Origin of the sequence: Streptococcus taoyuanensis (assembly GCF_029589235.1) — a bacterium.
In the GTDB taxonomy this organism is placed as follows: domain Bacteria; phylum Bacillota; class Bacilli; order Lactobacillales; family Streptococcaceae; genus Streptococcus; species Streptococcus taoyuanensis.
Genome location: NZ_JARQVW010000001.1, coordinates 287,049 through 344,719 on the forward strand (window position 1 = coordinate 287,049; position 57,671 = coordinate 344,719).

The following is a 57,671-nucleotide window of genomic DNA, read 5'->3' on the forward strand; positions in this document are numbered from 1 at the left end:
TAGTATTTAATCAGCGTTTCATTATCCAGCTTTTTCTTTGATAGATGGTACTCATACTCTTCATAGGCAGTGCCTGTCTGTCCGTAAAGGTGTTCAATCAGATAGCCGAAGTCGTCCTTATCTAACCTGCGGATTTTGAAACGACGAGAGATTTTATTTTCTAAGAGCTTTTCCATCTTCTGAAAACGCAGGATTTCATCATTACTCATACTAACAAAATCGCCCATCAGCTTATGGTTCACATCATAGACAAAATCAGACAAAGCATTTTTTGCTTCAACGGTAAGACTTTTCATAGAAAACTCCTGATCGTTGAGAAGCAACTTAAAGCCGATAAAGAAACGGTAGTTCACTTGATTTTCGCCAATCATGGATATTAAAGCGTCTGTCTGTTGGTCGATTTTGTCATAGGCAACCGCTTTGAGCTTGCCAGTGACTTCATTTTTGGAACGCTCTTGTGCAGAACGTATGCTGGATTCTGTACTGATTTGTAAAGCATGAATTTTGCCATCACGATTTTGTGCGATAAGCTGTCTGAAAGAATCATGCACTTGTATTTTCTGTTCTGGACTTAGAAATGAGTAATTGTAAGGAACAAGCTCATAGTAAGCATAACATTCCCCGTCTTTATTCCAGACGAGATTGTTTTCAATGTATTTAATTGGATATGCCATAAAATTCACTCCTAACTGCTGTAATGGCTTCTTGTGGCTGGTTTCTGCCAAGCGTTACTTTTTTTCCTGCATAGGTCAGCTTTGGTCGCAGTGCATAAGCAATGACAGACTTCAAAAATCCATAAGGCTTTTTACCATCAAAAGTTTTTGTAGACATAAACCATGTGAAAGCCACAGGAATCCCAAAGTATTTGAGAAATGCTCCCTCTATCATGGAAAGAGGGGGCAAGTTGCCAAGTATCATCACTGCAAAGAGTGACACGACAAACCATGTCATTTGCGTAAAGGTTATGGGAAACGGAAGTCTAAAATCATTGATAGAATACAGTACCTTTTCCACAGACCAGATACTGGTATAGCTTCGTATTTTCTTCATGTAATCAATCCTTTCATAAAAAATAGGGGTAGCTGATTGAGCCACCCCGTAAAATAGAAAATCTGCCAGTAGTAATGTACCGACAGATTTAATAGACGATTTCAAAAATCCCATGATTGGTTGAGATAAACGTTCCTGAAAGGTCTAAATCCCGACCATAGGCTTGATAATCAATATAGTTTTGAAGACTAGCTGGTACTTCGCCTAAAGCACCCGTTTCTTCAATGTAGTAGCGTGCCACGTCATACATATCATCACAATCGGAATGAATGATAATATCCTCTTGATGTTCGCTTAGTTCTTCAATGCTTGAAAAATGAGTGAGCAGAGCAGATAGCTCCGATTGTAATTCTTCGGGTAATTCCGATACCATTTCCCATAGTCGATTGAGTTCGCCAATGGAAGTGTATTCGTCAACCGTAAAGGGTAACTCGTAGTCATGAATGGCGTATTCCTCATATTCATCATTCAAGCCGATTTTCTCTTTGACTTCCTCAAAGTCAATGGGAAAGGTAAACCACGCACCGACCAATTCGCCCTCATTGTATTTGCCTAAATTCGCAATATAGACTTGCATATCGTCCATATATTCACGTCCTTTCTTTGTAGAGATTCAAAAATCCCTACCGCACTTCGTTTGGTGTACCATTCCTTTGCGGAACATAAGAAAACCACTTATATTCCACAAAAGAACGGTTTTATTTAAGCACCAATAATGCGATTGAATAGCTCTAGTAAAATGTCTTTTACTCCAGCAGCGTTGAAGACTAAGCCAACCGCAATAATCGCAATAATTAAAAAGCCAATCAGTTTGCTAAACTCACGCTTGAAGCCAAGATACAAGCCAATCACAACGATTGCTAAAAGCACCAGTGATTGAGCGTTTGATAGAAACCAGTTATAAAGGTTTTGTCCAAAATTCATAAAAATGTTCTCCTCTCTATATTCAATGAATTTGTATTTGAGTTATTTTTTTGTTGTTATCACGTCCTGTTCTTTTACTGACTGTTGCTTCAAAATCTGCTTGTGTCGGTCTGTCAGTTTCGCATGGTCGAGAATGTCTTTTACAACCTGCGTCTGGTTGATTTCATCAAGTTTAATCGCAACCTTTAAGGTCGGGGCAACTTGATGAGATAGCCAGTTCAGCGTCCTTTGGAAGGAGTAAGGCTCTGGTTTTGTGGTTAGTTTTAATCGTTCACGATTGTTCCCAATAAACCAAGCCCATTCTTCATTCAGTTTCCAATCAGAACGAGGTTTGGAATCGTCTTTATCTACAAAACGGATATACCGATTGATAATTTTAAAGGCGGTATGCTCTGGATTGTCATAGACGAGTAAATCACGGACTGCATAATAGGCACGCTCATTTTTCAATCGAATCTCAAAACGGTTTTTTACTTCTGCGTCTTCAATGGGAATATCATTTTTCTTGTACTGCTCGTAGTCCTTTTCATAGATACAGAAATAAACTTCACTTTGTAATGAACCGATATAGAGGGTGTTTCCCATACATTCCTTTTCCTCTTTGCGTACCAGTTCGCCACTGCGATAGCTTTTAAAACTGCGGAAGACGGAGATACATTCTTCCTGTTGGCACTTTTCAGTGAGTACAGGGATATTCAAAATCCCTGTCTTATCGTTAATGGCAAGGTCAAGGCGTTTCATCACACCGCCAGCCACCAAAACGTCCATAAAGAACTCATACCAGCTTCTTTGTTGTGCCAGAAGATAGCTTTCAAATTGTCTGCACCCACGACCTTTCAATTCCACCAGAACTCCTTTGTCCAGTTCATGGGAGCAAAGGACGAATATGTCGCCTAAAGCATAATGCTCTGAATAAGAATAGAAACCATAGTCCTCATGAAGAAAATAGGACAGTTTCAGTTGTAAGATGTTTTCGACCACCTGCTGTACGTCTGTTGTCGGAAAGCGAATCCTTACATAATCAAACAGCATTTCAAGGGGAGCGTCGGGATTGAAGCGTTCCAGAGCTTCCCAAAGGGACTGCTGTAAATCCTCTGATGGCTTGACTTTTCCTGTTTCAATATCGCTTAGATACTGCCTTGTAATACCAGTCGCAACAGCTAAACGGTTTTGAGATAGTCCATAAGCCAAGCGTTTTTCTTTTAAATGCTGTAACCAAGTTTGTTCATTCAGTAAAAATCCCTCCAATCAAAAAGGCGTATGTCAACTTTTAAAGCCCATTTGACATACGCTGAAATTTTGTAAATCCCTTGTAACCAAAGGATTTTCTAATGTTTTTTTGACTGTTTCCTGTCGATTTGTACCCCCCTGTTAGAAACGGGGGGTTAAGTGCTGGCGTGGCTATTGCCACACCAGCCAGCAAGATCAGTCCACACCTGCGACTTCCGCTTCGCACGTCGCCTGCGTGGACTGTCTGCTGTTGGATAACTTTTTAATTTCCTCCAAGAAATCATATCCTTTTGGTACAAGGGGAGTATAAAACTCTGATATGACACTTGTTCCTACATCAACATAGCCACGACCTTTGATTCGCTTTAAGAAGAAATCCTTTTGTACGTCACTGCCAAACATCATGCCATAGCCCATTTCAGACATACGACCTAAAGCCACTCTGAAATTAAACTGATCACGGATTCCGTCGCCTAAATATTTTGCGTCTGGACGTTGACAAGCCAGTATTAGAAAGAAGCCAGCTTGACGACCTAACATGACAATCTGTTTCAGCTTATTCATAACTGCGGTGTTTTCTTTTGTTCCCAGCATTTCCATGAAAGCGACGTATTCATCAAAGATTAAGAAGTGTGCCGGGAGACCTAAGTAAGCATAATTTTTGCCAGTCTTATAGTTCTTCATCTGCTTCATTTCCTCACTACGTTTCATCATTTCTTCATAGAATGTTTCAATGCAAGAAAGCAAGTCTTCTTTTCTATAGTAGACATTTGCCATCACAGAACCTAAGTCCGCAAGGTCAGCATTTTTCGGGTCAAGAATATACAGTTTTGAATCTGTATGAAGCAAGGCTTCAATCAGTGTCAGTATAAAGTAAGTTTTACCGCCACCTGTACCACCAGCAATCAACATATGAGGGAGCTTATCATATTCCCACCATACGTTTTTCATTAAGCGAAGTTTACCATCTTTAGCTTCTACTTCATCAATAGAAATACGACTGGCTATGGTGTCATAGAGCAAAGTATATTCCACATAGGAATCCTTTAACTCTTTATCCGTCAGCTCACAGTACAAGCCACTCTCTAATTTCTTTTCCAAGTGTAAGAGTTGGTCTTGATATTTTCCCAGCGTGATTTCCACCCGTATCTGTATCAAGCCATTTTTAAGTCGATAATACATTTTAGGGAAGTAGGTTATCTTTTCCTTTGTACGACCAGCACTATCTTTAAAGAAACCCTCTGTTTTGACCTGTTCAGATTCATACCACTTGTTTTCAAGTATCATCTTTGCCAGTTTTTGACGGTGGTAAAGTTGTTTAACCGTATCATAGCGAACCCGTTTGAATACAAACGCTACCAGCAAGCAGATAAGAATTGCGACACTGAAACTGATAATTAAATAGGGAATGTCAATCTTATCTGCTTGTGATAGGTTAAAATCCTGCCAGTTGATCTGCTGGATTGTCTTCACATGAAACAGTCCGACAACCAGCAGGAAAACAGGCAGGAGTGACGCTATCGTAAAATGAAAGACTAAATCTTTACCAGATGGGCGAATCCTTTTACCACGCTGTTTCATGCGAAAAAGTCTCCTTTCTACCTAGCGACTATTTGTCTTGTGTCGGTTCTTTCTTTGCTTGTGGTTGAGCTTTGAATGAACTAGAATCCTTTGTCAGCACAATATCGTCTGCCTTGATATACCAGTCAACATCTGCTCCTTGATAGGTGGCAGTAGCAACGGTGTCCGCAATGGGATTGATAAGTTCCACCCGTGCGTTATAATCAAACTCTTTCAAAGGCACGCTGGCAGGAATACTTACTTGAATCATGCGTCCTTGTCCTTTGGATTTTAAGTCATAGGTACGTTCCTTGATTTCATCTGAAACCGACCCGTCTTCATTTTGGATTCTCACTTCACGACGTAGAGCAGAGAATTTCAATTCTCCAAAAGTCGTGTCTTTATCTAATACAATGCCATTTGCTAATCTCATCATTTTTCCTCTCTTTCTTTATTCTTTTATCATGTCGTCAGCATGTAAAAGGTAATTTGTAAAACCACGAGTGCCGATTTTGTAGCCCTCTGCGGTAATACGTGGATTGACTAACTTCACACGTTCCTCAAAGCCGAAATGTTTTTCGCCAGCTTCAGCAGGAAGCACCACCACAATATCATCTGCTCTTTGAACATCAGAATAGAGATTATAGCTTCTTGATAAGACAGTTAGCCGTCCGTTGATTCTTCGCTGAACGACTTTATCCTCGCCAGCAAATTCTAAATTGCCGAATGTTTTTTCCATGTTGGGAATCACAAATTTAAGTTCCATATTTTTACCTATCCTTTCTTTTTTATTGGCTGAATGAATGTTTGATGGTCTTAAAGAGTGGGGAACGACCTTTTGATTCTTGATTTTTTGTTTTCATAAGTTCACTTCCTTTCAAAATCGGGTAAAAAAATAGACACCTCATTTTTTGAAGTGTCTACCTATTAAATATTCAAATTTTATTGGAAGTATCTTTATATCTTCACTTTTCAAGGATAAATCGTCGTATCAAAGCTCATTCATAAGTAGTAAATTAGTAGTAAATTGAGTGGTTTTGACCTTGATAAAGTGTGATAAGTCCAGTTTTTATGCGGATAACTAGATTTTTATGCTATTTTTATATAAAAAAAACCTCATTAAGTACTGCTATTTTTGCATACAACAGTAAAGTTAAATTTCTTTAATCTTACTTTTCCTTAAATCCTATTCTACCAAAATATGCCCATGAATTCATACCAAAACAAAAAAGAGCAGCAAACTGAGCTGCTCTCTATTTTGTTTATTTTTCTACCATTCCACCCTTGATAAGACTGTCTTTCGTTACTGAATAACTAACTGTTTTGTCATCTAACGGATTAAAGCCTGGGACGATTTCTTTTAATTTATTAAAATCGATTTTTGTGTAATCAATGGTATTGCGGATATAAAAGATTCCGTCCTTGTATTCTGATGTCAGTTCAAATCCATGGCCCATCAGATCTTTAAATTTTTCTTGGCTCTTAGCAACGGCTTCTTTCATGGTTTCAAGAGGGTTCTCACCAGGAACTTTTGAGACATCGTAATCATCAACTTTTTCTTGTAATAACAAGGTATCTCCCTTGTAATACAAGGTGATGGTTGACTTACCTGCTTCATCACTCGTTTCAAGAACGGTTTTTTGTGCACCTGCTAGTGCATCTTCTTTTTTGCTTTCATCAGTTGATGACTCTTTTGTCTTCTCTTTAGCGGATGATTTACCTGTTGCCTTACTCGTCGCTTTAGTGGACGATGGACTAGTAGATTTCGTACTCTCTTTTTGTCCGCAACCAGCTAAAAGAAGACCCGCAGTCAAGAAGACGGCTAACAATTTTGTGGTTTTATTCATTTTGAATCCCTCACTATTTTATGATGGTTAAGGAAATGACTGATTTCTGAAATGAGTCATTTAGCAAGATCAACTGTCGTTTTAGATGTTATTAGAAAAGCCTCAAAAATGATGTTTGCAGTCCCCTCCTTATCGATCATTGTAGCCATCTGGGTGGCTGGAATGCCAAGCCCAGGCTGTTTGGATGATGGTTTCGATATTATCAAATTTTGGTTGCCAGCCAAGAATTGCACGCGCCTTCTCAGATGATGCGATCAGGGTATCTGGATCTCCTGGTCGGCGATCAGCAATCTCAAGTGGGATCGGATGTCCTGTCACCTTGCGGGCTGCTTCAACGATTTGAAGATTGGAGAATCCAGTCGATGAACCCAGATTAAAGGCGGTCGATGGGTTGCCATTTCGGAGATACTCCACGGCAAGCAGATGGGCATCTGCCAAGTCAAATGGATGGACATAATCCCGGACATTGGTGCCATCTGGTGTCTTGTAGTCATCCCCAAAAATAGAGATCTTCTCGCGTTTGCCTTGGGCTACTTGTAAGACGATTGGCAAGAGGTGGGTCTCTGGTCCGTGGTCTTCTCCGATCGATCCATCTGGCTTAGCACCCGCTACATTAAAGTAACGAAGAGGCACATACTTGATGCCGTAGGCTTGATCGGCCCAGCGCATAATGGTTTCCATCATGAGCTTGCTTTCGCCATAAGGATTAATCGGCTTTTGTGGAGTGGTTTCAAGAATCGGAATTTCTTCTGGAATACCGTAAGTGGCAGCCGTTGAAGAAAAGACGATATAGTGCACTCCACATTCATGCATGACTTCCAAGAGTTTGACCATGCCAGCTGTATTGTTGTCAAAATATTTCAATGGATCTGCCATAGATTCCGCAACCAGTGAATAGGCCGCAAAGTGGATGACGGCGTCAATATCTGCATGTTCCTTAAAAACAGTGCGCATAAAGTCTTGATCCGCCAGGTCTCCTTGGTAAAAGACGGCATCTGGATGCACCGCTGCACGGTGGCCTGTGACCAGGCTATCGACCACGACGACTTTTTCCTGTCCTTCATTAACCAAGCGGTCCACCATATGGGAACCGATATAGCCAGCTCCTCCGAGTACGAGTATTGCCATTTATTTTCCTTTCGCTTCTTTGTTTTCTCTCTTATTGTACCAAATTTCTGCCTCTTCTCCACACTTAAAGTGTCGCAACAAAGCGTCTAAAGGCTGCTTGGCCTTCTGCTGTTCGCTTGTAGACACCGGCATCTTCGAGCACGCGCGCAAAGATTTGACCAACTGATTCACGAACAACAGCTTCTGCCTCTGCTTCGTCTGTGATGGATGGGTGAGTAGCTTTCAAGTCATCTGCCCAGTCTTGGTGGTAACTAGCCACACTGCTTTCACGTCTAAGTAGATAGTCTTGAACCTGCTTGAGCTCTTCCTTGAGTCGAGGTGGCAAAATGGCTAGACCCATGACCTCGATCAGGCCGATATTTTCTTTTTTGATGTGTTGCACATCCGCATGCGGGTGGTAAATGCCATCGGGATGCTCTGGTGAGGTTTGATTGTCACGGAGCACCAAGTCCAGTTCATAATGCCCATCGCGGATTCGTGCAATGGGGGTAATGGTATGATGGGGTTGACCGTCAGATGTGGCTAAGACTTGCACAGCTGGATCCGAGTAACCTCGCCAGCTTTCTAAGATATGGTCTGCCAAGTTAATCAGCTCTTCCTTGTTATCTGACTGCAGACGCAAGACTGACATTGGCCAACGAACGATGCCCACTTGAACCTCTTCGAAGCCAGGAATGGTAAAGGTTTGGTCAAGCTCTGCCAGCTCCATAGGGAAGGTGTGGCGTCCGCCTTGATAATGGTCATGAGTCAGGATGGATCCCCCTACAATGGGCAGATCTGCATTGGAGCCTGCAAAATAGCCTGGGAAAGTCTCTACAATGGTCAAAAGTCGTTCAAAGGTCTTGCGGCTAATGGCCATGGGAACATGCTGGCTATCGAGGAAAATGCAGTGTTCATTGAAGTAGGCATAAGGGGAATACTGGAAGCCCCAATCATGACCGTCCATGTCAAAGCGGATGATCCGATGATTGGCACGGGCAGGATGGTCTAGGCGACCTTGATAGCCTTCATTTTCAAAGCATAATTGGCAGGCTGGATAATGACTAGCTTTAGCCAGCTTCGCCGCTGCAATGTCTTTAGGATCTTTTTCAGGTTTTGACAGATTGATGGTGATTTCAAGAGACCCATAGGGAGTTTTTGCTTCAAAGGCAATGTTTTGTGCAATCGCCTTGACCTTGATGTAATCATTGCGCTTAGAGAGAGCGTAGAAATCCGCAATCGCATCTTCCTTGGACTGACGGTAGTTCTCCCAGAAACGATTGTTGACCTGACTAGGGCTAGGGGTGATCCAATCCATCAACTCTGCTCCCAAGCTGTCCTTTGCGGCCATGCTATCTTGGATCTTACTATTCGCAACAGCGATTTCCACCAGCTGATCTTTGAGTGCGATCAAGTCAGCCTGATGAGCTGGGGCGTTTAGCCCTTCTTCTCCAATGCGACTCATAACGCGGTTTTTTAGATAAATCCGATCCATCTCTTCATAGTCACTTGCCGCAATGACGGCTGTGACAAATGCATCTAATACCTGTTCTGTCATCCTATCTCCTTTTTAATCAAGCACCCGTGTCCCTGCCGCGATCTCTGCAATGTAGAAGCTTGGCGCATAGCCAACAACTTCTTCATAGCGTTTGCCGACAGCTTCTTCAAAGGCTTCAACTTTATCTTTGTTTACGAGGGCGATGGCGCAACCACCAAAGCCTGCTCCTGTCATACGAGCGCCCAAGACGCCTTCTTGTTCCCAGGCTGTATGGACTAAGGTATCCAATTCTAGACCAGTCACTTGGTAGTCATGCTCCAAAGATACGTGGGAAGCATTCATGAGACGGCCAAAGCCTTCCAAATCACCTGCTTCAAGTGCCTTACGAGCTTGGAGGGTCCGTTGGTTCTCAAGTACAGCATGACGAGCCCGTTTGATGCGATTTTCATCCTTGATCAGGTAGCTGTAGGCATCAAAAGCCCAGAGATCCAATTCCCCTAAGGTTTGGATATCCAATTTTTCTTGGAGTTCAGAAACGGCAGTTTCACATTCTGAACGACGTTCATTGTATTTTGAATCCGCTAATTCCCGGCGTTTGTTGGTATTCATGATGACTACGACATTGTCTTTGAGGTCCAGCGGTACCAAATCATACTCTAGGGTGTTGGTATCGAGATAAATAGCCCGTTGGTCCGCTCCCATACCGATGGCAAATTGGTCCATGATCCCAGTGTTAACTCCGATGAAGTGATTTTCGGTTTGTTTTCCGATCTTGACCAGATCTAGACGATCTAACTGAAGATCATATAGTTTCTCAGCGATGACGCCAATCAAGAGCTCAAGCGAAGCTGAAGAAGAAAGACCGGATCCATTTGGAATATTGCCGTAGACATAGACGTCCATACCGCTATCAATGACATGACCAGCTTCTTGCAAGAAGTGGAGCACGCCTTTTGGATAGTTGGTCCAGTTGTGCTCTTTTTCAAAGTGGAGATTTTCAAGTGGAACTTCAATAATCCCCTTGTCTTCAAAGTTTCCTGAGAAGAAACGCAAGACCTTATCCTCACGCTTTCTTGCCGCTCCGTAGGTACCAAGTGTGATAGCCGCTGGGAAAACATGGCCTCCGTTATAGTCCGTGTGTTCACCAATCAGATTAATCCGTCCTGGTGAAAAGAAAGTGTGGTCAGCCTTTTCCCCAAAGACAGCCTGGAATTTTGCTTGTAAATCTTGAGATGTGATTGTTGTCGTCATGAGAAACTCCTTTAGTTTTGTAAACGTTTTTATACTTGTATTATATCTGATCAGAAGTAAAACTTCAAGTGTTTTTAGTAAAATTTTATTAATTTTTTATTTTATGTCCAAAAAGGCTATAACAAAGGTTTTTCCTCTGATTATAACTTCTATTTCACTCTTGCTATTTCGAGTTAATTTTAGTAAAAGTTTACCAAAAAATCTCAATTGGGAGTGACCCAATTGAGATTCTGAATCCTTTAGTGTTTCTTTCTTGGATAGACAAAAGATCCAAGGAAGGTTAAGAGGCTGATGCCCATGAGAGCTAGGAGATTCTCTGTTTGACCAGTTTTTGGCAATACAGATGATGCAGGACTTGCTGACACGCTGACAGGAGCCTGATCAGTGGCTTGTTTCACAGCGATCGGAGTAACTTGTGGACGATCAAGAGTGCTAGCTTTTTCTTGCTTGCTAACAAGGACCTGTGTTCCAGTGTGACCAACCTCTACTGGTTGTGTCTGATGGGTTGGATCTTGAACTGGTGAAGTTGGAACTTGGGTTTCAGGTGTTGGCAATGGTGCAGGTGCTGGATAGAAGAGACCGTGACCAATGCGGTAGGCGTACTCTGTTTCCGACATTTTTCCGTCTACAATTTTTGGAATATCAACCGGTAAGGTACCTAGATGTTCCTTGCCATTGAAGATGACTTCCACTCCTGCAGGAATATTAGGACCAAATGCATTGTCTGGTTTGAGGGATTCCGTTGGATCCATTCCCTTATTTCCATAGACTGCCAAAATGGCTTTGGCTGCTGGATAGTTGGCTACATCATAAGGTTTAGAGATGGAAAGGACAGCTGCCTTTTTATGGTTGGTGTTAGCATAATTGACGATTTCAGTTGGGATCTTGGTACGCCAGAAATTTTTATCCAAATGCCCTTCATATCCAATCTCTGAAATCACCACGATGTGGGTCGCTTTTTCTAGGTCTTCTTTTAGACTATCAAGGGTGGATTCTTTGGTGAAATTCTTGGCTACAAAGGAAGTATCTTTTGGAAGCACTCCGTCAGCAATTAAGCGACGCATACCCAAATTTAGTCCAGGAACTTCGTTTTCAAAAGCTCCTAAGAGTAAGACATGGTCCCCTGTTTGTACCTTAAATGGCAAAGTATTTTCTTCATTTTTTACAACCGTCACCGCTGCCGCTGCAATTTTACGCTCCAAGTCACGATTGAGGCTAGATCCGACTGCTTCCTCTGCTTTTTCAGCTGTTCGAGCACTTGGATCAAAATTCAAGACCCCACGTTTTTCTTTGAGGGTCAGGATCCGGCGAACCGAATCATTTAAGCGCTCTTCTGAGATGTCACCGGTTTTCACAGCATCTACCACCGCATCGACAATGGTATCAATCTTGCTCAAATCGGCTTTACTGCGAAGGGTCGTTGGCATCAAGACCAAATCAACCCCTGCTTTGATGGCCATCTTCACAGCTTCCACCTCACCGAAGTTCTTGGCGATAGCATCCATCCCCATAGCATCGGAGACAATCACGCCCTTATAGCCGTATTTCTTCCGTACCAAGCCCGTTAAAATATCATCAGAAAGAGTCGCTGGAACATAGATTTTCTCACCCGTTTCTTTTGACACGACCTGATCTTTTTCAATCTGCGGGTATTGGATATGAGCCGTCATCAAGAGGTCTACCCCTTCATCCATAGCTTTTTTGAATGGAAGGAGTTCCAATTTTTCAAGTTCAGCAAGAGATTTATCCACCAATGGCAAACCTGTATGTGAATCGACCGCTGTATCTCCATGACCTGGGAAATGCTTGGCTGCCACAGCTACATTGTAGTCCTGAATGCCTTTCATCATCGGAATACCCAAGTAGGCAACCCGGTTCGGGTCAGATGAGAAGGAACGAAGCCCAATCACAGGGTTTTGAGGATTGTTATTGGTATCTAGCACCGGAGCGAAGTCCACATTCAAGCCTAGTGCAGAAAGTTCACGTCCGATAATTTGACCAGCTTCTTTCGCTAGTTTGGGATCATTGGTAGCTCCGATGGCCATATTACCGGGAAGGGCTGTACCCGTACCCAAGCGGTAGACGATCCCCCCTTCTTGGTCGATGGCTAACAAGAGCGGAATTTTGCCATTGTTGGCTTTGTTTTCAATCGCTGCCTTTTGCATGTCTTGCGTCAGAGCCAAAGTCTGCTTGGTTTCTTTGACGTTTTCAGCAAAAAGAATGACGCCTCCAAAATCATATTTATCAATCGCATCTGCTACTTCAGCATTGACCTTGGTGAGATCCTGTGGCGACTCCTGATTGGCCTCCTGCCACTTACGGAAGTCCGGCATGATCATTTGGGTCACTTTTTGTTTGAGTGGCATGTTTTCAATCAGTTTTTCCACTTCAGGAGATGCCGTCTCTGTCGATGTTACCGTTGGGGAGGCAGCAGGAACAGCTGCACGGTCTGTTGTCGTCGGTGTTTCGGCCACTTCTCCCTGATTTTCTGTGGTGCTTTCTGGCGTTGGAGAAGCCACCACCTCTTCTACTGTTGCCGCCGGTTCATTGGCTTGATCCGACGCTTGAGCTGTGTCTGCTTTTGCTGTTTGAACGGATAATAGAGCAAAAGCCGTTAATAGGGCCGCAGATGGATAAATGATTTTTTTCATAAAGCGACCTCCTTTCTTTCAATAGATATTGTACCATTATTTTATAGTTTTGTAAACGGTTGCAATGTATAAAACAGAAAAAGGATAAGCATTTTTTACTTATCCTTTAGTTCGTTCATATTTTTTTAAAACACAATGTCTTGACCATTTTCTGTCACTTGGTAAGTGCCATCAGCAAGATTGATTCGGGCTACTGCTGTGGAAGTTTGGTCTTTATTTTGGCGCGTGATGACAATGGTATGATCATCTGGTGTTTCCACCTCAATGCTTCCTTCTAGGTCAAAAGCTTGCGAGTTGTTCCGGAAACTAAAGAGCTTGAGAAGGGATTGCACGACTGGTCGCTCCACTTCTTGAGCAATTTCTTCATTACTGTAGTAATGACGGTTGATATTGCGGCCTTCTTTGGTGTTTTCTAAGAGTTCCAAATCATTCTTCCCAGCTAAGAATCCAACATAATAAACTTGTGGAATACCTGGTGCAAAGGCTTGAATTAATCGGGCTAGGAAGTACTTACGATCGTCATCTCCAAGCGCTGAATAGTAGGTCGAATTGATTTGGTAGATGTCCAAATTGTTGTACTCTGCTGTGGAATATTTGCGTTTAACATTTGCCCCAACCTTATAAAGCTCATTTGAAGCATAGTCAATCTCTTCATCTGTCAAGATATCCTTGACATCGACCACCCCAATTCCATCATGGGTATCCAGCGTCGTGAACTGCTTCATGGGGCTCATCTTCAGCCACTTGGCAAGGCGCTCCACTTTTGAACTATAGAGGCTATAGAGGGTCACCATTGGAAGCGCGAAGTCATAGACATAATAATCGTGATCAGCAATCTTAAATTGGATGGAATAGTGTTCATGAATCTCTGGCAAGAGCTCAGCACCGTAGCTGGCCGCCATATCGCGCACCTTATCCAACAAATCCCAAATGTCTGGCTCTACGAAGAAATCATTGGTGTCCAATTTCTTCACCGCATAGGCAAAGGCGTCCAAACGAATGAGGTCACAGCCATTGCTGGCCAGGTGTTCGATGGTCTTGCGAATAAAGTCCATGGTCACTTCCTTGGTCACGTCTAGGTCAATCTGCTCTTCCCCAAAGGTATTCCAGAGATGCTCGGTCGTCCCATCCGCAAAAGTGATGGCTTGCTTGGGAGCTCGGTCTTTGCGCTTATAAATCAAGTCCACATCTGCTTGAGTTGGGCGATTCTCTGGCCAGAACTTGTCCCAGTTGAGAAAGAGGTCCTTGTAGGCACTTTGGTCATGCTTCTCTTGGTAGTCCTTGTAGTATTTAGATTGACGAGAAATGTGATTGATCATAAAGTCAAACATAAGATAGTACTTGTCGCCCAAGCGTTTGACATCTTCCCAATCTCCAAAGGCTGGATCCACTTGGTCATAGTCCACAGGCGCAAAGCCTCGGTCACCAGTTGATGGGAAAAATGGCAAGAGGTGAACCCCACCTACTGCATCTCCAAAATATTTCTCCAGATTTTCATAGAGGTCCTTCAGGTTATTTCCTAAGCTATCTGAGTAAGTAATTAACATGGTTTTGTTTTGAATTGGCATAATGGTTTCCTTTTCTTTTTTGAAAGCCAAGTTTTAAGAGACCTGGCTTTCTTGAGTTTTTCTATTTTAAAATTGCTTCCTAGGATACGATTTAAATCAGCAAGCTGAATCGTTACTTTGTGTACAGAATTGAACACGGGACTAATTTCTTAGGAAAAAAGATAAATCTTCTTGTGTGCAAGCACACTACGTCGATTTCCTATTTTTCTACAGAAATTTTCAGCAAGCTGAATCGTCCCTTTGTATCTTATTTCTTATTTCACTGCGCCGTTGCTCATTCCTGCGATGATATGGCGTTGGAAGAAGAGATAGACAATGGTGATACTGATAATGCCGACAACGTAAGAAGCAAAGCTTGGTCCGTAGTCGTTGAAATATTGTCCTGCGTAGTTGTATTGGAACAAAGGCAAGGTCCACATTTTTGAATCCCGGTTCAAGACAAGGAGTGGCAACATGAAGTCATTCCAGAACCAAAGAGCATTGATGATCATAGTTGTCGCATGCATCGGTTTCATCATTGGGAAGATGATACGGAAATAAGTTGTAAACTTATTAGCCCCATCGATTTCTGCTGCTTCATCCAAACTTTCTGGGATAGAGATTTTGATATACCCCACATAGAGAAAGAGGGTCTGTGGAATCGCATAAGTCAAGTAGAGCAAGATCAAACCAAAGGTGTTAGCCAAACCGAGTTTACTCATCATAACTGTAATCGGAATCATGATGACTTGGAAAGGTACGAAAATTCCAAGGATCAAGAGGGTGTACATGATGGTAAAGGCTTTTCTCTTACTCATATTACGTGCGATGGAGTAGGCTGCCATGGGGATAAAGATCATTACTGCAAGTAAAGACAAGACAGTGATGACGACAGAGTTCCAATAATAGCCTCCGATCCCATCAGCCAATAGACGGCTAAAGTTGTCCCATGTGAAATTCGTCGGGAATCCAAAGAAATTATCTACAATATCTTTGGTTGGTTTGAAGGAACTAAAGAGGGTGGCAAGGAGCGGCACTAAAATCAGAACCGATCCTAGAATCAATAGAATATATTTGCCAATCAAGGCTTTTCTTTCATCTTGTTTCATCGTGCTTCTCCTCTTAAATTTCAAATTTCTTAGATACTCTCAATTGGATGATTGAAATCACTACAATCAAGAAGAACAAGATTACGGCAATGGCATTGGCATAACCGAATTGGTTGTTTTTAAAGGCATAATTATAAACCAAGAGCCCAAGTGAGGTTGTGGCATTGTTTGGACCACCACCAGTCATGGCAAAGACTTGGTCAAAGGCTGTAAGCCCACCTTTTAGGGCTAGGATAAAGACCATAGAGACACTTGGTAGCAAGTAAGGCAATTCAACATTCCAGAAGACTTGCTTGCTCGTCGCTCCATCGATTCTTGCTGCTTCTGTAATCTCGGTTGGAATAGATTGCAGACCAGCTAGGAAGATAATGATGGGCATAGCTACTCCTTGCCAAAGAAGGACAAAGACAGCCGCGAATATTGCTCCCCACTTAGTCCCTAAAAGACTGGTTTGGAGAAACTCGATATGAAGTGCATTCCCAATCGCTGGTAGACCGTAGTTGAAGACTTGTTTGAAGATCAACGCCACTGTCAAGCCGGACAAAACTGCTGGGAAGAAAAACCAAGCACGGAAGAAGGTTTGCCCTTTGATTTTAGAGTTTAAGACACGCGCAATGAAGATCCCAAGGGCAATCTCACCAACTACCATGGCAATCGTGATGATTGCAGTAAAGCCAATCGCATTCATGAATTTTGGATCCATAAAGAGGAGCTTAAAGTTGTTCAAGCCAACAAATTTGTAGTTATAGGTCAAACCTGTCCAGTTGGTAAAACTGTAAAAGGCTCCTTGGAACATTGGCACATAGAAGAAAATTGCTTGTAATAAGAGGGGAATGACCACAAAAGCCCATGCCCAATATTTTTGTAATACTTTTTTCATCGTCTCTCTACTCCTAATCCACATCCGCTTTCATCGGGTTAAAGAAGGCATTCAAATCATTGACCATTCCTTGTTTATCACCTGTCAAGACATAGTTCATCGTCAAGGTATGGAAGTCTGCTTCACTGGTCCAGTATTGTTGCAACCACACCAAGTGACGATCCGTAAAGGCATATTTGGTCATCCCAGCAAGCGGTGAATCCTCTCCTGCTTGTTTGACCCCTTCGATCGCTGTTGGAGATCCGTCCACATCATAGTACTTTTGCATGACTTCTGGACGGGTCATGTATTCCACAAAGGCATTGGCTTCTTTTGGATGTTTGGTAGTAGCTGAGATAGACCATGCTAAGTCTCCCGCACCAACAGTTAAGCTTTGTCCTTTTTCTTTCCCTGGAATCATGAAGGTCCCAATCTTAAATTTCGGTTTTTGTTCATTGATCGCTGTAATGGCCCAAGACCCATTTGGTGTCATGAGGACATCTCCACGCGCGAAGGCACCAATAACATCTGTATAGCCAGCGCCTTCCCAGTTCTTTTGCTTAGATCCTTTAATACGAAGGATATCCATGACCTTGATATCATCCTTCATAATCGGATCAGACAATTTAATGGAATTTGGCTGAGAATAACGAAGGTATTGGTTGGCTTCTTTTCCGCCACCTGCTGCTGTCGCAAAGGCCAATTGATTGTACCCATTGAGTGTCCAAGCTTCTGCTCCTGCAATCCCAAATGGAGTTTGTCCTTTGGCAACGATGTCTTTTACCAACTGTTCAAATTCGTCCCAAGTTTCAGGAACCTTCAAGCCCAATTCTTCGAATTTATCTTTGTTGTAGTAGATTCCGTAAGCATTGGCTGTGAAAGGAACGTTGTAGACTTTTCCGTTGACAGCATATTTTTCAGCGTAGCCATTTTTCACACGTTTCAGATAGTCTTTATTGCTTAAATCTTCGAAGACACCCGCTTTCGCCCATTCTTGCAGTTCGATAGACTGTGGGTAAATATTGACCACATCTGGTACATCACCTGCGAGGACACGGGTCTTCAACACCTCACCAGCGTTTGGTACATTGACAACTTTGACCTTGACCTTTGGATTTTCCTTTTCAAAATCACGCGCGATTTCTTCCAAGGTTTTGGTCATTTCTTTTTTCTGGTTGAAATACTCGATGGTCACTGTGCCATCCGCAGATTTACCATCGTTGGAGCAAGCGCCAAGCCCAAACAAGGCTAAGCCTGTAGTCGCAAGAAGTCCGATTTTTTTATACCATTTCATTTGGCTGTCTCCTTTTATTTTTTGACAAAAACATATTGTTTGCTGAGGAAATCTCCCTGAGGAAGAACGACGGTTAAGCCGGCATACATGAGCTCAGCTCCTGAATAGACTTGGTCCGTCCCTTCTAAGCGATAGAGCGCATCTTCTTCCAACCCTTTGAGTTTCAGAGTCGGCTCGATCTCTTCGACCGTTGATAAGACCCGTACATAGGTTACAACCGTGCGGTCTTGATAAGTGAACTGGACGGCTGCTTGATTGCTACCATGACTTGGATTGATCAAGCGGTAGTGTTTTCCGAATTGAACCAGTGGTCGAATCGTTTTGTAATGAGCGACTTGAGCTGCGATCCTATCCAACTCTTCTTGCGGAAGACTGGTTAGATCCAATTCATAGCCTAGATTTCCCATCATGGCTACATGACCTCGCGTTTCAAGCGGTGTCATCCGTCCCATCTGGTGATTTGGAACCGCTGAAACGTGAGCCCCCATAGAAATGGTAGGATAGAGATAACTCGATCCGTACTGGATCGGAAGTCTGGCAATGGCATCCGTATTGTCACTTGCCCAGACCTGTGGGAAGTAACGCATCATACCAAGGTCATTGCGGCCACCACCACCGGAGCAAGACTCAAAGAGGATGTTCTCGTACTTCTCTGTCAAGTAAGAAACCACTTCATAGAGACCCAGGATATAAGCATGAGATTGCATCTTGGTTTCAAGGTAGGTTTTACCATTTCCAAGTTTGGTGATATTGCGGTTCATATCCCATTTGATATAGTCGATCTCATGCTTTCCAAGTATGTCATCCAAGACCTGCTTGATATAAGCCACCACTTCTTTATTGGAGAAATCGAGCACCAGTTGATTCCGTGAATGGGTGTGTTCGTAGCCTGGGACTTGAATAGCCCAGTCCGGATGAGCCCGATAGAGGTCGCTATCAACAGAAATCATTTCTGGCTCCACCCAAAGGCCAAATTGAAGCCCCTTGTCGTGGATGCCCTGGATCAATTCTGCTAGACTTCCTCCTAATTTTTCTTCATTGACAGTCCAGTCACCAAGGGCCCGATTGTCATCATAGCGATTGCCAAACCAGCCATCATCAAGAACAAAGAGTTCGATTCCCACTTTTTGAGCCTCATCTGCTAGCTCCAATAATTTTTCTTTTTTAAAATCAAAGTAGGTGGCTTCCCAGTTGTTGATCAGAATTGGACGTTCTTTATGAGCATAGGGACTAGGAATGATATGATTTTGGACAAATGCTTGACTTTCTTGACTGAGGCCAGTCAATCCCTCATGTGAGTAGCTGATCATGGCTACCGGCGTATCAAAGAGCTGATTTGGCGCTAACTCCCAAGAGAAGTTTTCTGGATTGATTCCCAATCCAACCCGAACTTCATTGAGTTGATTCTTTTGAACAAATCCTTCAAAATTCCCACTGTAGAGCAGTTGGAAGGCAAGGGCTGAACCGGCATCTTCGGTCACTTCATGATCTGCTAGAATAAGGGCAGGAGTCTGGGCGTGTCCAGAAGCACCACGGTTGGAGCTGATGGAGAAGATTCCTTGTTCCACTTGCTGACGGCGGACTGTTTTTTCTCTCGCATAAGCGCCTTGAAGGGTGATGACATCATAGTCACCTGCTGGGACATCGGCCATCACACTGAGGGCCTTGTGGATCACGACGGTTTCATCACTGCAGTTTTCAATTTTTGAAAAACTGGTGATAGTTGCTCGATCCTCGTAAGCCGTGTAATAGAGGGTCAAACGAAGAGCCGCTTGATCATCTTCAAAGACCAAGACCAAGGTTTCAGCACTATCTAGTGTATGTGGATTGGGAAAACCAGTTGCCTCGACACTGCCAGAGTAGATATTGGCTCCGACATAGAGGAAATCCGTCACCTCTGTGGCGCCGTGCTGGATTTGAATAGACGGCTTTCGGAAATCTCCAAGCCCGTGCTGTCCTAGGATCTGACGCTGGGTATCCAAGCTGAAGGTTCGATTATCAGGTGTTGGATTTCCAGAGAAAGCATGATCCTTCTCATGCACCGTATTGGAAAAATGATAAGACGGGATCGGACGTCCCAGATGCTTAAGCATCAGGTAGCCATCTCGATTTTCAAGGATCAGGCTCAGTCCCTTACTTTCTACATAGAACAAATTTTGTTCGATACGAATTGCCATATCTTCCTCCATTGGACCCTAAAAAATCACTATGTATTTTTATATTCAGTTCCAATAACTTTCTTTTTTAGCATGTCTTTATTTTACATAATGTAAACGCTTTCGAAAATAGAATTTTGTTGGACTTATATGGTAAAATGTTAGGTAGGAGGTTTCCCTATGTTAGTCTTTTCTGAATACCAAACCGATACCATTGACCTAGCCCTTGATTTTTATGGCTATGAAGATTGTCCAAAAAACTATGAATTTGGCCCTAGCGTCCGAGATAATTTTGTCTTGCATTTTATTACAGAAGGAAAGGGAGTCTTCCACTTCAATAAAAAAGAAATCCACCTAGAGACCGGGGATCTCTTTCTTCTTCCCAAAAATAAGGTGACCTACTACAAGGCCGATGCAGAAGAACCTTGGTCCTACTACTGGATTGGCATCAGTGGCACCAAGGTGAGTGATTTCATGCGTTTTTCAACCCTGCATGAAAAAGGCTTTTTAAAGAAAACAGAGGTGGAAACAGAAAAGATCGGCCAGTTTATGGAGCGACTCGTCCACAAAGCAGAGGCTTCAAAAATGACTTCTCACTACCAACTCCACCTTCTCTCGCAGATCTATGAACTGCTATTTCTTATCAGTGAAGTGGCTCCCGATATCCATCGGAGCCATCCATCTCCAACCTATCAACTCTACCTGACCTGCAAGCATGTGATTGAGACGCATTACAACAAAGAACACTTGAGTATTCAAGAGATCGCTGATGACCTCAATGTCCATCGCTCCTATCTGACAACTATTTTTAAGGAGTTTCACCAGATCTCTCCCAAGGAATTCTTGCACTCGGTCCGCATGCAGCGTGCCCAACAGTTACTGACCAATACGGACGAAAGCATTAAGATTGTAGCTTACTCGGTGGGCTTTTCAGATCCCCTCTATTTTTCAAAAGCCTTTAAGGCCTATAGCCAACTGACTCCTAGCCAATATCGCAACAAACATAAAATTTAGTAAAATTTTATTTCTTTTTACTAATTTTTAGAGTATACTGGAAGTAGAAATCAATAAAGGATGAACTATGGCAACGATTAAAGACATTGCGGAAAAAGCAGGCGTTTCTCAGGCAACGGTCTCTCGCGTCCTCAACCAGGATGCGACCTTATCGGTTGGTGAAGACACGCGCAGTCGGATTCTTCGCATCGCTGAGGAACTGCATTACCAAAAGAAAAGCCGCAAAACAGCGCCTCAACCAGTTGAGGATTTTCATAAAATCGTCATCTTTGAATGGTACACGCGCGAAGAAGAATTAGATGACCTCTACTACTATGCCATTCGGATGGGCTTAGAAAAACAAGCCCAGGAAATAGGCTATGAGATCTTTCGTATCTTTAATAATGACGATTGGTCCTTGATTCAAGAGGCAGACGGCATCATCGCTCTTGGAAAATTCAGTCCCAAGACCATTCGAAATCTAGAAAGCTACGGCAAACCCCTTATTTTTGTCGATAGTAATACCCTCTATTTGGGGCATTCCTGTGTGACGACCGATCTAGAAGATTCTGTCATCACCGCTCTCGAGTATTTCCTTGATCATGGCCACAAGGAGATCGGGCTCTTGGTCGGGCAGGAAGAGACAGCAGATGCGACACCACTTCAGATGGATCCCCGTCAACGAACCTTTCAACAGTTTCTCACGGAAAAAGGACTTTATGAGGAGCGCTTTGTCTCTGTTGGTCAATTCTCGACCGAGTCGGGTTATCAGATGATGGAGCAACTGATTCAAGCATTGGGCGACGACTTGCCAACTGCCTTTTTCATGGCCAGTGATGCCTTAGCTGTCGGGGCTCTTCGGTCCCTTCAGGAGCATCAAATCGCAGTTCCTGATCGCGTCAGTCTCATTTCCTTCAATGATACATCGATTGCCAAGTATGTCTTTCCTGCCCTCTCTACAGTGACCGTCTACACGGAAGAAATGGGCAAGCAAGCCATTCAGATGTTGCGACAAACCTTTCAAGGGAATCAACCAAGTGTTCCCTATATGGTCAAATTAGCCACTAAACTCACGATTCGAGACAGCAGTCGCTAGGAGGTCCTATGAAAACACACGAAATCCTCTTTCAAACCCTTTCTCAGGCAGATGATTATGTCAACGGGGAGCAGCTGGCGCAAGAACTAGGTGTTTCCCGCACCTCCATCTGGAAGGCCATTCAGCGCCTGGAAAAAGATGGGGTCGTCATCGAATCCCTAAAAAAGAAGGGCTATAGACTGGTCTCAGGCGATATTCTTCTTCCTGAAGTCATCGCAAGCAATACCCAGTTGACCGTTACTTTGAATGAAGAATGTCATTCTACCCAATTGGACGCAAAATTAGGCATAGAAAGCCATCAAGAAGGCAAGGCGCTCTACCTGGCCAATTCGCAATCCGCAGGAAAGGGCCGCTTTGGTCGTGACTACTACTGCCCTGATCAAGGGGGCATCTACATGTCCCTTCATCTCAAGCCACAATTACCCCCTGCGGAGCTCCCCCCATATACCCTCATGGTAGCTGGAGCCATCTACAAGGCCATTAAAAACCTGACCCTGATCGATATCGATATCAAGTGGGTCAATGATATTTACTACCGCCATAAAAAAATTGGGGGAATCTTAACCGAAGCTATCACGTCCATCGAGACTGGTCTTGTCACAGATGTCATTATCGGAGTCGGTCTCAATTTAGCCATCCCTACTTTTCCAGAAGAGCTAGAAAGTAAGGCTGGTTCCTTATTTGAAGGGCCTTGTCCCATCACCCGCAATGACCTCATCAGTGAGATCTGGAAGGAATTCTTCCAAACAGATGTCGATGAACTGGTCTACCTCTATAAAGAGCGCTCCCTGGTCCTAGGACGAACTGTCACTTTTGAGCAGAACCAGCAGACCTATCAAGGCCTCGCCAAAGACATCTCTGATACCGGCCAACTCTTGGTCCAATTAGACAAGCAAGAAGAAATCTGGCTCAATAGCGGAGAAATCTCCCTCAAGCAGTGGAATCTATAAAACAGAGCTCACAACTCACAAAAGAGTCTGGGACAAAACGCTGTCTCAGACTCTTTTGTGTGAAGATATATCAAAACTTTTTAAACCAATTCTTGATATACTCTAAGCATATATCTAGTAGGAATTTGATAAATAATAATACAATTCCAATCTTCACAAACATGTAATATTTAAATGTGTCATCAAATTCATGCACACGGATCGGAAAGGTGAAGATATTAGACGGATTGATAAGAAAATAAAGTGAGATACAAATGGATAAAACCAGCGCTACTATAAAAATTTTTTTATGTATTTGCATTTTTTACCTTTTCCTTTCTTGTTTTACAACATTAATTACCAATCACCAATTTTATATAGCCTGATTAATTCTTTCATTACCCTTTCTAACAGGCTATTTTATAGTTCTTACACCTTCATCATATACAAATTTCAAAATAATACAAGTCTGTTTTTCTAATTATTTTCATGATATAATAATAAAGTTTGGATGTTAAACAAAAAACTCAGTAACTATTCCAACAAACTCTATAAAATTAACTTTTTAGATAGCGCCATGATATATTTAAGCTACTAAACAGTTCAATTCAGTATGTTTTTTGCCCTACTTTTTAATCATGATATTGAAAATACCTAAAAGCGCCTTCCGAAATTCAATTAAATTTCAACATTTTTAATTACTCTCAATATGAAAGTTCTTTCCAAATCCATGCAGGGGGCATCTAAATCAACAGGAAAAGCCTTGAAATCAAGGCTTTTTTTCTTGTCTATAGCAGATTTATTTTTGTATTCATTAACAATTAATAATTGAGAATCAAATTGAACACAGTAAACAAATCCAATTCCTTCATACTCTACCAAACACCATCCCCATATTATCCCCTCACTTATGGTATGATGGTAGAGTATGATGTTTAGGTGCCAAGCTACTTTAGCACCTCCGTGCTAAAAGGAGAACGAATATGAAAATCGCATGGAATGAAATTAAATACCAACCCAAGAAGTTTATCCTGATTGAACTCCTCATTACCATCCTCATGTTTATGGTGGTGTTCTTATCCGGGCTGACAAATGGACTGGGGCGTTCAGTATCGGCCCAAATCGATAACTATGGGGCCCTGCACTACATCCTTTCGACGGATTCAGAAGGGATTATCCCCTTTTCAACTATTACGGCGAAGGATTTAGATGAGGTCCAAAAGATAGAGGGGATGGACTATTCGGGCTTGTCCATCCAGCGAGCAACCGTCTCAAAAACAGAGGATTCCAATACTCTGGATATCACCTACTTCGCGACCGATCACAACGAAGAAGAAATCCTCAATCCAATCATGGAAGATACAGACCTCAAGATCTCCGACTTAAAGAAAAACGAGGTCATTTTGGACAGTTCTTTCAAAGAGGATGAGGGGATCCAAGTCGGCGATCAAGTGATCGACAAAACTTCTAAGCAAAAACTCAAGGTCGTGGCCTTCGCGAAAAATGCCAAATACGGCTACAGCGAGATTGGTTTTATCAGCTCGGATACCTACACAGGCATGCGACAAAAAACAGATCCAAGCTATCAATGGCAAGCCCAAACCCTTGTGACCAAGAAAAGCATCCCTTCTAGCGATCTAGCCAGCAACTTGATGGTGGCGGATAAGAAGCAAGTAATCGATAAAATCCCTGGCTACAAGGCTCAAAACCTGACGCTACGGATGATCACGTGGGTGCTCTTACTCGCTTCTTCTGCTATCCTTGGGGTTTTCTTCTATATCCTCACCTTGCAGAAGTTGAAACAGTTCGGCGTCTTGAAGGCCATTGGCATGTCCATGAGCCAGATTACCTATGTCCAACTATCCCAGCTCACCATTATCTCCCTCATCGGAGTGTTGCTGGGACTTGGCTTGGCAACCATAATGGCACCATTTTTACCTAATAGCGTCCCTTCCTTTATGACCCTGAAGGACAATCTCACCATCTCGGTTAGCTTTATCCTGACCTCTATTTTGTGTGGTGCCTTGTCCCTTGTCAAAATCAAAAAAGTAGATCCAATCGAAATCATTGGTGGAAATGGAGAATAAGATGGCCATTATTGCATTAGAAAATATCAGAAAATCCTACGCCGATGGTAGCCAGATGCACCATGTCCTCAATCAGCTTAATTTAAGCGTCGAACCCAACGAATTTGTCGCCATCTTGGGCCCTTCAGGATCTGGCAAGTCCACTCTCTTAGCCATCGCCGGCTTGCTTTTATCAGCGGATGAGGGGCGGATTCGCATCGCTGGCCAAGACTTGACCGGTCTCAACCAAGGCCAGTGGACGCAAAAACGGCTGGAATTACTCGGCTTTATCTTTCAGGATCACCAGCTCCTCTCCTATATGAAAATCGGTGACCAGTTAGAACTGGTAGCCAAATTAAAAGGAGAGAAGGACAAGAAAAAACGCCAAGAGGAAGTCAAATCCTTGTTGGCAGATCTTGACATCGAAGCTTGTTACCACCAATACCCGAATCAGATGTCCGGTGGGCAAAAGCAACGGGCAGCCATTGCTCGGGCCTTCATCGGAAATCCGCAGGTCATCTTAGCCGATGAACCAACAGCTAGCCTAGACCCAGATCGAGGGCAAGAAATCGCCCAATTGATCCAAAAAGAAGTCAAATCCAAAAACAAGAGCGCCATCATGGTGACCCATGACCGCTCCATCCTGACCTATGTAGATACCATTTATGAATTAAAACATGGCCAGTTACTAAAGGTAGAAAAGGTTGATTAAATACAAGAGAGTGGGACAGAAATCGGTAATTCGTTAGAATTCGATTTCGTCGTCCCACCTCCGCACAGTTGAGTAGGGCTGTAAAAGCTGATGAAATCAGCGTAGTAGAGCCCACTCAACCACTGCGTCTTGCTCAACAATCCAAAAATAATTGAGAGGCTAGGACTTTTGTCCCAGCCTCTTTTTATTCTTGTGGCTCCTTGGGCAGCTCCATACGGAAGCGCAAGCCCATAGCCGTTTTATCAAATTGGTAGGCCAGTTCTTCATGGTCTAGCAAGTGTTGGACCACAAAGAGTCCCAAGCCGCCTTCCTTCTTCTGACGGCTAGCGGTCATTGGCATTTCAGCGGTCTCTACCATTTCCTGGCTGGTATTTTCAATCGCCAAGTGCGTCCCTTCCTCTTCGAGACGGAGCTGGATCTCTCCACCGGCATCCGAATGTTTGACGGCATTACTGATAACATTTGAGAGGACCAATTTCAGAATCGCTGGGTTCATATAGACTGGTTTGACTGGGATCTGATTGTCAATCATGAGCGAGCGAGATTGAGCCAAGACCTTGTACTGGTCGAGGATCTGCTCTACGACCTGATCCAACTGGATCCATTCCTTGTCTCCGGCCAATTCTTGGACAGAGGACAGGGACAGGATTTCTAGGACGATCTGGTTCATCTCATCGACGATATCGAGGGAGACCGACAGATAGCGGTCCCGGTCCTTGTAGCGGCCGATCTTATCCCGCATATTTTCTAGGATAATCTTCAAGCTGGCCAGAGGCGTCTTGAGCTCATGCGAGGCTCCCCGTAGGAATTCGACCTTCATCTGCTCCAACTTCAGATTTTCTTGTTTTTGCTGCTCTAGATTGTCAATCACCTCTAGGAGATGGTGATAGAGGTCGTTGATCTGTTGCTTGAGAACGCCGATCTCATCCTGCGAGTGAATGGGAAGACTGGCTGTCCGATCCAAGCGCTTCATCCGCTTGGTCATCTGCTTGATCTCAAGGATCGGAGCAGAAATCAGGCGGGCATAGAGATAGGAGGCAATCACTGACAGAACAAAGGAAGCAAGAAGACTATAGGGAAGAAAGCCCAGACTGATGTCCCGCGCTTCCTTTTGCGAATCGACGGTTGCTAAGAATTGCAAGGTCAAGTCTTTTCCCTCTTTGGTCTGGATCTTTCGCTCCTCAATGACCAGGGAATTGTTCTGACTGTTAGGGTTCAGGAGCAGGTCATCCTTGACCTCTAGGGCATTCTGTTTTTCCTTGCCCTTGATCGAGACCTTGATATCGTTGGTCTTGGAATAAAGGTCAATGACCGACTCAATGGTTCCTTCTTCCTGGCCTTGGAAACTCTTGGCCAGGGCCTGGGATTTCTTCAAAATCGTCTGGCGCTGGGACTCGATATAGGTCGAGGGGAAAATAAAGTAAACCGAAGCGTGTAGAAGGATGACTAAGCCACTAAATAGGGCAAAGGTGATCAGAAAGATCTTTGCAAAGATACTTCGTTTGGTCATGGTCTCTCCAATTTATAGCCGACATTGCGTACCGTTACGATACAGTCCAGCTCTAGTTTTTTTCGTAGTTCCTTGATATAGACATCGATCACCCGATCAAAAGGAATCTCCTCTGTCTCCTTCCAGACGGCATCGAGGATCTGAGAGCGGGTCCGGGCCTTGCCCTCATGCTGGAGCAAGTATTCCAAGATCTCCAACTCCTTGGCATTCATGGAGATAGGTTGACCAGCTAGGCTGGCTGTGTAGCTCTCAAAATCCACCCGTGCCTCTCCATAGGTGAAGACCCGGGAAGGCTGGAGCTTTTTAAAAATAGCTTCGATACGGACCTTTAAAAGTGACAAGGAGAAGGGTTTTTCCAGGTAGCCATCTGCCAACTCTCCAAAGGCCGTCAACTTATAGTCCTCGTCATGGAAGGCCGTCAGCATGAGGACAGGCACCGAGCTGGTCTTCCGGATGGTCTTGAGCACTTCCAAGCCATTGAGGATAGGGAGCTGGATATCCAGCAAGACCAGATCTGGCGCTTCTCTGTGAAAGAGGTCCAAGGCCTCCTGCCCATCACCTGCTTCAAAGACCTCATAGCCACATTCCATGAGATAGTCGCTCATCCCTTCGCGAATCAGGACTTCATCTTCTACGATTAGTATCTTCATACACTTTCCTTTTATCTAAGAAACTTCTTCTACCTCCTATTATACCCTATTTCTATTTTAGGAAACAATCTCTTATTCGACATCCACCAAGAGATCTTTTGGTTTCTTATGCAAGAGCCATTGAGAAGAAAGGATGGATACGAGAATCAAGAGGAGGCCGCCAACCAAAACAATCACCAACAATTGGCTCGGTTGGATGTCCATATGGAGGTCTGTTAGGGTCTTACTGAAGCTTTCTGCCTCAGCTCCACCACCAAGGTTGGCTGCAGAGGATTCTTGAGCCATTTGTTTGGCAATGCCACTGGTTACGTTCTTGAGTACCGTATCTCCGACTGTTTTGGCAAGAAGTCCTGCAACTCCATAGGAGAGGAGGAAGGCTGGGATGGAAATCATGACCAATTCTGCCACGAATTGCCCTGCAATCTGCACCTTGGAGAGTCCCAAAGCCAACAAGATTCCCACTTCTCTGCGACGGGCATTGAGCCACAAGACGAGGAGAAGGGTGAGAAGCAAGCTAGCAAAGATGAGGCTACCGATAAACAAGTAGTCCGCCACTTGGAACATGCTGCTGATCGATTTTTGCAAGGCTGGGTAGTTGGAAGAGCTCTTAACCAAGTCAAAGTAATTCCATGGGATATCCAAGGCTTTGATTTTTTCGATCAATTGATCGAGGTCCTGATCCCCCTTGGCAAAGAAGGTCGCATCCTCATAGGTAGCTGTTTGAACAGTATTGCCATAGAGCTTGGCAGCTGTATCTAGGTCAGAAATGAGGGTATCTTCATACAATTCTTGGGCGTAAGTTAGAGGAGCTTGGTTCTTCCCTGAAAACAGACCCTTAATGGTCACTTCGACGGTTTCATTGGCTCCTTTTTCATTGTCAGCATCGTAGAGATTAGACTTGAGACGCACCTTATCGCCTACCTTGAGGCCATTCTTTTTCGCCAAATCTTCATGCATGAGGATTTGGTTTTTGTCCTTATCCGTCAGGTGCTCCCCTTGGACCAGCTTGTAGGCTCCAGAGACAAACTTATCTTCTTTAGAAGAGTCATTGACCCCTGTCACCATCAAGGTATTCTTGAAGTGCTTGGCCCGCTCTGGAGATTGATTTTGCAGGGTTTCTTCGGTCTCAATGATCTCGTGGTCTAGTATATCCGCGATGGCATTGATCCGCTTGATGGAGGAGGTGATCCCCTCTACCTGGCTGATTTTTTCGATATCCTCTCCTCTGAGATTCCCAGCTCCCCGAGGGGTTCCCGGATTGGTCCGTCGGTTGATCTGCATGGAGAAGCTATTGGTGATGGATCCCAGGCTTTCCGATGAAGCTTTTTGGGTCGCTCCCTTCATGGAGAGTCCGATCAAGCTCAAGGTCCCCATGAGGAGAATGATGGCAAAGAGCAAGAGAGACTTGGGCCATTTACGTGTGATATAAGCAAAAGCATTTCGCAACATAGCATTCCCTCCTTACTTGCTCTTCTCAACGAGGCTACGGCGACTCAATTCCAAGACCACATCGGAGGCCTCTGCCACTTCCTTACTGTGGGTGACGACAATGACACATTTTTGGCGTTCCTTGGCCAACTTCTTTAAAATGGCAATAATGTCACCCGCTGTCTGTTCGTCTAGGTTTCCTGTTGGCTCATCTGCCAAGATGACAGGTGCTTCTGAAACGAGCGCACGCGCAATGGCCACCCGTTGCTGCTGCCCTCCAGATAGTTGCAGGACATTGCGTTTGATTTGCGTTTCGTCCAGCCCCAATTCCAAGAGAATTTCTTTCCCTGCCTGTTTGTTGACCAGGCGAACATTTTCAAGTGGCGTCAAATAGTCAATCAGATTGTAATTCTGAAAGACCAGGGAGACATGGTGCTTGCGGTGGTAGCTAGACCCTTTGGTCTGGATGTCCTCCCCATCAAAGAGAACCTGTCCCTTCTTGGGATTGTCCAGACCAGCCAAGAGGGATAGGAGGGTTGATTTCCCTGCTCCAGACTGACCGATAATGCTGTAAAAAGTCCCATTTTTGAACTGATAGTTCACGTCTGAGAAGATCTCTTCTTGGTAGCTTTGGTAACTATAGGATACATGTTTGAGTTCTAGCATATATGTCATTTCTCCTTAACTCATTTTTGTTAATATTTCTTTTGGGGTCTTGCGCCAGATCATGCTGGTCGTTACACCGAGCGACAGAAGGATCAAGCACAAGAGGCTAGCATAGGCGATTCCTAAGGAAAGGCCTTGAGGGACTTGGTTGAGCAAGTCTAGGGTCTGCTGTTGACCGGTCTGTCCGACAAACTGCTCTAAGAAACGATGGCTGACCATCCGCCCGATGAGAAAGGCTGGGATCACCGCTAGTAAGGATACCAGCACCACTTCCAAGAGGAACTGTCTAAAGATCCGGCCCTTGCTCTTCCCAATGGCTAAGAGAACCCCGATTTCGTGGATCCTCTCCCGTGTCCAGAGACTGAGTAAGAGCGATAGAGCACCTGCTCCCGTCACCAGGAGGACGATCATCATGATCCGCACCAGGCCTTCTAGGGTCTGAGAGGATTCCTTCATCTGGTCAAAGGCCTTGCGATCTTCGACCACGCGTAGCGATTGCCAATCCAGATCCAAGCTTTTGACTTGCTTCAAGAGGGCATCGATTTTCTCAGGATCTTTGACCCCAAAGGTGACCTGGGTCACTTCTTGCTGACTGAGACCAAGAAGCTTGGTCGCATCCTCATAAGAAAGGTAGACTTGATTCTCACTCAAATCAGAGGTCATTCCTGTGAATTTTTCCTGTTTCTTACCCGAAAAGATCCCAACGATTTTAAAGGTTTGCTCTTTGGCAGGAGTCTCTCCCATCTGAAAGCTGGATAAGGTCAAGGAATCTCCGACCTTTAGCTTATTCTTCTTAGCCAACTCTTGGTGAATCAAGATCTGCCCGCGAGCCTTATCGGATAAGTGCTTGCCTTGCACCAGTTGAAAACTGCCACTGCGGAAATCTAGGTGCTGGTCTGTCTTCTGGGTAAAAACAGCGCCTAGCGCTTGCTTAGCTTCCTGACCCAAATCATCCCGCTCTACCGACTGCTGCCCAGTCACCGCTTCTTTACCAAGAATACGAACGGGACTTTCATATTGAGGAACCATGGCTCCCACCCCAGCTAGCTGCTGCACCTTTTTAGCCTCCTTCAGTGCAAAGGGAGTAGCCCCCTGCTTACTGGTCAGGGCAAAGCTGGTCCCAGCCGACTGTTTGATATGGTCCTCCAACCTTTCTCCCACTTGCATCAGTGAAAAACAGAAATACAAGCAAGAAAGGATCAAGAGGAGAATCAGAAAGAGGACCAGATTCCTCGTTCTTTTTCGAGAAATATAGGCGATTGCCTGTTGTAAGAGCATGATCTTACCCTCCATTTCAAGGTCCACGACAATACAATGTGGACGCTTTCATCATTTGTTATAGTTATTATAGAAAAGAAATGTGAAATGTTTATGAAATAGAAAAAGTTTCCTAGATTTTCTAGGAAACTTCGGATTGAGAAAAAGTCACCAAAGAAACTTTCCTTAGGTGAGAACGGACGTCAGCGAACTTCTTCAAAGTTCCATGACTTAGTTTTGGACCTAAAGTTCCAAAACTCCCGAGTGCTAGAAACAATTATGTTTCTAGCACTTTTCTCACAGCGGAAAGTTTCAGCATATGTTTGAATAAGGTTAAAAGCCGATATCATTTATTCTTTTAAGCATCACTTAGTTTTTTAGCAAAAAAAGTTGTGCTACTCTCTATCGTTTCCTAAAAATCTAGGAAACTTTATTCGATTTAAATAATATCAAGAAAACATACGTCCCATTTCCTTGACTTCATTTTTCAAAGATTTCTCCTTCTTGGATATTTGAAAAGATCTGATCGGTCAGTCGGACATTCAAGAAGCTCCAAAGAGCGAAACCTCCAAAGGTAAAGAGATAAATAGCTGTCAGTAACCGTTCAGGACTACTGAGACTGATATAAATCACTGCCAGATTGAAGAAGATAAGAAAGATGGTTTGAATAGGATTTAAGAGAGCAATGAGGAAACTATTCAGACAGACCTTTCTTGTAGGGTCTTCAAAGAGTCCAATATAAGGGAAGATCAAGGTCATCCCTCCACATAGAAGGACGATAAAGGGAAGCAAGATCCAAATCCCATACTCACTTAAAAAGGCCGTATTTGAAAAAAGACAGTAATCCAGATAAAGAAGGGCTGATAGTCCTAGGCAAGTCAGCCAAATCACCGTCGCTTGCTTGAAATTGGCGCGAAAGAGACGGAAAAAATGAAAGACGAGATCCGTATCTTCCCCTTTCAACAAGCGGTGCCACATGGTTGCTAAAGCCGTAAGCGATGCACCGATCGTGAGAACCGGAAGGCAGCAAACGATAAACAAGGTGTTCAAGATAATAATGTCTGTCAACCGGGTCAAAGTCTTGACCAAGCGTCCATCCAATGAAAATAATTTTTGCATCTTCTTCTCCTTGTTCTTCATCTCAATTTCTGCTACTTCCTCTACGGAAGCACTCAGGGGCTCTACGCCCCTGAGTTACTTACTTGAATCCATTTAGACCCCTGTTACTTCACTTCTTTTTGGTAACGATCATAGGCATCCTGTTGAATCTTCATAAAGTCATCAATGCCCATCTTCTTCAAGGTTGCTTTGTAATCATCCCATTCTTTTTCAATGCCCCCTTCTACTACCCATTTAGAAGCTTGTTGGGTAACATAGGAGTTGATATCTACATAAATAGAGGATAATTTGTTCAATTCTTCTTGAGAGTAGATGACATTTGGATATGCTGGCAAAGCGTATTGTTTCAATTCTTTGTCCATCTTCAATTTGAGACCATCACCTTGTGTTTGGTCGATGTCGACATGACTATTGATATCATCAGACACATATTTTGGTCCAAAGTCACGAAGGGAATTGATCCAAGCCCATTCATCGGCTGATTTACCATCTTTTGGAGCCAAGACCTTGTACTTATCGCCATCTTTTTCAGTCGCAATACCAAAGGATCCATAGAAGTTTTGGATGCTAGCATCATCCTTGTAGAATTTATCCAACCATTTGAGCAATTTTGCAGGGTCCTTGCACTTATTCGTGATCAGGATTTCATTTCGTCCATAGTTCAAATGATCTGGGTCAGAAATGACATATTGTTTGCCATCTGGGCCTTTCAATGCTGGGAGAGGAGCATATTCGCTAGCATGTTGGCCGAAGGTTGCATCTGCTGTCCAACCACTTGACACACCGACACGCGCCACACCCTTATCCATCCGTTTGGCAACAGACATAGAGGTATCTTCTGTAAAGAGTTCAGGGTCGATCAAGCCTTTCTTGTAGGCTTCATGCATAGCCGCTATCCCTTGTTTATAACTTTCTTCTGTTCGTAGATAGACCGGCTTGCCATCTTTGACGGACATTTCATAGGTATTATCTCCACCCAGACGGTTGTTGAATGGCAAGATATAAGAGAAGGTCGGATCAAAGTTACCAGAACCAAATGGAATTTCATCATTGACATCCCCATTGCCATTAGCATCCTTATCCTTAAAGGCTTGTAAAACAGTCACCAATTCATCATATGTTTCGGGCATCTTCAAGCCAAGGTTGTCCAACCATTTCTTATTAATAAAGAGCTGGTTGCCGACGATTGGCCGCATTGGCAATTTCTTAGGCAGGCTGTAAATATGACCATCTGGGTTGGTCACCATGGCTTTTAATTTTGGTTCTTTTTCAAAGGCCTTGTTCAAGTTTGGCATATTATCCTTGATCAAGTCTTCCAATGGAATGAACATGTTTTGGTTCTGAGCGATTTCAGAATCCGTGAAGGCATTGGATCCCAAGAAAGCGTCTGGTAAATCTCCACTGGCTACAAGGACAGATTTCTTATCCGACCAGTCTGCAGCCACCATGGTATCCCATTTGATCTTGATACCTGATTCCTTGGCTGAATCATCTAGAAAACCTTTGTGATAGTCTTCCCCCCAATCCGACCAACGAACGGTCGTGATCTTGAAGGTATTTCCATCATTCTTGTCATTGCTTGATTTATTTGTGGAAGCTCCACAAGCCGTCAAGCCAGCTAAAGCAGCTGCTCCAAGGAGCAGATAGGCAAATTTCCTGTTTTTCATGATCTTCTCCTATTCTTTCAAGGCACCTATCATGACACCTTGATTAAAGTATTTTTGGACGAATGGATACAGCATCATAATCGGTGCTGTTGAGATAACGATGGCTGCATATTTCATCATATCAGCCTTAATACGGAGGTCAGAAGCTACCTCCCCTGTTGCTTGCGATTGCAACATTTGATTACTAATTAAGAGACGGCGCAGGATCAGTTGCAGGGGTTGAAGATTTTCATTGGTCAAATAAATCAGAGCATTGAACCAAGAATTCCAGATCCCTACTGCTGTCCAAAGTCCAATAACGGCAATAATAGCCTTGGACAAGGGGAGCACGATCTTTCTGAAGTAATGAATGGTTCCGCACCCATCGATCTGGGCAGCTTCCCACATCCCTTCTGGAATACTATTGTTAAAGAAAGTCCGAGCTACAACGATATTGTAAGGAGATACTGCAAACGGTACGACCATCACCCAGAAGGTGTCGACTAATCCCATTTGTTTCACTGTCAAATAAATGGGAATCAAGCCCCCAGAGACAAACATGGGAACGATAAAGAAGACACTGACCCATTTCTTAGCAAAGAGGTCCTTTCGCGACAAGGCGTAACCAGCTGGGATATTAATGACCAGGGCAACGATGGTCCCTACAACCGTGTAGAGGATGGTGTTGAGATAGCTCTTTAGAAACAAAGGTTGCTCAATCAAGCGTTGATAGCCATCTAGTCGCCATTCCCTCGGGATAAACCAAACCTTACCAGTTGCCACATCAGACGGATTACTGAAGGAGGCAATAATGACAAACCACAAAGGGTAGACAATCAACAGAATCAAGCAAATCGCTAGACCATAGATAAAAACATCAAAGAGGATTTCCGACTTGGTCTTTCTAGCATGTTGAAACAATTTCACAATTCCTCCTCCTTTCTAGAACAATCCCGTCTTGGTATAGCGTTTCGCAAACCAGTTGACCGACAATAAGATGATCAAGTTGACCAAGGTATTAAAGAGACCGATCGCTGTCGAATAACTATATTGGAAATTAATCATCCCCACTTTGTAGACATAGGTCGAAATGATTTCACTTCCTGCCAGATTAAGTGGATTTTGCAAGAGCAAGACCTTTTCAAAACCAACACTGAGTAGGCTTCCTGCTCTGAGAATCAAGAGAATCATCGCCGTTGGTAACAGTAAGGGTAAGTCAATATGACGGATTTTTTGCAATCGACTCGCCCCGTCCATGGTCGCTGCTTCATAAAAGGTTGGATCAATGGCTGATAAAGCGGCTAGATAGATGATACTATCCCAACCGATATGTTGCCAGACATCGCTCCAGACATAGACACCTGCAAAGCTACCCGGTTTGGATAAGAGGGCAGGCATCTTTAAGCCGACCAATTTGAGGACATTGGCTAACAGTCCACTACTTGGAGAGAGAAAAAGAATAATCATCCCACACATGACCATGGTCGAGATAAAATGAGGCAAATAAGTTGTTACTTGAAAGATTTTTTTGAACTTGCCCACACGAATCTGGTTGCAAATGATGGCTAGAACAATCGGCAAGGGAAAACCAACCAGAATACTGTAAATAGAAATTTTCAAGGTATTCTTCATGGTTGTTGCAAATTGGAAGGATGAGAAGAACTGGTTAAAATACTTGAGACCAGCCCAAGGACTTCCAAATATCCCAGTAGCGGGAGAGTAATCTTTAAAAGCGATGACTAGACCCGCCATAGGGATATAGGCAAATAAAATCAATAAAATAATCGATGGCAGGAGAAGCACATATAAAGGAATATTTTTCTTAAATTTGCTCTGCTTCGCATTTACTTCGCTTTTCATAAGGCCCTCCTTTTCTTTCTCCTCTATTTTATAGGAATCCTTTCCATCTTTATAGAACTTTTTCGTGCATCTTCATTCACTTTTCCGTTTTCTCCACACAAAAACATGCACTTTCCCGATTTTTTTTACTTTAATATCGGTTTTGTTCATGAATCCGTTTTCAAATAGTGCTATAATATATGTGAGGTGCTCATTATGAAAGCTATTCACAGAAGTACACGAGATCACTCGATTCAATTTTTTTCGCGCCTACTCTTTCTCCTCTTAGTTGTCAATACCTTGATCAACCTTTTGATTGGTGGGATTAGCCGAAATTTTATTAAACACCAAAATATGCTCCATTTAGAGGACTCGATTCATATCTATGCGGATTCCTTAAATACAGAGCTTCACTCCGTTGAGCGTTTTATGTACAGTACCATTAGTCACAACGACTATTTGACAGAGCTCAATACTCCGCTTGATTTCACAAATTTTCATGAAAATCTAAAAAAACTGCGGATTGATTTCACGGAGTTTCAGTACCAGATGGATAGCCCCATTACCTTTTTCATAGAGACAAAAGATATCCCACATTTTTTCAACGCTTCCAGTCTTCAACTGCCCTACCTGGACTATGTACAATTGAAAGATCATCTTAAAACCTATGACAAAGAAACAGACAAGACCCGTCAAAAATGGCAACGAATCAGCCTGAACCAGCATGATTATCTCTTGAAATCCCTTCATTACAAGGGCAAGGCTATCTATGCCATCATTTCTACCCAGGATATTTTAAGACCCTTGCAAAAGCTCAATATTGGAAAAAAAGGGCGCTTATCCATCGAACGCCCCAATCAGATCCATGCTACAGATTCCGTTATTCAAGCCGGTAGCAATCAAACCCACCTGCCTTTTGATCTGTATGTGACGGTCGATTACGGGGACGTTTTCCGTACAAATATCGTACTTGAAACCCTTCTCTCCTTGGTCCCTTTGATCATCGCCGTTCTCTCTACCATTCTGATCCTTTATATTCGTCAACGGATGATCCAACCGATGAAACGACTCACCCAACGCCTTTCTCAGCTAGACGCTGCTTCCACCAAGCTAGATGTGATCGAAGACCAAGGGATCTTAGAGATCGATCAGGCCAATCACAAGCTCAATCAGGTCCTGATCCATATGAAAGACCTTCAAATTCGAGCCTACCACGCGCAACTCAACCTCAAAAAAGTCGAACTCAATTACCTCAAAAATCAAGTTCGACCCCATTTTTACCTCAACATGCTTTCCATGATTCACAGCATGCTGCAGACCAAGGACTATAAGGAAATCGAGGAGTTGACCAAGGTGACTTCCAACTACTTGCGTCACCTCTTTCAAGCTAACCAAGATTTCAATCGCTTAGTAGATGAAATCCAACATATCCGAAATTACCTAGAAATCCAAAAAATCCGCTATGGGGACAGCATCCACTTTGACCTGGACTGGGATCCTCATCTGAAAGATGCGGCTATTCCCCCTCTGCTTTTACAAACCTTTGTGGAAAATGCCATCAAACACGGCTTTTCTTTCCAAGATTCCTTCCACATTCAGCTTTCCATTCATGAAGAAGCAAACCAACATCTTGCCATTTCTCTTCAGGATAATGGTCCTGGTTTTAGCTCCGCTATCTTACAAGATCTAGAAGAGAAAAAATCCTTAGTCACTGAAGATGGCCACCACATTGGTTTGACCAATGCACGGGAGCGACTAGATCTCCTCTATCCAGATCACTACACGCTTCAATTTTCAAATGGATCCCAAGGAGGTGCCCGCATCCAACTGAGCCTTCCTTATGAACCCTACAAAGGAGACACACATGAATATCCTACTCGTTGACGATGATCGTTTTATCATTAAAGCCCTACAGGAAACCATCCATTGGGAAGCCTTGGGCATTGAGCAGGTATATACTGCCTCCAGTCTGAGCCAAGCCCAAGCCATCATTCAAAGTCACCCGATTGCCCTCATGATCAGTGATATCGAGATGCCACAAGGCAGTGGGTTAGATCTCCTAGCCTGGGTCCGGTCAGAAAAATATGACATTCAAACGATCTTCCTCACCAATTATGCTGATTTTAATTATGCCCAAAAAGCCATTGAACTCCAAAGTTTTGAATACTACCTCAAACCGATTGACCCCGACCGCTTAGAATTTATCATTCAAAAAGCACTCAATAAGATCAAGCGCCACAAGAGTGCGACCCAATTAGCCCAGCAAGGGCAAAAAGAAGCTGAATTTTGGCATGACTACTTGCGAAAACCGCGTCCATCTCAAGCAGAACAGCTCCTTCAAGAAGTGACAAAACGGGGTTATAGCCCCAAACCACATGAAGACTACCTCTTAGTCCTCATCACTCTCCACTTAGTTGAAGAAGACTTTCACCCCAGCGTCCCTTCTTGGCGCTTACAGCTCCGCCATTGTATCAAGGATCTCTCCCTGGATTACCCTGTCCACTACTGCGCCCTCAGTAAAATCGAAAGCCAGACCGATCGCTACCTCTGCCTCTTCAAAAAGAATCAGACAACAGAGTGTGCAGACTTCCTAAAGGCCATCCAACAGAAGATCCAGCAAGACTTAGACCGATCCTCTATCCTTCTCTATTCAGATACTATTTCCCTTGAGACGCTCTTGATGAAGGCTCTGCAACTCTGCCAATACAGTGAAGAACAAGTCTTCCATTGGGACAGTATCCACTCCTATGCTTCTTTGGCTCCACAACCTCAAAAGCCTGCTCATCGGACATCGCTCACTTTTACAAATCAGCTAGAGACAGAACAGCTCCTCCAAATCATCCATAGCTTAGAGACTCAAGATCGCATCCCGCTCTCAGCTCTGAGTGAACTCCAGCTAGACTGGACCCAGCAAATTGGCATTTATCTGGACAAGAACGGCATTCTCGCCCACAAGTTATTTCAAAACAAACACCATCAATTTCTCTTCGAACGGCGTTTTCATGCCATCGAAGCTTTTGAAGCCTATATCGGGGATTACTGGAGCTCTGCTCGCCATTATGTGATCGATCTAGAACACCAATCCAATCTCATCAAGCGGATCACCGACTACATCGACCACCATTACAAGGAGGATATCAGTCGCACCAAGCTGGCAGAGATGGTTTTTCTTAGTCCAGATCATCTAGCACGGATGTTTAAGCGCGACACCGGCGAAACCCTGGTGAAATACATCACCGATAAACGGATGGCCGCCGCAAATGAGATGCTATCGCAAAGCGATACCCCCATTTACCAAGTCGCTCTCCAGGTGGGCTATGACAACTACTCCTACTTTACAAAGGCTTTTAAACAAAAGGTCGGCCTCTCCCCAGGAGATTACCGCAAGCAATGCCAAGAAGCCTTTTAAAACAAGAAAAAAACCTTTGAAAAAGAATTTCTTTTCAAAGGTTTTATTTTCTTTTCTTTCTGATTTCTTTTTCAATGGCACTAGCAATCTTCTCCACCATATAGGCCGTCTGGAGATTGCGCAAGATCAAGAGGGCCCAAAAACATGCAAAGAGCATTTGACCCGCCATGGTCGCTTCATTGAAAAAGTATGTCTCCATAGCAGTAAAGACTGCTATCACTGCAAATTGTTTTCTATTCATAAAATTATTTTACCATGATTCAGTAAAAAATTCATGTATTAATCGTCTTGCAGGGTGATTTTATCGGATAAAAAGTGAAATTCCTCAGGGATGATACTTTCCTCTTCTTCTACCACTTCCGCTTTTTGTCCACGCGCCTTAGCCGAAAACTCTGCCCGTATTTGGGTCCATTCTTCCATCGAAACCGCTAAAATCTCTGGTGAGAAGCCAGCAGCATTGCTGAGGATATTTCCAAACATGGTATTGAGGTTGTCCCGCTTCATGGTCTGTTCGGCATTAAAGGCAGACTCAAAGGCTAAAATAGCGTGATTTTCATTGGCAGCGACCGGCTGAGATCCGATTAAGAGGGCCTTATCTGCACCTGCCAAGCTTTCGATGATTTCCCCCCAAGCGTTCTGAAGACGGATCAAGTTGGTCCGTGCCAACTCTGGGTTTTCAACCGCCTCTTGTAAAATGGCATTGACCTTGTTTCGATCTGCACGGTAGCCCTTGCTCGACTTGGTTGGACGAGCTACTGCTGGTTTTGAAGCAGGAAGACTGCTACCTGATTGCGCTAACTGTTGCTTGAGTTGAGCGACTTCCTTCTTCAAATCTTCCAGCTGAGCTAGCAGATTGGAAGGAACCTCCACAGTAGCTGAGTTAGAAACTTGGCCTGTGCTTTCAGCCAATTTAATGGTCATCATTTCAGTGTAGATGCGCGGTTGCAGACTATTTTTGATATCCGCTAGACTGGTCGTCGCCTGGTCAATCAGGGCAAAAAGACGGTCTTGATCGGATTCAAGATTCGCCGCAAACAAGTCACTAGCGTGAGTGTTTTCTCCTCCTGTCTGGACAATCAAGAGATCTCTCAGGTATTGAAGTAAGTCCGTGGCGAAACGGGCCATATTCTTTCCGTTGTCAAAGATAATCGCCAGCTGGTCCAGCGCCGCTGTCGCATCATGAGCCAGGATGGCAGCCACGTACTGATCGAGCGCAGCTAGACTGATGGAGCCTGTAATCTCTTCGGCGATTGCTGTCGTCAACTCACTACCCGCAGTCAGACTCAGGGCTTGATCCAAAATGGACAAGGCATCCCGCATCCCACCTTCAGCGCGCCGAGCAATGATCTGGACAGCATCTGCTTCATAGGCAATGCCTTCAGTAGCTAGGATATTTTCCAAATGCTGGACAATGTCTGGCAATTTGATAGATTTGAATTCAAAGCGTTGCACCCGTGACAGAATAGTAGCTGGAATCTTGTGCAACTCCGTTGTTGCAAGGATAAAGACCACATTTTCCGTCGGTTCTTCTAAGGTCTTCAACAAGGCATTAAAGGCCCCTGTTGAGAGCATATGGACCTCATCGATAATGTAGACCTTGTGCTTGGCTAGACTTGGAGCATAGGTCGACTTGTCGCGAATATCGCGAATTTCATCGACCCCATTGTTGGAGGCTGCATCGATCTCAATGACATCTTCTAGGCTCCCATTGGTAATGGATTCACAGATATAGCAGTCGTTACAAGGCTCCCCATTGACTTGATTAGGACAGTTCATAGCCTTAGCAAAGATCTTGGCCACACTGGTTTTCCCAGTACCACGAGGACCCGAAAAGAGATAGGCATGGCTGATCTTCTCCTGCTCCACTGCCTGTCTCAACGTCCGTGCCACCACTTGCTGGCCGACCAATTGGCCAAAGGTCTGGCTACGGTATTTCCGATATAAAGCTTGATACATTAGTTCTTAACTCCAAACATCTTAAAGTCCCAGTTTGTCTTATCGATCAAGATAGCGACAAACTTTTCCAAATACTCCTGATCCAGCTGATCATAGTCAGAGACACACTCCGAATCCAGATCTAAAACTCCAAGGAGCTGACCGTCCTTGACCATAGGCACCACAATCTCACTCATAGTTCGACTATCACAGGAAATATAGTTGGCATGCTGGCGCACATCATCGACAATCATGGTTTCCTGCTTTTGAGCTGCTTCTCCACAGACACCCTTTCCAAGAGCGATATGGACACAAGAAACACCTCCCTGAAAAGGTCCCAAGATCAATTCCGTTTGGTCATACAAATAAAAACCCGCAAAGACCGAACGAGGCAGGGCTTGATTTAACAGCGCACTGGCATTGGACAGATTAGCCAAGGCATTGCTTTCTCCTGTTAAGAGAGCGTCTAACTGAGCCAGCAAGAGCTGGTATTGTGATTCTTTTTCCGAATGTTTCATACCTTCCATTATACCAAATATTTGCCCAAAAATTAAGCTTCAAACAGCGAAAGAAAAGAGAGTGGGACAGAAATCGGTCATTCGTTAGAATTCGATTTCGTCGTCCCACCTCTGCACAGTTGAGTAGGGCTGTAAAAGCTGATGAAATCAGCGTAGTAGAGCCCACTCAACCACTGCGTCTTGCTCGACAATCCAAAGATAATGGAGAGGCTAGGACTTTTGTCCCAGCCTCTGGAATATATAAACTAATTTTTAGTAAAATAACTTAAGCGATTCTGAAAAGAGATAAAATCGAGGTCTCATTAATTTAAATTGATAAAGAATATACTAAACTTTCCGCTGTGAGAAAAGTGCCTGAAGCTTAACTGCTTCAGGCACACGGAATTATTGAGACCTTAGGCTCAATAATTAGTCATGGAACTTCTTAAAAGAAGTTCGCTGACGTCCGCACTCACCTAAGGAAAGTTTTTTATGATACCTTTATCTATTCATGCAGCCGATTGAAGTGAAAGACTTCAAAATATTGAATGGCCCGGTAGATTAAAAAGATGGTCAAGATAATGGCCACCAGCCAAATCGTCTTTAGTCCATAAAACTGGATCAAGTAGGTCGAAAAGATGGCCCCACAGACGAAACTCCCGATCAGGCAGGTCATAAAGATGGCTTCCCAGAGGAATTTCATCTCCCTGTCTCTAACAAAATTTCCATAAGCTACCATGGTTTTCTTGAGATTTCCGGTCATAAAAGAGTGGTTGTAGGCATAGCTACCTACTTCTCCAAATGAGGTCGCTACGATTCCCAAACTCAGTCCAAAAAAAGGCACGATGAAGACATTTTTTACCGATGCTGGCAAAAATCCCGTCACCAAAGTTGTGAGGATATAGGGCACTAGGGTACTCAAGCGCCAGACTGAATTATCAATCAAGCGACGCAAGACCGTCATTAAAAAGATCCCCAGCATAAAGGCCAGCATCGTGGCTAACTTCACTTCTACATCTGAGATCTGCTGGCCGATCAAACCAACCGATAGAAAGACCACATTTCCCGTCTGGCCTGCCGCCAAGGTCCCACCCCGACAAATAAAGGTATAAGCATCTGAAAAACCAGCACACATGGTCAATAAACAAGCGAACGCCTTAGTCCGCGAATGAAACTCCCTTTTCATTTTCATTCTCCTTAGGAAAAAGAGGGAGTGGTAGAAAATATTTAAATAAACATTTCCCATACCACCCCCACAAAGTTGATTGAGAACTCTTCTGAGTCTTTTAGCGAATGAAGAGTCTCACCAACTACTGCGACATTCCGTAATTCCAACTATTGTTATAGGATTGGAGATCGATTGCCCTCTTTCCCCTATTTTATTTTCCCTCACGCGCTTCGTTGAGGATTTTTTCAATCTTGGTTGTGATCAAATCAATCGCTACCGTGTTGGTCACTCCTTCAGGAATGATCACGTCCGCATAGCGCTTGGTTGGCTCAATGAACTGATGGTACATGGGTTTCACCACTCCAAGGTACTGCTCAATAACACTATCGAGACTCCGTCCACGCTCCTCCATATCGCGTTTGATCCGGCGAATGATCCGAACATCATCATCCGTATCCACAAAGATCTTGATGTCCATCAAGTCTCGAAGGCGCTTGTCTTCAAGGACTAAGATTCCTTCCACGATGAAAACATCTTGGGGCTCCTGACGATAGGTTTTGCTACTGCGCGTATGCTCTGCATAGTCATAGGTTGGAATATCCACCGGACGACCCGCCAAGAGTTCATTGATCTGCGCAATCATCAAGTCCGTATCAAAGGCAAAAGGATGGTCATAGTTGGTCTTGATCCGCTCCTCAAAGGTCAAATGACTCTGGTCCTTGTAATAAGAATCATGCTCAATCATGGCAATCTTTTCATTCGGAAAATTAGCCAAAATGGCACGAGACACACTGGTCTTTCCACCACCAGAACCACCAGTAACACCAATAATAATAGGTCTATTTTGCATTTTCTACTCCATTACCTCTAATCGCTTGAAAAGGTCCTAACCTCTCCATTACATCTTATCCATTTTACCATATTTTTGCCTAGACTTGAATCATTTTTTCCGATGAAATTTGGAGTAGAAAAGGACCTTGCGGTCCTTTCATTATTTCACTTTTTCTAATTTTGCGGCAAATTCATTACCACCATGTAAGACGAGTATATTTTTTCCACCGTTGACAGGTACGAAACAATAATTTGAATTAGCTTGTATATAGACTTCCTTAACGCTCTTCACTTGATAGCCTTGTGATTTCACCGCTTCTTGAATTACTTCAAATGTGTGTTCGATCTCTTCTTTAGAAGTCGTGTCTCCATCATACTTTTCTGAATCAGCTAGAGAATAGAATGCGTAAGCCTTGCTATCGTAATACTTATCACTAATAATTCCGTGATCTGAAATCTGAACAGTTGTATTATCTCCTTCTGTCACATTCTTCCATTTTCCAACCATGGCCTTTGGTGTTTCAACCTTGTGATAGACTAAATTATCTTCAAAGTTTCCTTTGTATGACTTATAAGTTTTCAAGTCGAATAAATCATTTCTTAAAATAATATTGCTTCCGTCTTTTTGGAGCAAGTTATAGCGTGTGTTCCCACCAGACTTAATAACAACTATTTCTGTCGTCTTCAGGTTAAATTTCTTATCGACATCCGCAAGTGAATGCAAGTCAGTTGCATTCAACAAAGATAGTGCTGTATTAAATTCTTTTTTCGCTTCATTGCCCTTGAGAACCTTTTTGATGGTCTCATTGCCATTGACTCTTTGTTTCTTTCCGCTTAGTTCATAAGTGACCGGACTAGAATCCGTATTTCTCAACCAAACACCATCTAGACTTGGTCCACCTGAAAAGAAAAAGAACCAAGCAAGAGCAATTACTGCGACAAGTCCCGCAAATGCGGCCCCAATTTGGGCTTGTTTATTGAAAGTATATGTCAATTTTTTTGGTCTTGGAACAGGTTGCAAAGTTTTCGCCGATGGCTGCGGTTGGACAAAAGCTTTCTGCTCTTGTGAAAGAGGTGCGCTAGGTGCAACAGGTACTTCCTGAGCAGGAGCCTGCGCCTCAGTTGCTGGAGTCGGCTCTTCTTTTCGCTCTACGACAAACTCCCCTTTTTCACGCGCTTCTTGAAATTCTTGCATACTTGGCTTGCGACCATTGACCGCTTCAAAGTATTCAACCCAATCGTTTTGATTCATCATATCCCCCTTATTGATTCATCATAAAAACTAACCATATTATACCACAAATCAATGGTTAATTTTTTGATTTTCAGAAAAATATCTGAAAAAAGTCCAAGTGATTTTCCACTTGGACCTTCTTCATTATTTCAAAACTTTTTGTGTTTTCGCGTAGTTGGCTTCTACAGCTTCTTTTTCAGCCTTCCACCAGTCTTGGTGGTCTGTGTACCACTTGATGGTATCTTCCAAACCTGCTTCAAAGTTTGTGAATTGTGGTTCCCAACCTAATTCTTCACGCAATTTGGTTGAATCGATGGCATAACGCAAATCGTGACCAGCACGGTCTGTTACACGGTCGTAGGCGTCTTTTGGTTGACCCATTTTTTCAAGGATCAACTCCAGCACTTCTTTGTTATTCTTTTCACCATCGGCACCGATCAGGTAAGTTTCACCAATACGGCCTTTAGTAAGAATCGCCCAAACACCAGTTGAGTGGTCGTTGGTGTGGATCCAGTCACGGACGTTCTTCCCTTCACCATAAAGTTTTGGCTTGATGCCAGACAAGATATTGGTGATTTGACGTGGGATGAATTTTTCGATGTGTTGGTATGGCCCGTAGTTGTTTGAACAGTTAGAAATCGTTGCTTTAACACCAAAGGAACGAACCCAAGCCTTCACGATCAAGTCTGAAGCAGCCTTGGTTGATGAATAAGGTGATGATGGGTTGTATTTTGTTTCAGCAGTGAATTTTTCACCAGGACCTTCCCCATGTCCAGGAAGATCTTCGCGCAATGGAAGGTCTCCATACACTTCGTCTGTTGACACGTGGTGGAAACGAATGTCGTATTTACGAGCCGCTTCCAAGAGTGTGTATGTTCCAACAAAGTTTGTGTAGATAAATGGAGATGGGTCTTTGAGGGAGTTGTCATTGTGGCTTTCAGCCGCATAGTGAACAATCGCATCAGCCTTGGCAGCCAATTTGTCAACTAATTCAGCATCAGCGATGTCTCCCACAACCAACTCAACACGGTCCCCAAGGATTTCTTCGATATTGGCACGGTTTCCAGCATAAGTAAGTTTATCAAGGACAGTCACATGCACGTCTGGATGGTTGTTGTAGACATAGTGTACGAAGTTTGAACCGATGAAACCAGCTCCACCGGTTACGATGATATGTTTATATTCTGACATTTTTTCTCCAAATAATTTTTAGTTTTGATTGTTCCTTAAATCAATCTTTTTTTAGCTTTCCTTAGGTGAGTACGGACGTCAGCGAACTTCGAAGAAGTTCCATGACTAAGTTTTGAGCCTAGTGTCTCAAAACTTCCGAGCACCTGAAACACAATGGTTCAGGTGCTTTTCTCACGGCGGAAAGCTAAGCATATAGCTCGCTTCGCTCGTTTATAGCAAAGCTAAAAACTATATAATGATGTTCTTGATTGTTTTAAGAGCTTCATTCTTACAAATCTTCTGCTTTTAGGGGTTTGACGTCTTTGAGCAATGGGTGGTTCTTGTCTGCTTCTGAGACTTCAGCTTCTTCCAAGTTTTCCCATTGGATGTCTAGACTTGGGTCTGCATAGTTGACAAAAGCATATTTTGGTTTGAGTTCCAGTGCCCAGTAATCATTGACTAAGTATGTATAGGCAACTTTGTCTGTCAAAACTTGGAACCCATTGGCAACACCACGAGGGACGAAGATGCCTTTTGAAGCATCGATCACGGTTTGGTAGGTGTTCCCAAAGCTATCGCCTTCACGAAGGTCTACCCAAGTTCCAAGAACCTTGCCTTCATCTGCTACAGAGATGTACTTGTCCCAAGGCTCTGCATGCAAGCCACGCAAAACATTCTTACGAGAGAATGAAATATTGTTTTGCAACTTGCCTTCCGCAAAGAAGCTTTCAGGGAATCCAAGAGGAAGCATTTTCTCTTTTTGGAAGTTTTCTTTAAACCAACCACGGTTATCTCCGCGCACAGGAATATCAAACTCCATCAAGCCTGGGATGGCTTCAATTTTGCGGGCTGCTAATTCTTTATCAAAAAATAGTTCCGTCATTATGCTTCTCCAATCAAACGGAGCAAATATTGTCCGTATTCGTTTTTCTTCAGTGATTGCGCTAATTCATGGACTTGTTCTTTGGTGATATAACCCATGCGATAAGCAATTTCCTCAAGGTTAGCCACTTGGACATTTTGCAAGCGTTGAACAGTTTCGATATATTGAGATGCCTGCAAGAGACTTTCGTGAGTTCCAGTATCCAACCAGGCAAAACCACGGCCCATGAGCTCAACAGAGAGATCTCCACGCTCCAAATAAGCCTTGTTGACATCTGTGATTTCAAGCTCGCCACGAGGACTTGGTTTGATGTTTTTGGCAATCTCTACCACATCATTGTCATAGAAGTAAAGTCCAGTCACTGCAAAGTTGGATTTTGGATGTTCTGGTTTTTCTTCGATAGAGATGGCATTCATATCCGCGTCAAACTCTACCACACCAAAGCGTTCCGGATCTTTGACTTGGTAACCAAAGACAGTCGCTCCTTTTTCCTTCGCTTCTGCCCGTTGCAACATCTTGGTTAAGCCGTTTCCGTGGAAGATATTGTCCCCAAGGATGAGGGCAACATGATCGTCACCGATAAAGTCTTCTCCTATGATGAAGGCTTGCGCCAAGCCATCTGGACTTGGCTGCTCTGCATAAGAGAGGGAAATACCAAGTTCAGAACCATCTCCAAGAAGCTCTTCAAAACGAGGAAGGTCTTGAGGAGTCGAGATGATCAGGATGTCTTTGATCCCAGCCAACATAAGGGTTGACAGCGGATAGTAGATCATTGGTTTGTCATAAATGGGCATCAACTGTTTAGAAGCCGCTCGTGTCAATGGATACAAGCGAGTTCCTGAGCCCCCTGCTAAAATAATACCTTTCATAATGGTAGGCCTTTCTACGTAGTCATTACCCTTATTTTATCATGTTTATATAAAAAAGTCACCTTGCATTTGTGTTACAAGGTGATGACAGGTTGTGAGAAAAAGTCTCGTTAACGATCTTCATTATAGTGATTCAAATAGGACGCTCGGACTAAATCTCCTTGATATACTTTTATTCACTGATCACTGCTTCTCTTCTGAACCATCCGAATATCTTACCCTTACTCTTGATTTTGTCGTTCCTCTCCTAGAATCCATAAAGCTCTGAAATTCCTCATCTTCATTATGATAGACCCCTATCTTAATTTTATTCGCATCTTTATCATAAGCTAATACATGTTTCTTGCAAGTCCCGTCAACAAATGTGAGTTTCACCTCAGCTCCCCATGCTTCTGAAGGAATGGAGCTATAGGATGGATTTATAATCTCAATCTCCTCAATACCCTCGTAAGAATTCTTCAAGGTCTTTACAAGGCTGACTTCATACTCTCTATTGCGTTGCTTTTCCTCTAATTTTTTATTCACATAAAACAAAGAAATCCCAATTGCAAAAAGGAAAGCCAAAGCGATGACACTCATCATCCTTTTGTTTTTCTTTTTAAACTTGATTTTTACCATAAGATGATTTTCCTCGCTAACTAAGTGTTGCCTCTGAATTGAATCTGATGAATTGTTCTTCATCTTTTCATTCTCAAATACAATGATACCAATCAAAAAGAGAGCTTGTCCTGATGCTCTCCTTTTCTGATCCTTATCCCAAAGCGACATCTAGGATCATCATAATGACAAAGCCAACCATGAGACCGAGGGTCGCAACGTCTGTATTGCCGTTGGTCTGGGAATCTGGGATCAACTCTTCAACTACCACGAAGATCATCGCACCTGCCGCAAATCCCATCATGATGTCCAGTAACTTGCGACTAATATGCTTGAAGAAAAAGACGATGGCTGACCCTACAATGGTACAGCCCCATGTAAACAATCCTGCGAGAAAGGCCTGCATGACCACGGATTGCGATTGAAACCAATTCATAACAACTCCCATTTTCTTGATGATTCACTTCTTCTATTCTACTATTTTTAGCCAAATTACGGAAGATCTTTCGAAAAAAAGAGAGTGGGACAGAAATCGGTAATTCGTTAAAATTCGATTTCGTCGTCCCACCTCCGCACAGTTGAGTAGGGCTGTAAAAGCTGATGAATTCAGCGTAGTAGAGCCCACTCAACCACTGCGTCTTGCTCGACAATCCAAAGACAATTGAGAGGCTAGGACTTTTGTCCCAGCCTACTTCTTCACATATTGTTCAACTGGATAATCCGCTGGATCTAAGCGCAGGTTCCCTCCTACCACTAGTTGAGCTAGATGCCAACCAATGAGGGGACCTGTGGTGAGGCCAGACGAACCAAGTCCACTGGCGACATAGAGGCCTGCTTGATCAGGAACAGCTCCCCAAAAGGGTGAAAAGTCACTGGTGTAGGCCCGTGTTCCCACGCGCTCCCCGACGACTTCCGCTTGAGCTAGTTCTGGATAGTAGGCCAAAGCTTCTGTTTCCATCTGATTCAACAAAGCCTGATCCACTGTCAGGTCAAAGCCCATCTCATTTTCATGTGTGGCTCCCATACTGATCTTGCCTTGCTGGAAGGGAATGATATCCAGCTCTCCTTCCGGCATGACCACAGGATAATCAGCAGTATCTAGGTCTAGCTGATAATCCCGCAGTTGCCCCTTTTGCGGACGGACATCCACTTGGTAGCCAAGTGGCTCAAGGATTTGCCCCAACCAGGCTCCTGTTGCTAGGATAACTTGGTCATAGCTTTCTCCTGCAATCTGATAGCCATCATCTGAGACTGAGAGAGCAACCTCTTTCTTGATCACTCTTGCCCCACTGGCTTTAAGAAGCGTTTCCGTTAGAAGGGCTCCCTCCACATGAGCACCACCTGATGCATAGACCAGCTTCTCAAAACCTTGCAGCCCTGGGAATTGCTGGGCCACTTCTACCTTGGTCAAGATCGCCAAGTCTCCAATCAAGGGAGATTCTTCCCTACGACTCAGCGCCAACTGATAGAGGTCGTCTAATTTTTCTTCCTTTTTCTTGAGGAGATAGACGCCGGTCTGCTGGTAAAAATCTGTATTAATTCCGTCCTTGGCCAGGTCTTCTACCAATTCTTGGTAGAAATCAGCCCCCAGACGAGCCAGGCGATACCAAGCCTTATTACGCCGTTTGGAAAACCAAGGGCTAATAATGCCTGCCGCCGCCTTGGTTGCTTGGCCGACTCCATGGTCATAGACAGTCACATCCACTTGTGCTTCTTTGGATAAATAATAGGCTGCAGTGGATCCCACGATCCCTGCACCAATAATCGCAACTTTCATCATGACCCCTTAGATATGGTAAAAAGGATTGGTGCTGACTTGACTGCCAATCACTTCAATCTCCCAGGCTTCCTCAGCCTTCCACTGATTGAGCTTTTCTACTAGTTTTGACACAAAGAGAACCTCGATATGGTGCCCGGGATCTAAGGCCAAGAGGCCATCGCTCAGCATGTCCTGAGCCGTGTGGTAGTAGATATCTCCTGTGATATAAACATCTGCTCCCTTGGCGAGAGCATCCTTGTAAAAGGACTGGCCACTTCCTCCACAGATTGCGACATGCTTGATAACCCGATCCAAATCCGCCTGATCATAACTGACTATGCGCAAAGCATCTAAGCCAAAGGTTTCTTTAACCTTGCCAGTCAACTGTCCAAAGGTTTGAGTAGCTACCCGACCGATGCGACCAATTCCGAGCCCTTCTCCCGTCATACTGAGGGGTTCTGTATCTTCAATGTCCAAGAGCTGGCAGAACCAATCGTTGAGACCATCTGGAACAATGTCAATATTGGTATGGCTGACGTAGACTGCGATATCATGCTTGATCAAATTGATATAGATCTGATTTTGAGCCCGATCAGCTACCAAATCCTTGATGGGACGGAAAATCGGCGCGTGCTTGACGATGATCAAGTCCACCCCATGAGCGATAGCTTCCGCCACCGTCTGCTCGCGGATATCTAAGGCCACCATGACCTTATGGATGTCTTTTTGCAAAGTGCCGACCTGTAGCCCACGGACATCTCCGTCCATGGATAGTTCCTGAGGACAGTAGGCTTCATAGCGTTTGATGACTTCACTTGCTAACATGTAGAACCTCCTTGATGTGAGCAATGCGCTCCTCTAACGATGCTCTGGCAGATTGATTTTCAACTGGGACCTGTTCCAAGGCAAAGGCTAATTTCTCCACTTCCTTGGACCACTTTTGGACAAAGGCTGGAGCTTGTTCCTGCATCAAATAAGGACCAAAACGCAGTTCCTTGGCTGTCAACTCCTGAGAACCCTGTTCCACCACAAGGATCTCATAGAACTTCTCATTTTCTTCCAAGATAGCTTCATCAACAATGCGAAAATCATGCTCTACTAGCCAAGCCCGCAGTTCATCTTCCCGATTATTGGGCTGGAGGACCAAGCGAGAGACATTGGCTAATTTCTCAAGACCTGCGGCTAGGATATCTCCAATCAAGCGTCCCCCCATGCCAGCAATGGTAATACAGGAAATGCCATCTGTTGGTTCAAATGCAGCCAAACCATTGGCCAGACGGACCTCGATCTTGTCCTCTAAACCATTATCCGCAACATTTTGGAGGGCAGACTGATAGGGCCCCTCTACCACTTCCCCTGCAATGGCAGCCTCAATCTTACCTTCCTGTAAAAGGGCGATTGGGAGATAGGCATGGTCACTCCCCACGTCCAACAGACGCGCTCCAGCTGGGACGAAGCTAGCCACCAAGTCCAAGCGATTTGATAATTTTGTAAATTCCATGTGCTACTTTCTAAACTTTTATTCCACCCTTTAGTATACCATGTTTGCACCATTAAAAAAAGGCGCAACGGCGCCTTGTCTATTATGGAAAGGTATTGTTTAGACTTTCCTTAGGTGAGTCCGGACGTCAGCGAACTTCGAAGAAATTCCATGACTAAGTTTTGAGTCTAATGTCTCAAAACTTCCGGGCACACGAAACTTATACGTTTCATGTGCTATACTCACGGCGGAAACTCTCGCTATCATCCTCAACAAGCCGATACTAGACTTTAGTTAATTTCCTTATAGCTTACTTCCAAGCCACGTTTCACAGCTGGGCGATTGGCGATTTTCTCTGTCCAAGCTTGCAAATGCTTGTATTCCTTCACATCTAGGAAAATTCCGGCACGGTCCCAGACCTTGTCTTGGGCTAGACGCCCATACCAAGACCAGATGGCAATATCTGCAATGGTATAGTCATCCCCTGCGATATAAGGTTTGGTGGCCAGTTCCTTGTCCAGCAGGTCCAATTGACGTTTGGCTTCCATGGCAAAGCGATTGATAGCATACTCGATTTTCTCCGGCGCATAATGGAAGAAATGACCAAAGCCTCCCCCTAAAAATGGTGCCGCACCCGTCTGCCAGAAGAGCCAGTTGAGCACTTCTGTCCGTTTAGCCAGATCAGTCGGGATTAATTGGCCAAATTTTTCAGCTAGATACAGGAGGATATTGGCTGATTCAAAGACACGAATGGCTTCCTCTCCTGATTGATCCAACATGGCTGGAATTTTCGAGTTAGGATTGATGGCTACAAAGTCACTACCAAACTGATCTCCTTCGCCAATCTTGATCCGATAAGCGTCATAGCCTGCATCCACTCCCAGCTCTTTCAATTCCTCCAGCATAATGGTGGCCTTGATCCCATTGGGTGTTGGAAGGGTATAGAGTTGGAAAGGCTGGTCGCCTTTTGGAAGAGTTTGTTCAAAGCGGGCACCTGCTGTTGGTTGGTTCAAGCCACCCCAGGCTCCACCCATTTGGCTCGGTGCTTTCCATACTTCTGGTAATTGATAGTCTGACATCTTTCTTCTCCTTTATTTCGCTACTCCTAGCATATCAAATATCGGGCTCCCTTTCAAAGATCTGCTACGCGAAGGCTACTTGACTTTTTTTGTCAAAATGATAGTATAGAAAAAATACAATTTTAAGGAGAAAACCATGTCCACGATCGATTTTCATAGTTTGGCAAAGACAGAACTTCACTGTCACTTAGACGGTTCCTTGTCGCTTCCAATCATTCGCCAGTTGGCAGCTATGGCCAATATTGACCTACCTGCTAGCGATGAGGAGCTCAAGCACCATGTTACTGCGCCTGCCCACTGTGAGAATCTTTTGGACTATTTGGAGGCCTTTGACTACATTCGGCCCCTCCTTCAAACTAAGGAAGCCTTGACGCTTGCTGCTTACGATGTGGCCAAGCAAGCTGCTCTCGAAAATGTCCTTTATATTGAGGTTCGTTTTGCACCAGAATTGTCCATGGACCAAGGGCTCACCGTCCCAGAAACTATCGATGCTGTCTGTGAAGGACTGCGTCAAGCCCAGGAGGAATTTGGCATTGTTGCAAAAGCCTTAGTCTGTGGCATGCGCCAGTCCGATCAAGAAGTCACCTCTCGCATTCTAGCAGAAGCCAACCAAGTTAGCGATCAAGATTTTGTTGGTTTTGACTTTGCCGGGAATGAGCACAACTACTCTCCAGAAGATATTCGACCTCTAATTGAGCAAGTCAAGAGTTACCATCGGCCCATGACACTTCACGCAGGTGAGTGTCATTGCCCACACTTTGTAGCCCAATCGATTGCTTTTGGAATCAAACGCAATGGCCACGTGACGGCTCTATCTCATGAACCGGCCTTACTCCAATCCTTTATTGAACATGGGGTCACTGGTGAACTCTGCTTGACCAGCAACCTACAAACAAAAGCAGCACCGACTATAGAAGATTTCCCTTATTTGAAGATGAAGGCAGCCGGAGCTCGGATCAGTATCAATACCGATAACCGGACTGTATCTGATACCGACCTCACCAAGGAATATGCCCTCTACCATCAGCACTTCCAAACCAAGGAAACTGACTTTTATAAACACAATGTCCATGCCATTCAGGCTTCCTTTGCCAGTGACGAGGAAAAACAAGAACTCCTTAGTAAACTAGAAAAAGCCTATGCGGACTATTTATAAAGGAAAAAACTAGCACTTTATGAGTACTAGTTTTTTGAATGGTTAAAAATTATTTTTTCAATTAAGAACCTATTTTTTTCAGTAAAAATAATGTCTTATTTTTAAAACTATTCAAGTATAAACTAAAAACTTTCCGCCGTGAGAAAAGTGCCTGAAACACTATTGTTTCAGGCACTCGGGAGTTTTGAGACCTTAGGCTCAAAACTAAGTCATGGAACTTCTCCGAAGTTCGCTGACGTCCGTACTCACATAAGGAAAGTTTCTAGGAAGACTTTACCTTCAATTTGCAACTAGCACTCAAATAAGTGCTAGTTTTTTTTAATCCTTCCACAAATCCATGGCCTTCAAGAAATCGTCTGAAACGGTCACATTGCGTGGGTTGGCTTGCTCGCGTTCTTGTAGTTTCGCTTCTACTTGGGCCAGGCTGTTGATGCCTTCACTGCGCCAGTTGCGTAAAATGGCTTGGATATATTTCCAGTGAGGCTTGCCGTTAAAGACAGCTTCTCGTAATGCTGCCTTGATCACATCTGGATCTGTCTGATCTTCGCGCACGGTCTTGGTCAGGTCTTCAATCTCAAAAGGTGTCAAGAGTCGTCCCAGTTCTTGTTGGAAGGTTTCCACTAAGTCCTTGATGACATTTCCCTTAGCAGGCGCGCTTTGTGCCTTCCCTTGTGATTGGGCTTCTAAAATCTCATCCAAGCGCTCCAGGGCAATGGTCGCATCAAAGATGGCTTCAATCTCACCATTGAGCTCAATGGTCCGGTATTGAAGGAGTCCCTTAGTAGTCAAATTGGACATAATCCGATTGACCTCTGTCACCGTTTTTCCCAGATGACTAGCAATCTGATTGGGAGTTAAGGCCTCTTGGCCAGTCGTATTTTGAAGGAAGAAAAACTGCCAAACCAAGTAATCATCTGCTTGGTCGAACAATTCATGATAATGAAAAAGCAAGGCACTCGGAAGAACCAAGTTGCCATACTTAAATGCTTGTGAATATGTCATAATTCCCCTTTATAGGTAACCATAAAATGAAATATCTTTTTCCAATTCTTCCAAGCGGTAAGGTGTTTCTTGATAAACCGCATAGTTGATCCAATTACTAAAGAAGGTCGTTGCAGCTAGATTCCAACGAATGCGAGGCTCTGTATTAGCGTCATCCCCATCAAAGTAATTCTTGGGAACGTCCGGATCCAAGCCCGCCTTGACATCTCGGTGGTATTCTTTTGCCAGTGTATCGCGATCATATTCCAGATGGCCAAAGCTATAGACCTCACGCATGTCTGGACTAGCAATGATGGAAAGTCCAACTTCATTTCCCTGAGCGATCACTTGAAGATTGCTCTTTTCAAGGACTTCCTTCAAAGGAATATCTGTATAGCGAGAATGAGGGGCAAGGAAGCGATCGTCAAATCCTCTCATGAGCAGACTATCAGGACGCACCACTGCTTGGTCATAGATACCGGATAGCTTGTCACAGAGCTCTACTTTTTGAATCCCGTAGCGGTGATACAATCCAGCCTGGGCTCCCCAACAAAGGTGTAAGGTAGAAAAAACATGACGCTTGGCCCATTCAAAGACCTGGGTTAATTCTTCCCAGTAGTCCACTTCCTCAAAGTCCATCTTTTCGACAGGCGCCCCCGTCACAATCAAGCCGTCATAGTAATTATCCTTGATATCCTCAAAAGTCTTGTAAAAACTCTCCATATGCTCTGCCGCTGTATTCTTGGATTCATGGCTGGCCATGTAGAGGAAATCTACATTGATCTGCAAGGGCGTGTTGGCAAGAAGCCGTAAGAGCTGGGTTTCTGTCGCAACCTTGGTCGGCATCAGATTAAGAATGAGAACATTCATCGGCCGAATATCCTGGTGAGTCGCCCGAACATCATCCATGACAAAAATATTTTCTGAACGAAGAATATCTACTGCAGGTAATTTTTTATCTAGTGTAATTGGCATAAAAAGCTCCCATCGTGCAAGTTCTTAACTAACATTATATGATAGGAGCTTATAGTTTTCAATTATGGTTTTTCTGTATCCAGTTATAGTATTAGACTATATCAGTAATGCATCAAAACTTTGTAGTCGTAATCGCCGATCGCTTCGCGACCTTTCAATTCATCCAACTCGATCAAGAAGGCACACCCTGCAACGATCCCACCGAGTTTTTCGATCATTTCGATGGTTGCTTTCACCGTACCACCAGTCGCCAAAAGGTCATCAACGATAAGGACGCGTTGACCTGGTTTGATGGCATCTGCGTGCATGCAGAGGGTATCCACACCGTATTCTTTTTCGTAGTCAGCAGAAATAACTTCACGTGGCAATTTACCAGGCTTACGAACAGGCGCAAATCCAATTCCCAACTCAAAAGCGACCGGACATCCAACGATGAACCCACGCGCTTCAGGACCAACGATCATATCGATCTTCTTATCCGTTGCGTATTGAACGATTTCACGAATCGCATAACTATAAGCATTGCCATCTGCCATCAAAGGGCTGATATCACGGAAGGTAATTCCTTCTTGTGGATAGTTTTCAATGCTTGCAATGTAATCTTTTAAATTCATGGTTAACTTTCTTTCATAAAAAATTTTTTACATTCCATTATATCATGAATTCCACTAACTTGCATCATTTTTTGCCAAATCATTTTCCCAAGCTCCCGCGTCAAAAGCAAAAATCCCACATTCAAAAAAGATGTGGGATTGGGTTCGAAAAAAATCTCTTACTTCTCTTCTAACAATTCATTGTACTCGATTTTCATATCACCTAAGTTTTTCAGGGAATATCGGGAGCTTCCATTTTTGAACCAGGTGCCAAGAATGTATTGTTCGGCGACCTTCTTACTTTGTATTTTCAACCAAGCACGGTCTTTGCCGTAGGTGGCAAGTTTCTTTAGAAAATCACTACCCTCTACTTCTTGATCATCCGCATAAAGATAGACTTCTTCTTGAATCAATGCTCTTTTTTTAGAATTGTATTTGAACATCATACGAACCGATACATTTTCTTTTAACTGATATTTATACCTATAAACCCATTCCGAACTGTTTCGAAACATCATGACGGACAGGTCTTCTTGTCCCCCAACGATTTTATCTGAATAGGGATACATTTGAAATCCTTCATCTTCCTTCCAGATGCGATCACTTCCGATCGTTTCTGTAAATGGCTTAAACATCACATGGCGCATCCACCCACCATTTTCGGAGTAGTTGATCTCCTCCATGGGGTTTTTTAGGCTCAGGTAGATTCCCAACCAATAAAGAGCTAAAAGCAGGAAGGGGCTGAGCCATAGAAAATATTTTAGCCGTCTTTTCATGAGGCCTGACCTGTCAGATAGTCGTAGATTTCACGAACCGTTCCAAGGGCCATCAACTCCTGCTCTTTCACCGTTTGTTTGAGGTTTTGGTAGATGCTGCTTTCTGCGATTTCTCGTTTTTCTGCTTCTTTATTGACTTTCATGATGCCATTTTCAATAGTCACAAAGCCCAGCTCTTGGAAGATCTGAATCATTTTGACCAGGAGGATCTGCTGGATCTTGAGATAGGCTGCTAGGTCTTTGAGTTTATAGCGGACATCGAATTCCGGGTACTGGTAGATGGTC

56 protein-coding genes (2 of these 56 cut by a window edge) are annotated in these 57,671 nt (G+C 43.7%); 8 read left to right on the top strand and 48 right to left on the bottom strand.

The features are described 5' to 3' along the window. From tcpF to P5Y91_RS01480, 18 genes are all read right to left on the bottom strand, one after another. Nucleotides 1–674, bottom strand: the 5' end (the start) of a protein-coding gene (tcpF, locus tag P5Y91_RS01390; RefSeq protein WP_000331160.1) for a conjugal transfer ATPase TcpF. The gene continues 1,774 nt to the left of window position 1, outside the view; the window shows 674 of its 2,448 coding nt (coding positions 1–674); the start codon lies at nucleotides 672–674; its stop codon lies off the left edge, out of view. Further along, nucleotides 658–1,050 (bottom strand): conjugal transfer protein, encoded by a 393-nt coding sequence (locus P5Y91_RS01395; protein ID WP_000723888.1) that lies wholly within the window; start codon nucleotides 1,048–1,050, stop codon nucleotides 658–660. Before P5Y91_RS01395 ends, tcpF begins: the two co-directional genes overlap by 17 nt. 88 nt (nucleotides 1,051–1,138) lie before the next feature. Further along, entirely contained in the window at nucleotides 1,139–1,636 is a 498-nt protein-coding gene (locus P5Y91_RS01400) for an antirestriction protein ArdA (RefSeq protein WP_000342539.1), read from the bottom strand. Nucleotides 1,637–1,752: 116 nt separating this feature from the next. Further along, nucleotides 1,753–1,974 carry a hypothetical protein gene (locus P5Y91_RS01405; RefSeq protein ID WP_001009056.1) on the bottom strand — a complete coding sequence of 74 codons (222 nt, stop codon included), beginning with the start codon at nucleotides 1,972–1,974 and terminating at the stop codon, nucleotides 1,753–1,755. A 42-nt stretch (nucleotides 1,975–2,016) separates the two neighbouring features. Further along, nucleotides 2,017–3,222, bottom strand: coding sequence for a MobT family relaxase (mobT, locus tag P5Y91_RS01410; protein WP_000398284.1), 1,206 nt, complete (start codon nucleotides 3,220–3,222; stop codon nucleotides 2,017–2,019). A 177-nt stretch (nucleotides 3,223–3,399) separates the two neighbouring features. After that, nucleotides 3,400–4,785, bottom strand: coding sequence for an FtsK/SpoIIIE domain-containing protein (locus P5Y91_RS01420; protein WP_000813488.1), 1,386 nt, complete (start codon nucleotides 4,783–4,785; stop codon nucleotides 3,400–3,402). 28 nt (nucleotides 4,786–4,813) lie between these two features. Next, nucleotides 4,814–5,200 (bottom strand): YdcP family protein, encoded by a 387-nt coding sequence (locus tag P5Y91_RS01425; RefSeq protein WP_000985015.1) that lies wholly within the window; start codon nucleotides 5,198–5,200, stop codon nucleotides 4,814–4,816. Nucleotides 5,201–5,215: 15 nt separating this feature from the next. Further along, nucleotides 5,216–5,530, bottom strand: coding sequence for a YdcP family protein (locus P5Y91_RS01430; RefSeq protein WP_000420682.1), 315 nt, complete (start codon nucleotides 5,528–5,530; stop codon nucleotides 5,216–5,218). A gap of 496 nt (nucleotides 5,531–6,026) precedes the next feature. Continuing rightward, the gene (locus P5Y91_RS01435; RefSeq protein WP_277838791.1) at nucleotides 6,027–6,611 is read right to left on the bottom strand and encodes a DUF1307 domain-containing protein; all 585 of its coding nucleotides are present in this window, start codon (nucleotides 6,609–6,611) and stop codon (nucleotides 6,027–6,029) included. A 129-nt stretch (nucleotides 6,612–6,740) separates the two neighbouring features. Then, complete coding sequence (galE, locus tag P5Y91_RS01440) at nucleotides 6,741–7,739, bottom strand: UDP-glucose 4-epimerase GalE (protein WP_070594975.1); 999 nt, start codon at nucleotides 7,737–7,739, stop codon at nucleotides 6,741–6,743. Nucleotides 7,740–7,803: 64 nt separating this feature from the next. After that, nucleotides 7,804–9,276: a UDP-glucose--hexose-1-phosphate uridylyltransferase gene (gene galT / locus P5Y91_RS01445; RefSeq protein ID WP_277838792.1), complete on the bottom strand. Its 1,473-nt coding sequence runs from the start codon at nucleotides 9,274–9,276 to the stop codon at nucleotides 7,804–7,806. Between the two features lie 12 nt (nucleotides 9,277–9,288). Further along, a complete protein-coding gene (locus P5Y91_RS01450) occupies nucleotides 9,289–10,467 on the bottom strand; it encodes a galactokinase (RefSeq protein WP_442478248.1) in 1,179 nt (392 codons plus the stop codon). 239 nt (nucleotides 10,468–10,706) lie between these two features. Then, nucleotides 10,707–13,118 carry a glycoside hydrolase family 3 N-terminal domain-containing protein gene (locus tag P5Y91_RS01455; RefSeq protein WP_277838793.1) on the bottom strand — a complete coding sequence of 804 codons (2,412 nt, stop codon included), beginning with the start codon at nucleotides 13,116–13,118 and terminating at the stop codon, nucleotides 10,707–10,709. 125 nt (nucleotides 13,119–13,243) lie between these two features. After that, complete coding sequence (gene gtfA / locus P5Y91_RS01460) at nucleotides 13,244–14,686, bottom strand: sucrose phosphorylase (RefSeq protein WP_277838794.1); 1,443 nt, start codon at nucleotides 14,684–14,686, stop codon at nucleotides 13,244–13,246. A gap of 254 nt (nucleotides 14,687–14,940) precedes the next feature. After that, nucleotides 14,941–15,774 carry a carbohydrate ABC transporter permease gene (locus P5Y91_RS01465; protein WP_021153463.1) on the bottom strand — a complete coding sequence of 278 codons (834 nt, stop codon included), beginning with the start codon at nucleotides 15,772–15,774 and terminating at the stop codon, nucleotides 14,941–14,943. 13 nt (nucleotides 15,775–15,787) lie between these two features. Beyond that, nucleotides 15,788–16,654, bottom strand: coding sequence for a carbohydrate ABC transporter permease (locus P5Y91_RS01470; protein WP_023022883.1), 867 nt, complete (start codon nucleotides 16,652–16,654; stop codon nucleotides 15,788–15,790). 13 nt (nucleotides 16,655–16,667) lie between these two features. Continuing rightward, nucleotides 16,668–17,927 (bottom strand): extracellular solute-binding protein, encoded by a 1,260-nt coding sequence (locus tag P5Y91_RS01475; RefSeq protein ID WP_003007827.1) that lies wholly within the window; start codon nucleotides 17,925–17,927, stop codon nucleotides 16,668–16,670. A gap of 14 nt (nucleotides 17,928–17,941) precedes the next feature. After that, nucleotides 17,942–20,104, bottom strand: a complete 2,163-nt coding sequence (locus P5Y91_RS01480) for an alpha-galactosidase (RefSeq protein ID WP_277838795.1) — start codon at nucleotides 20,102–20,104, stop codon at nucleotides 17,942–17,944. Between the two features lie 159 nt (nucleotides 20,105–20,263). On the opposite strand from P5Y91_RS01480, the gene P5Y91_RS01485 reads away from it, so the two are divergent. The 3 genes from P5Y91_RS01485 (at nucleotide 20,264) to birA (ending at nucleotide 23,122) form a co-directional block, all read left to right on the top strand. Beyond that, nucleotides 20,264–21,097: an AraC family transcriptional regulator gene (locus P5Y91_RS01485; RefSeq protein ID WP_155124799.1), complete on the top strand. Its 834-nt coding sequence runs from the start codon at nucleotides 20,264–20,266 to the stop codon at nucleotides 21,095–21,097. 67 nt (nucleotides 21,098–21,164) lie between these two features. After that, nucleotides 21,165–22,172 (top strand): LacI family DNA-binding transcriptional regulator, encoded by a 1,008-nt coding sequence (locus P5Y91_RS01490; protein WP_155124798.1) that lies wholly within the window; start codon nucleotides 21,165–21,167, stop codon nucleotides 22,170–22,172. 8 nt (nucleotides 22,173–22,180) lie between these two features. Further along, nucleotides 22,181–23,122 (top strand): bifunctional biotin--[acetyl-CoA-carboxylase] ligase/biotin operon repressor BirA, encoded by a 942-nt coding sequence (birA, locus tag P5Y91_RS01495; protein ID WP_155124797.1) that lies wholly within the window; start codon nucleotides 22,181–22,183, stop codon nucleotides 23,120–23,122. A 657-nt stretch (nucleotides 23,123–23,779) separates the two neighbouring features. Here the strand turns inward: birA and P5Y91_RS01500 are convergent. Next, complete coding sequence (locus tag P5Y91_RS01500; protein ID WP_049491938.1) at nucleotides 23,780–23,983, bottom strand: hypothetical protein; 204 nt, start codon at nucleotides 23,981–23,983, stop codon at nucleotides 23,780–23,782. Nucleotides 23,984–24,084: 101 nt separating this feature from the next. Between P5Y91_RS01500 and P5Y91_RS01505 the strand changes: the two genes are divergently transcribed. Beyond that, nucleotides 24,085–25,188, top strand: coding sequence for an ABC transporter permease (locus tag P5Y91_RS01505; protein WP_277838798.1), 1,104 nt, complete (start codon nucleotides 24,085–24,087; stop codon nucleotides 25,186–25,188). 1 nt (nucleotide 25,189) lies between these two features. Further along, nucleotides 25,190–25,879 (top strand): ABC transporter ATP-binding protein, encoded by a 690-nt coding sequence (locus P5Y91_RS01510; RefSeq protein ID WP_070846070.1) that lies wholly within the window; start codon nucleotides 25,190–25,192, stop codon nucleotides 25,877–25,879. Nucleotides 25,880–26,063: 184 nt separating this feature from the next. Here the strand turns inward: P5Y91_RS01510 and P5Y91_RS01515 are convergent, their stop codons facing one another. From P5Y91_RS01515 to P5Y91_RS01555, 9 genes are all read right to left on the bottom strand, one after another. Further along, on the bottom strand, nucleotides 26,064–27,389 hold the full coding sequence (locus tag P5Y91_RS01515) for a sensor histidine kinase (RefSeq protein ID WP_155124795.1): 1,326 nt from the start codon (nucleotides 27,387–27,389) through the stop codon (nucleotides 26,064–26,066). Beyond that, nucleotides 27,386–28,039 carry a response regulator transcription factor gene (locus P5Y91_RS01520; RefSeq protein ID WP_070846066.1) on the bottom strand — a complete coding sequence of 218 codons (654 nt, stop codon included), beginning with the start codon at nucleotides 28,037–28,039 and terminating at the stop codon, nucleotides 27,386–27,388. The genes P5Y91_RS01515 and P5Y91_RS01520 overlap by 4 nt, the downstream gene beginning before the upstream one ends. A gap of 72 nt (nucleotides 28,040–28,111) precedes the next feature. After that, nucleotides 28,112–29,488, bottom strand: coding sequence for an ABC transporter permease (locus tag P5Y91_RS01525; RefSeq protein ID WP_155124794.1), 1,377 nt, complete (start codon nucleotides 29,486–29,488; stop codon nucleotides 28,112–28,114). A 12-nt stretch (nucleotides 29,489–29,500) separates the two neighbouring features. Continuing rightward, nucleotides 29,501–30,142, bottom strand: coding sequence for an ABC transporter ATP-binding protein (locus P5Y91_RS01530; protein WP_031575592.1), 642 nt, complete (start codon nucleotides 30,140–30,142; stop codon nucleotides 29,501–29,503). A 6-nt stretch (nucleotides 30,143–30,148) separates the two neighbouring features. Further along, nucleotides 30,149–31,411 carry an ABC transporter permease gene (locus tag P5Y91_RS01535; RefSeq protein ID WP_277838800.1) on the bottom strand — a complete coding sequence of 421 codons (1,263 nt, stop codon included), beginning with the start codon at nucleotides 31,409–31,411 and terminating at the stop codon, nucleotides 30,149–30,151. Between the two features lie 459 nt (nucleotides 31,412–31,870). After that, nucleotides 31,871–32,509: a YesL family protein gene (locus tag P5Y91_RS01540; protein ID WP_254733463.1), complete on the bottom strand. Its 639-nt coding sequence runs from the start codon at nucleotides 32,507–32,509 to the stop codon at nucleotides 31,871–31,873. Nucleotides 32,510–32,613: 104 nt separating this feature from the next. Continuing rightward, on the bottom strand, nucleotides 32,614–34,176 hold the full coding sequence (locus P5Y91_RS01545; RefSeq protein ID WP_049472611.1) for a type 2 periplasmic-binding domain-containing protein: 1,563 nt from the start codon (nucleotides 34,174–34,176) through the stop codon (nucleotides 32,614–32,616). A 9-nt stretch (nucleotides 34,177–34,185) separates the two neighbouring features. Then, nucleotides 34,186–35,082: a carbohydrate ABC transporter permease gene (locus P5Y91_RS01550; RefSeq protein ID WP_049472610.1), complete on the bottom strand. Its 897-nt coding sequence runs from the start codon at nucleotides 35,080–35,082 to the stop codon at nucleotides 34,186–34,188. A gap of 15 nt (nucleotides 35,083–35,097) precedes the next feature. Continuing rightward, on the bottom strand, nucleotides 35,098–36,015 hold the full coding sequence (locus P5Y91_RS01555; RefSeq protein WP_021153492.1) for an ABC transporter permease: 918 nt from the start codon (nucleotides 36,013–36,015) through the stop codon (nucleotides 35,098–35,100). A 195-nt stretch (nucleotides 36,016–36,210) separates the two neighbouring features. Between P5Y91_RS01555 and P5Y91_RS01560 the strand changes: the two genes are divergently transcribed. Then, the gene (locus P5Y91_RS01560) at nucleotides 36,211–37,878 is read left to right on the top strand and encodes a sensor histidine kinase (protein ID WP_049491961.1); all 1,668 of its coding nucleotides are present in this window, start codon (nucleotides 36,211–36,213) and stop codon (nucleotides 37,876–37,878) included. Beyond that, on the top strand, nucleotides 37,859–39,403 hold the full coding sequence (locus tag P5Y91_RS01565) for a helix-turn-helix domain-containing protein (protein ID WP_277838802.1): 1,545 nt from the start codon (nucleotides 37,859–37,861) through the stop codon (nucleotides 39,401–39,403). Before P5Y91_RS01560 ends, P5Y91_RS01565 begins: the two co-directional genes overlap by 20 nt. Before the next feature lie 43 nt (nucleotides 39,404–39,446). Here the strand turns inward: P5Y91_RS01565 and P5Y91_RS01570 are convergent, their stop codons facing one another. From P5Y91_RS01570 to yghU, 15 genes are all read right to left on the bottom strand, one after another. Next, a complete protein-coding gene (locus P5Y91_RS01570) occupies nucleotides 39,447–39,644 on the bottom strand; it encodes a DUF3272 family protein (RefSeq protein ID WP_003002577.1) in 198 nt (65 codons plus the stop codon). Nucleotides 39,645–39,682: 38 nt separating this feature from the next. Further along, nucleotides 39,683–41,359 (bottom strand): DNA polymerase III subunit gamma/tau, encoded by a 1,677-nt coding sequence (gene dnaX / locus P5Y91_RS01575; RefSeq protein WP_049491969.1) that lies wholly within the window; start codon nucleotides 41,357–41,359, stop codon nucleotides 39,683–39,685. Continuing rightward, on the bottom strand, nucleotides 41,359–41,856 hold the full coding sequence (msrC, locus tag P5Y91_RS01580; RefSeq protein ID WP_049491971.1) for a free L-methionine (R)-S-oxide reductase MsrC: 498 nt from the start codon (nucleotides 41,854–41,856) through the stop codon (nucleotides 41,359–41,361). The genes dnaX and msrC overlap by 1 nt, the downstream gene beginning before the upstream one ends. A 484-nt stretch (nucleotides 41,857–42,340) precedes the next feature. Then, complete coding sequence (locus P5Y91_RS01585) at nucleotides 42,341–43,021, bottom strand: YoaK family protein (RefSeq protein ID WP_277838803.1); 681 nt, start codon at nucleotides 43,019–43,021, stop codon at nucleotides 42,341–42,343. Nucleotides 43,022–43,214: 193 nt separating this feature from the next. Then, nucleotides 43,215–43,853, bottom strand: a complete 639-nt coding sequence (udk, locus tag P5Y91_RS01590; RefSeq protein ID WP_003007856.1) for a uridine kinase — start codon at nucleotides 43,851–43,853, stop codon at nucleotides 43,215–43,217. A 141-nt stretch (nucleotides 43,854–43,994) separates the two neighbouring features. Beyond that, on the bottom strand, nucleotides 43,995–45,086 hold the full coding sequence (locus tag P5Y91_RS01595) for a hypothetical protein (RefSeq protein WP_277838804.1): 1,092 nt from the start codon (nucleotides 45,084–45,086) through the stop codon (nucleotides 43,995–43,997). 126 nt (nucleotides 45,087–45,212) lie between these two features. Continuing rightward, nucleotides 45,213–46,259 (bottom strand): dTDP-glucose 4,6-dehydratase, encoded by a 1,047-nt coding sequence (rfbB, locus tag P5Y91_RS01600; protein WP_003002700.1) that lies wholly within the window; start codon nucleotides 46,257–46,259, stop codon nucleotides 45,213–45,215. A 268-nt stretch (nucleotides 46,260–46,527) separates the two neighbouring features. Further along, nucleotides 46,528–47,121 carry a dTDP-4-dehydrorhamnose 3,5-epimerase family protein gene (locus tag P5Y91_RS01605; protein WP_254733455.1) on the bottom strand — a complete coding sequence of 198 codons (594 nt, stop codon included), beginning with the start codon at nucleotides 47,119–47,121 and terminating at the stop codon, nucleotides 46,528–46,530. Further along, entirely contained in the window at nucleotides 47,121–47,990 is an 870-nt protein-coding gene (rfbA, locus tag P5Y91_RS01610; RefSeq protein WP_003002772.1) for a glucose-1-phosphate thymidylyltransferase RfbA, read from the bottom strand. Before rfbA ends, P5Y91_RS01605 begins: the two co-directional genes overlap by 1 nt. Nucleotides 47,991–48,173: 183 nt before the next feature. Next, nucleotides 48,174–48,608, bottom strand: a complete 435-nt coding sequence (locus P5Y91_RS01615) for a hypothetical protein (RefSeq protein ID WP_195623201.1) — start codon at nucleotides 48,606–48,608, stop codon at nucleotides 48,174–48,176. Nucleotides 48,609–48,741: 133 nt separating this feature from the next. Next, entirely contained in the window at nucleotides 48,742–49,023 is a 282-nt protein-coding gene (locus P5Y91_RS01620; protein WP_201088170.1) for a ZIP family metal transporter, read from the bottom strand. Nucleotides 49,024–49,275: 252 nt separating this feature from the next. Continuing rightward, nucleotides 49,276–50,367: an NAD(P)/FAD-dependent oxidoreductase gene (locus tag P5Y91_RS01625; RefSeq protein WP_049483301.1), complete on the bottom strand. Its 1,092-nt coding sequence runs from the start codon at nucleotides 50,365–50,367 to the stop codon at nucleotides 49,276–49,278. Between the two features lie 6 nt (nucleotides 50,368–50,373). Then, nucleotides 50,374–51,171 (bottom strand): Nif3-like dinuclear metal center hexameric protein, encoded by a 798-nt coding sequence (locus P5Y91_RS01630; RefSeq protein WP_277838806.1) that lies wholly within the window; start codon nucleotides 51,169–51,171, stop codon nucleotides 50,374–50,376. Continuing rightward, nucleotides 51,158–51,847 (bottom strand): tRNA (adenine(22)-N(1))-methyltransferase, encoded by a 690-nt coding sequence (locus P5Y91_RS01635; protein WP_277838807.1) that lies wholly within the window; start codon nucleotides 51,845–51,847, stop codon nucleotides 51,158–51,160. The genes P5Y91_RS01630 and P5Y91_RS01635 overlap by 14 nt, the downstream gene beginning before the upstream one ends. Nucleotides 51,848–52,116: 269 nt before the next feature. After that, nucleotides 52,117–52,905, bottom strand: a complete 789-nt coding sequence (yghU, locus tag P5Y91_RS01640) for a glutathione-dependent disulfide-bond oxidoreductase (protein ID WP_155124786.1) — start codon at nucleotides 52,903–52,905, stop codon at nucleotides 52,117–52,119. 136 nt (nucleotides 52,906–53,041) lie between these two features. Here yghU and add point away from each other — a divergent pair, with 136 nt between their 5' ends. Then, a complete protein-coding gene (gene add, locus P5Y91_RS01645) occupies nucleotides 53,042–54,061 on the top strand; it encodes an adenosine deaminase (RefSeq protein ID WP_155124785.1) in 1,020 nt (339 codons plus the stop codon). Between the two features lie 318 nt (nucleotides 54,062–54,379). On the opposite strand, the gene P5Y91_RS01650 is transcribed toward add, so the two are convergent. From P5Y91_RS01650 to recJ, 5 genes are all read right to left on the bottom strand, one after another. Further along, on the bottom strand, nucleotides 54,380–55,063 hold the full coding sequence (locus tag P5Y91_RS01650; protein WP_003007874.1) for a DnaD domain-containing protein: 684 nt from the start codon (nucleotides 55,061–55,063) through the stop codon (nucleotides 54,380–54,382). A 9-nt stretch (nucleotides 55,064–55,072) separates the two neighbouring features. Continuing rightward, nucleotides 55,073–56,017: a homoserine O-acetyltransferase MetA gene (metA, locus tag P5Y91_RS01655; protein WP_155124784.1), complete on the bottom strand. Its 945-nt coding sequence runs from the start codon at nucleotides 56,015–56,017 to the stop codon at nucleotides 55,073–55,075. Between the two features lie 101 nt (nucleotides 56,018–56,118). Further along, nucleotides 56,119–56,631: an adenine phosphoribosyltransferase gene (locus tag P5Y91_RS01660; protein ID WP_045759627.1), complete on the bottom strand. Its 513-nt coding sequence runs from the start codon at nucleotides 56,629–56,631 to the stop codon at nucleotides 56,119–56,121. A 158-nt stretch (nucleotides 56,632–56,789) separates the two neighbouring features. Beyond that, a complete protein-coding gene (locus tag P5Y91_RS01665) occupies nucleotides 56,790–57,386 on the bottom strand; it encodes a TipC family immunity protein (RefSeq protein WP_155124783.1) in 597 nt (198 codons plus the stop codon). Beyond that, on the bottom strand, nucleotides 57,383–57,671 hold the final stretch of the coding sequence (gene recJ / locus P5Y91_RS01670) for a single-stranded-DNA-specific exonuclease RecJ (protein WP_155124782.1). It continues 1,937 nt past the right edge of the window; 289 of the gene's 2,226 nt are visible here — the last part of the coding sequence; the start codon falls outside the window, past its right edge — the gene reads right to left on this strand; its stop codon occupies nucleotides 57,383–57,385. The genes P5Y91_RS01665 and recJ overlap by 4 nt, the downstream gene beginning before the upstream one ends.

Coding starts and splice junctions, on each gene's coding strand:
- add (WP_155124785.1), top strand. CDS start 53,042: ATGTCCACGATCGATTTTCATAGTTTGGCAAAGACAGAACTTCACTGT.
- P5Y91_RS01465 (WP_021153463.1), bottom strand. CDS start 15,774: ATGAAACAAGATGAAAGAAAAGCCTTGATTGGCAAATATATTCTATTG.
- P5Y91_RS01570 (WP_003002577.1), bottom strand. CDS start 39,644: ATGAATAGAAAACAATTTGCAGTGATAGCAGTCTTTACTGCTATGGAG.
- P5Y91_RS01615 (WP_195623201.1), bottom strand. CDS start 48,608: ATGGTAAAAATCAAGTTTAAAAAGAAAAACAAAAGGATGATGAGTGTC.
- dnaX (WP_049491969.1), bottom strand. CDS start 41,359: ATGTATCAAGCTTTATATCGGAAATACCGTAGCCAGACCTTTGGCCAA.
- P5Y91_RS01665 (WP_155124783.1), bottom strand. CDS start 57,386: ATGAAAAGACGGCTAAAATATTTTCTATGGCTCAGCCCCTTCCTGCTT.
- P5Y91_RS01420 (WP_000813488.1), bottom strand. CDS start 4,785: ATGAAACAGCGTGGTAAAAGGATTCGCCCATCTGGTAAAGATTTAGTC.
- P5Y91_RS01515 (WP_155124795.1), bottom strand. CDS start 27,389: ATGACCAAACGAAGTATCTTTGCAAAGATCTTTCTGATCACCTTTGCC.
- P5Y91_RS01585 (WP_277838803.1), bottom strand. CDS start 43,021: ATGAAAAGGGAGTTTCATTCGCGGACTAAGGCGTTCGCTTGTTTATTG.
- P5Y91_RS01555 (WP_021153492.1), bottom strand. CDS start 36,015: ATGAAAAGCGAAGTAAATGCGAAGCAGAGCAAATTTAAGAAAAATATT.
- P5Y91_RS01485 (WP_155124799.1), top strand. CDS start 20,264: ATGTTAGTCTTTTCTGAATACCAAACCGATACCATTGACCTAGCCCTT.
- P5Y91_RS01545 (WP_049472611.1), bottom strand. CDS start 34,176: ATGAAAAACAGGAAATTTGCCTATCTGCTCCTTGGAGCAGCTGCTTTA.
- rfbB (WP_003002700.1), bottom strand. CDS start 46,259: ATGTCAGAATATAAACATATCATCGTAACCGGTGGAGCTGGTTTCATC.
- msrC (WP_049491971.1), bottom strand. CDS start 41,856: ATGAAACATTCGGAAAAAGAATCACAATACCAGCTCTTGCTGGCTCAG.
- P5Y91_RS01635 (WP_277838807.1), bottom strand. CDS start 51,847: ATGGAATTTACAAAATTATCAAATCGCTTGGACTTGGTGGCTAGCTTC.
- P5Y91_RS01505 (WP_277838798.1), top strand. CDS start 24,085: ATGAAAATCGCATGGAATGAAATTAAATACCAACCCAAGAAGTTTATC.
- P5Y91_RS01560 (WP_049491961.1), top strand. CDS start 36,211: ATGAAAGCTATTCACAGAAGTACACGAGATCACTCGATTCAATTTTTT.
- P5Y91_RS01455 (WP_277838793.1), bottom strand. CDS start 13,118: ATGAAAAAAATCATTTATCCATCTGCGGCCCTATTAACGGCTTTTGCT.
- P5Y91_RS01450 (WP_442478248.1), bottom strand. CDS start 10,467: ATGACGACAACAATCACATCTCAAGATTTACAAGCAAAATTCCAGGCT.
- P5Y91_RS01475 (WP_003007827.1), bottom strand. CDS start 17,927: ATGAAATGGTATAAAAAAATCGGACTTCTTGCGACTACAGGCTTAGCC.
- P5Y91_RS01595 (WP_277838804.1), bottom strand. CDS start 45,086: ATGAATCAAAACGATTGGGTTGAATACTTTGAAGCGGTCAATGGTCGC.
- galT (WP_277838792.1), bottom strand. CDS start 9,276: ATGACAGAACAGGTATTAGATGCATTTGTCACAGCCGTCATTGCGGCA.
- P5Y91_RS01510 (WP_070846070.1), top strand. CDS start 25,190: ATGGCCATTATTGCATTAGAAAATATCAGAAAATCCTACGCCGATGGT.
- P5Y91_RS01625 (WP_049483301.1), bottom strand. CDS start 50,367: ATGATGAAAGTTGCGATTATTGGTGCAGGGATCGTGGGATCCACTGCA.
- P5Y91_RS01630 (WP_277838806.1), bottom strand. CDS start 51,171: ATGTTAGCAAGTGAAGTCATCAAACGCTATGAAGCCTACTGTCCTCAG.
- rfbA (WP_003002772.1), bottom strand. CDS start 47,990: ATGAAAGGTATTATTTTAGCAGGGGGCTCAGGAACTCGCTTGTATCCA.
- gtfA (WP_277838794.1), bottom strand. CDS start 14,686: ATGCCAATTCAAAACAAAACCATGTTAATTACTTACTCAGATAGCTTA.
- metA (WP_155124784.1), bottom strand. CDS start 56,017: ATGCCAATTACACTAGATAAAAAATTACCTGCAGTAGATATTCTTCGT.
- P5Y91_RS01395 (WP_000723888.1), bottom strand. CDS start 1,050: ATGAAGAAAATACGAAGCTATACCAGTATCTGGTCTGTGGAAAAGGTA.
- P5Y91_RS01650 (WP_003007874.1), bottom strand. CDS start 55,063: ATGACATATTCACAAGCATTTAAGTATGGCAACTTGGTTCTTCCGAGT.
- P5Y91_RS01660 (WP_045759627.1), bottom strand. CDS start 56,631: ATGAATTTAAAAGATTACATTGCAAGCATTGAAAACTATCCACAAGAA.
- P5Y91_RS01490 (WP_155124798.1), top strand. CDS start 21,165: ATGGCAACGATTAAAGACATTGCGGAAAAAGCAGGCGTTTCTCAGGCA.
- yghU (WP_155124786.1), bottom strand. CDS start 52,905: ATGTCAGACTATCAATTACCAGAAGTATGGAAAGCACCGAGCCAAATG.
- P5Y91_RS01405 (WP_001009056.1), bottom strand. CDS start 1,974: ATGAATTTTGGACAAAACCTTTATAACTGGTTTCTATCAAACGCTCAA.
- P5Y91_RS01425 (WP_000985015.1), bottom strand. CDS start 5,200: ATGATGAGATTAGCAAATGGCATTGTATTAGATAAAGACACGACTTTT.
- P5Y91_RS01540 (WP_254733463.1), bottom strand. CDS start 32,509: ATGCAAAAATTATTTTCATTGGATGGACGCTTGGTCAAGACTTTGACC.
- udk (WP_003007856.1), bottom strand. CDS start 43,853: ATGCAAAATAGACCTATTATTATTGGTGTTACTGGTGGTTCTGGTGGT.
- P5Y91_RS01470 (WP_023022883.1), bottom strand. CDS start 16,654: ATGAAAAAAGTATTACAAAAATATTGGGCATGGGCTTTTGTGGTCATT.
- P5Y91_RS01565 (WP_277838802.1), top strand. CDS start 37,859: ATGAATATCCTACTCGTTGACGATGATCGTTTTATCATTAAAGCCCTA.
- P5Y91_RS01520 (WP_070846066.1), bottom strand. CDS start 28,039: ATGAAGATACTAATCGTAGAAGATGAAGTCCTGATTCGCGAAGGGATG.
- P5Y91_RS01435 (WP_277838791.1), bottom strand. CDS start 6,611: ATGAATAAAACCACAAAATTGTTAGCCGTCTTCTTGACTGCGGGTCTT.
- P5Y91_RS01620 (WP_201088170.1), bottom strand. CDS start 49,023: ATGAATTGGTTTCAATCGCAATCCGTGGTCATGCAGGCCTTTCTCGCA.
- P5Y91_RS01525 (WP_155124794.1), bottom strand. CDS start 29,488: ATGTTGCGAAATGCTTTTGCTTATATCACACGTAAATGGCCCAAGTCT.
- birA (WP_155124797.1), top strand. CDS start 22,181: ATGAAAACACACGAAATCCTCTTTCAAACCCTTTCTCAGGCAGATGAT.
- galE (WP_070594975.1), bottom strand. CDS start 7,739: ATGGCAATACTCGTACTCGGAGGAGCTGGCTATATCGGTTCCCATATG.
- P5Y91_RS01605 (WP_254733455.1), bottom strand. CDS start 47,121: ATGACGGAACTATTTTTTGATAAAGAATTAGCAGCCCGCAAAATTGAA.
- P5Y91_RS01480 (WP_277838795.1), bottom strand. CDS start 20,104: ATGGCAATTCGTATCGAACAAAATTTGTTCTATGTAGAAAGTAAGGGA.
- P5Y91_RS01430 (WP_000420682.1), bottom strand. CDS start 5,530: ATGGAACTTAAATTTGTGATTCCCAACATGGAAAAAACATTCGGCAAT.
- P5Y91_RS01535 (WP_277838800.1), bottom strand. CDS start 31,411: ATGCTCTTACAACAGGCAATCGCCTATATTTCTCGAAAAAGAACGAGG.
- P5Y91_RS01530 (WP_031575592.1), bottom strand. CDS start 30,142: ATGACATATATGCTAGAACTCAAACATGTATCCTATAGTTACCAAAGC.
- P5Y91_RS01400 (WP_000342539.1), bottom strand. CDS start 1,636: ATGGACGATATGCAAGTCTATATTGCGAATTTAGGCAAATACAATGAG.